The organism is Amycolatopsis sp. w19, assembly GCF_051373225.1.
Classification (GTDB): domain Bacteria; phylum Actinomycetota; class Actinomycetes; order Mycobacteriales; family Pseudonocardiaceae; genus Amycolatopsis; species Amycolatopsis japonica.
The window spans coordinates 223,989-272,971 of sequence record NZ_JBPQFM010000009.1; the positions used below are offsets into that span (position 1 = coordinate 223,989).

At 68.2% G+C, this 48,983-nt stretch carries 44 protein-coding genes (1 of these 44 only partly in view); 24 read left to right on the plus strand and 20 right to left on the minus strand.

Annotated elements, in window-relative coordinates:
• From ACSMFO_RS20260 to ACSMFO_RS20325, 14 genes are all read left to right on the plus strand, one after another.
• Positions 1–9, plus strand: partial view of a S8 family serine peptidase gene (locus tag ACSMFO_RS20260; protein WP_436460056.1) — the final stretch only. 1,917 nt of this gene lie to the left of the window's left edge; only the last 9 of its 1,926 coding nucleotides appear in the window; its start codon lies off the left edge, out of view; its stop codon occupies positions 7–9.
• A 251-nt stretch (positions 10–260) separates the two neighbouring features.
• The gene (locus ACSMFO_RS20265; protein ID WP_436460057.1) at positions 261–1,496 is read left to right on the plus strand and encodes a class I SAM-dependent methyltransferase; all 1,236 of its coding nucleotides are present in this window, start codon (positions 261–263) and stop codon (positions 1,494–1,496) included.
• The gene (locus tag ACSMFO_RS20270; RefSeq protein ID WP_436460058.1) at positions 1,493–2,284 is read left to right on the plus strand and encodes a sugar phosphate nucleotidyltransferase; all 792 of its coding nucleotides are present in this window, start codon (positions 1,493–1,495) and stop codon (positions 2,282–2,284) included. The genes ACSMFO_RS20265 and ACSMFO_RS20270 overlap by 4 nt, the downstream gene beginning before the upstream one ends.
• The gene (locus ACSMFO_RS20275; protein ID WP_436460098.1) at positions 2,281–2,934 is read left to right on the plus strand and encodes a PIG-L deacetylase family protein; all 654 of its coding nucleotides are present in this window, start codon (positions 2,281–2,283) and stop codon (positions 2,932–2,934) included. The genes ACSMFO_RS20270 and ACSMFO_RS20275 overlap by 4 nt, the downstream gene beginning before the upstream one ends.
• Positions 2,935–2,939: 5 nt before the next feature.
• The gene (locus ACSMFO_RS20280; RefSeq protein WP_016331014.1) at positions 2,940–3,962 is read left to right on the plus strand and encodes an NAD-dependent epimerase/dehydratase family protein; all 1,023 of its coding nucleotides are present in this window, start codon (positions 2,940–2,942) and stop codon (positions 3,960–3,962) included.
• On the plus strand, positions 3,962–5,236 hold the full coding sequence (locus tag ACSMFO_RS20285; RefSeq protein WP_436460059.1) for a DUF4910 domain-containing protein: 1,275 nt from the start codon (positions 3,962–3,964) through the stop codon (positions 5,234–5,236). Before ACSMFO_RS20280 ends, ACSMFO_RS20285 begins: the two co-directional genes overlap by 1 nt.
• Positions 5,237–5,244: 8 nt before the next feature.
• The gene (locus ACSMFO_RS20290) at positions 5,245–6,519 is read left to right on the plus strand and encodes a hypothetical protein (RefSeq protein ID WP_436460060.1); all 1,275 of its coding nucleotides are present in this window, start codon (positions 5,245–5,247) and stop codon (positions 6,517–6,519) included.
• Positions 6,516–7,466, plus strand: coding sequence for a glycosyltransferase family 2 protein (locus ACSMFO_RS20295; RefSeq protein WP_436460061.1), 951 nt, complete (start codon positions 6,516–6,518; stop codon positions 7,464–7,466). Before ACSMFO_RS20290 ends, ACSMFO_RS20295 begins: the two co-directional genes overlap by 4 nt.
• Positions 7,463–8,650, plus strand: coding sequence for a polysaccharide pyruvyl transferase family protein (locus ACSMFO_RS20300; protein ID WP_436460062.1), 1,188 nt, complete (start codon positions 7,463–7,465; stop codon positions 8,648–8,650). Before ACSMFO_RS20295 ends, ACSMFO_RS20300 begins: the two co-directional genes overlap by 4 nt.
• Positions 8,647–9,195: a dTDP-4-dehydrorhamnose 3,5-epimerase family protein gene (locus ACSMFO_RS20305; RefSeq protein WP_436460063.1), complete on the plus strand. Its 549-nt coding sequence runs from the start codon at positions 8,647–8,649 to the stop codon at positions 9,193–9,195. Before ACSMFO_RS20300 ends, ACSMFO_RS20305 begins: the two co-directional genes overlap by 4 nt.
• A gap of 4 nt (positions 9,196–9,199) precedes the next feature.
• Positions 9,200–10,516, plus strand: coding sequence for a glutamate-1-semialdehyde 2,1-aminomutase (locus ACSMFO_RS20310; protein ID WP_436460064.1), 1,317 nt, complete (start codon positions 9,200–9,202; stop codon positions 10,514–10,516).
• A complete protein-coding gene (locus ACSMFO_RS20315) occupies positions 10,513–12,012 on the plus strand; it encodes a right-handed parallel beta-helix repeat-containing protein (protein WP_436460065.1) in 1,500 nt (499 codons plus the stop codon). Before ACSMFO_RS20310 ends, ACSMFO_RS20315 begins: the two co-directional genes overlap by 4 nt.
• 56 nt (positions 12,013–12,068) lie before the next feature.
• A complete protein-coding gene (locus ACSMFO_RS20320; protein ID WP_436460066.1) occupies positions 12,069–13,505 on the plus strand; it encodes a right-handed parallel beta-helix repeat-containing protein in 1,437 nt (478 codons plus the stop codon).
• Positions 13,506–13,996: 491 nt separating this feature from the next.
• Entirely contained in the window at positions 13,997–14,602 is a 606-nt protein-coding gene (locus tag ACSMFO_RS20325; protein WP_436460067.1) for a hypothetical protein, read from the plus strand.
• Here ACSMFO_RS20325 and ACSMFO_RS20330 read toward each other — a convergent pair.
• From ACSMFO_RS20330 to ACSMFO_RS20380, 11 genes are all read right to left on the minus strand, one after another.
• Positions 14,586–15,221 (minus strand): phosphatase PAP2 family protein, encoded by a 636-nt coding sequence (locus ACSMFO_RS20330; RefSeq protein WP_436460068.1) that lies wholly within the window; start codon positions 15,219–15,221, stop codon positions 14,586–14,588. The genes ACSMFO_RS20325 and ACSMFO_RS20330 overlap by 17 nt on opposite strands.
• Positions 15,218–16,399 (minus strand): glycosyltransferase family 4 protein, encoded by a 1,182-nt coding sequence (locus ACSMFO_RS20335; protein ID WP_436460069.1) that lies wholly within the window; start codon positions 16,397–16,399, stop codon positions 15,218–15,220. Before ACSMFO_RS20335 ends, ACSMFO_RS20330 begins: the two co-directional genes overlap by 4 nt.
• The gene (locus ACSMFO_RS20340) at positions 16,396–17,604 is read right to left on the minus strand and encodes an O-antigen ligase family protein (protein ID WP_436460070.1); all 1,209 of its coding nucleotides are present in this window, start codon (positions 17,602–17,604) and stop codon (positions 16,396–16,398) included. The genes ACSMFO_RS20335 and ACSMFO_RS20340 overlap by 4 nt, the downstream gene beginning before the upstream one ends.
• Before the next feature lies 1 nt (position 17,605).
• Positions 17,606–19,129, minus strand: coding sequence for a right-handed parallel beta-helix repeat-containing protein (locus ACSMFO_RS20345; protein WP_436460071.1), 1,524 nt, complete (start codon positions 19,127–19,129; stop codon positions 17,606–17,608).
• Positions 19,126–21,063 carry an alginate lyase family protein gene (locus tag ACSMFO_RS20350; RefSeq protein WP_436460072.1) on the minus strand — a complete coding sequence of 646 codons (1,938 nt, stop codon included), beginning with the start codon at positions 21,061–21,063 and terminating at the stop codon, positions 19,126–19,128. The genes ACSMFO_RS20345 and ACSMFO_RS20350 overlap by 4 nt, the downstream gene beginning before the upstream one ends.
• A complete protein-coding gene (locus tag ACSMFO_RS20355; RefSeq protein WP_436460073.1) occupies positions 21,063–23,243 on the minus strand; it encodes a bi-domain-containing oxidoreductase in 2,181 nt (726 codons plus the stop codon). The genes ACSMFO_RS20350 and ACSMFO_RS20355 overlap by 1 nt, the downstream gene beginning before the upstream one ends.
• A 15-nt stretch (positions 23,244–23,258) precedes the next feature.
• The gene (gene asnB, locus ACSMFO_RS20360) at positions 23,259–25,154 is read right to left on the minus strand and encodes an asparagine synthase (glutamine-hydrolyzing) (protein WP_436460074.1); all 1,896 of its coding nucleotides are present in this window, start codon (positions 25,152–25,154) and stop codon (positions 23,259–23,261) included.
• A 13-nt stretch (positions 25,155–25,167) separates the two neighbouring features.
• On the minus strand, positions 25,168–26,766 hold the full coding sequence (locus ACSMFO_RS20365) for a Wzz/FepE/Etk N-terminal domain-containing protein (RefSeq protein ID WP_436460075.1): 1,599 nt from the start codon (positions 26,764–26,766) through the stop codon (positions 25,168–25,170).
• The gene (locus ACSMFO_RS20370; RefSeq protein ID WP_436460076.1) at positions 26,763–28,043 is read right to left on the minus strand and encodes an exopolysaccharide biosynthesis protein; all 1,281 of its coding nucleotides are present in this window, start codon (positions 28,041–28,043) and stop codon (positions 26,763–26,765) included. The genes ACSMFO_RS20365 and ACSMFO_RS20370 overlap by 4 nt, the downstream gene beginning before the upstream one ends.
• Positions 28,044–28,182: 139 nt before the next feature.
• Positions 28,183–29,370 carry a glycosyltransferase family 4 protein gene (locus ACSMFO_RS20375; RefSeq protein ID WP_436460077.1) on the minus strand — a complete coding sequence of 396 codons (1,188 nt, stop codon included), beginning with the start codon at positions 29,368–29,370 and terminating at the stop codon, positions 28,183–28,185.
• Positions 29,351–30,667, minus strand: coding sequence for a nucleotide sugar dehydrogenase (locus ACSMFO_RS20380; RefSeq protein ID WP_436460078.1), 1,317 nt, complete (start codon positions 30,665–30,667; stop codon positions 29,351–29,353). Before ACSMFO_RS20380 ends, ACSMFO_RS20375 begins: the two co-directional genes overlap by 20 nt.
• 361 nt (positions 30,668–31,028) lie before the next feature.
• On the opposite strand from ACSMFO_RS20380, the gene ACSMFO_RS20385 reads away from it, so the two are divergent.
• Positions 31,029–32,030, plus strand: coding sequence for a hypothetical protein (locus tag ACSMFO_RS20385; RefSeq protein WP_436460079.1), 1,002 nt, complete (start codon positions 31,029–31,031; stop codon positions 32,028–32,030).
• Positions 32,031–32,102: 72 nt separating this feature from the next.
• Here ACSMFO_RS20385 and ACSMFO_RS20390 read toward each other — a convergent pair whose 3' ends face one another.
• The 3 genes from ACSMFO_RS20390 to ddaH form a co-directional block, all read right to left on the minus strand.
• On the minus strand, positions 32,103–32,768 hold the full coding sequence (locus ACSMFO_RS20390) for a glycoside hydrolase family 75 protein (protein WP_436460080.1): 666 nt from the start codon (positions 32,766–32,768) through the stop codon (positions 32,103–32,105).
• Positions 32,769–32,874: 106 nt separating this feature from the next.
• Entirely contained in the window at positions 32,875–33,531 is a 657-nt protein-coding gene (locus tag ACSMFO_RS20395) for a polysaccharide deacetylase family protein (RefSeq protein ID WP_436460081.1), read from the minus strand.
• Positions 33,532–33,622: 91 nt separating this feature from the next.
• Positions 33,623–34,468 (minus strand): dimethylargininase, encoded by an 846-nt coding sequence (gene ddaH, locus ACSMFO_RS20400; RefSeq protein WP_436460082.1) that lies wholly within the window; start codon positions 34,466–34,468, stop codon positions 33,623–33,625.
• Positions 34,469–34,542: 74 nt separating this feature from the next.
• On the opposite strand from ddaH, the gene ACSMFO_RS20405 reads away from it, so the two are divergent.
• The 4 genes from ACSMFO_RS20405 (at position 34,543) to ACSMFO_RS20420 (ending at position 39,014) form a co-directional block, all read left to right on the plus strand.
• A complete protein-coding gene (locus ACSMFO_RS20405; RefSeq protein ID WP_005151923.1) occupies positions 34,543–34,989 on the plus strand; it encodes an Lrp/AsnC family transcriptional regulator in 447 nt (148 codons plus the stop codon).
• A gap of 13 nt (positions 34,990–35,002) precedes the next feature.
• Positions 35,003–35,755, plus strand: coding sequence for an enoyl-CoA hydratase (locus ACSMFO_RS20410; protein ID WP_436460083.1), 753 nt, complete (start codon positions 35,003–35,005; stop codon positions 35,753–35,755).
• Positions 35,756–36,045: 290 nt separating this feature from the next.
• Entirely contained in the window at positions 36,046–37,953 is a 1,908-nt protein-coding gene (locus ACSMFO_RS20415) for a 2-oxoacid:acceptor oxidoreductase subunit alpha (protein WP_436460084.1), read from the plus strand.
• Complete coding sequence (locus ACSMFO_RS20420) at positions 37,950–39,014, plus strand: 2-oxoacid:ferredoxin oxidoreductase subunit beta (RefSeq protein WP_436460085.1); 1,065 nt, start codon at positions 37,950–37,952, stop codon at positions 39,012–39,014. The genes ACSMFO_RS20415 and ACSMFO_RS20420 overlap by 4 nt, the downstream gene beginning before the upstream one ends.
• Before the next feature lie 72 nt (positions 39,015–39,086).
• Here ACSMFO_RS20420 and ACSMFO_RS20425 read toward each other — a convergent pair whose 3' ends face one another.
• The 3 genes from ACSMFO_RS20425 to ACSMFO_RS20435 all read right to left on the minus strand — a co-directional run bounded on the left by ACSMFO_RS20425 (position 39,087) and on the right by ACSMFO_RS20435 (position 41,897).
• The gene (locus tag ACSMFO_RS20425) at positions 39,087–40,400 is read right to left on the minus strand and encodes a sunset domain-containing protein (RefSeq protein WP_436460086.1); all 1,314 of its coding nucleotides are present in this window, start codon (positions 40,398–40,400) and stop codon (positions 39,087–39,089) included.
• A 15-nt stretch (positions 40,401–40,415) separates the two neighbouring features.
• Positions 40,416–41,441, minus strand: coding sequence for a polyprenyl synthetase family protein (locus ACSMFO_RS20430; protein WP_038520027.1), 1,026 nt, complete (start codon positions 41,439–41,441; stop codon positions 40,416–40,418).
• 150 nt (positions 41,442–41,591) lie between these two features.
• A complete protein-coding gene (locus ACSMFO_RS20435) occupies positions 41,592–41,897 on the minus strand; it encodes a DUF6204 family protein (RefSeq protein WP_350576188.1) in 306 nt (101 codons plus the stop codon).
• Between the two features lie 180 nt (positions 41,898–42,077).
• Here ACSMFO_RS20435 and ACSMFO_RS20440 point away from each other — a divergent pair, with 180 nt between their 5' ends.
• Both ACSMFO_RS20440 and ACSMFO_RS20445 read left to right on the plus strand, forming a co-directional pair.
• A complete protein-coding gene (locus ACSMFO_RS20440) occupies positions 42,078–42,737 on the plus strand; it encodes a hypothetical protein (protein WP_360130685.1) in 660 nt (219 codons plus the stop codon).
• A gap of 111 nt (positions 42,738–42,848) precedes the next feature.
• Positions 42,849–43,484: an SRPBCC family protein gene (locus ACSMFO_RS20445; protein ID WP_436460087.1), complete on the plus strand. Its 636-nt coding sequence runs from the start codon at positions 42,849–42,851 to the stop codon at positions 43,482–43,484.
• Here the strand turns inward: ACSMFO_RS20445 and ACSMFO_RS20450 are convergent.
• The 3 genes from ACSMFO_RS20450 to ACSMFO_RS20460 are packed head-to-tail and all read right to left on the minus strand — an operon-like array spanning position 43,460 to position 46,559.
• Positions 43,460–44,200: an HNH endonuclease gene (locus ACSMFO_RS20450; protein WP_436460088.1), complete on the minus strand. Its 741-nt coding sequence runs from the start codon at positions 44,198–44,200 to the stop codon at positions 43,460–43,462. The genes ACSMFO_RS20445 and ACSMFO_RS20450 overlap by 25 nt on opposite strands.
• Positions 44,197–45,384, minus strand: coding sequence for an AAA family ATPase (locus ACSMFO_RS20455; protein ID WP_038520041.1), 1,188 nt, complete (start codon positions 45,382–45,384; stop codon positions 44,197–44,199). The genes ACSMFO_RS20450 and ACSMFO_RS20455 overlap by 4 nt, the downstream gene beginning before the upstream one ends.
• A 26-nt stretch (positions 45,385–45,410) precedes the next feature.
• Complete coding sequence (locus tag ACSMFO_RS20460) at positions 45,411–46,559, minus strand: hypothetical protein (RefSeq protein WP_436460089.1); 1,149 nt, start codon at positions 46,557–46,559, stop codon at positions 45,411–45,413.
• Between the two features lie 299 nt (positions 46,560–46,858).
• Between ACSMFO_RS20460 and ACSMFO_RS20465 the strand changes: the two genes are divergently transcribed.
• The 3 genes from ACSMFO_RS20465 to ACSMFO_RS20475 form a co-directional block, all read left to right on the plus strand.
• Complete coding sequence (locus ACSMFO_RS20465) at positions 46,859–47,281, plus strand: hypothetical protein (protein WP_436460090.1); 423 nt, start codon at positions 46,859–46,861, stop codon at positions 47,279–47,281.
• Positions 47,281–47,907 carry a DUF3558 domain-containing protein gene (locus ACSMFO_RS20470; protein WP_436460091.1) on the plus strand — a complete coding sequence of 209 codons (627 nt, stop codon included), beginning with the start codon at positions 47,281–47,283 and terminating at the stop codon, positions 47,905–47,907. The genes ACSMFO_RS20465 and ACSMFO_RS20470 overlap by 1 nt, the downstream gene beginning before the upstream one ends.
• The coding region (locus ACSMFO_RS20475; RefSeq protein WP_436460092.1) for a PPE domain-containing protein at positions 47,907–48,983 on the plus strand (1,077 nt) is incomplete at its 3' end. The genes ACSMFO_RS20470 and ACSMFO_RS20475, both read left to right, overlap by 1 nt.

A 48,983-nucleotide genomic window follows, 5' to 3' on the forward strand; every position in this document is an offset into this window, starting at 1 on the left:
GTTTCTTGACGGTGTGACGGGCCGGATCGCGTTTAGCCGGCTAAACGCGATCCGGGCCGGGGTCTGGCGGGTCGCGTTTAGTCGGCGGAACGCGATCGGGCGGGGTTGCCCGCGCCCGGATGGCGGAGGCGTCTGCGCCGATGGCCGAGACGCCAGGTTTCGGTTGTGAGACGGAAGCGTGAGACCCCTGGAAGGCATGTAACGAGGCGACCCGAGGTGCCGACGTCTGGGATACGTGACGCGAGCCAAGGAGCCTCTCGATGACCACCTGCCGACTCTGCGGCTCGGCCCATCTCGCCAGTGTCGTCGACCTCGGGGCGACGCCGCCGTGCGAACGTTTCCTGACCGCGGAACAGCTGGCGGAGCCGGAGCCGACGTACCCTCTGCACCTGCGGATCTGCACCGAATGCTGGCTTGCCCAGATCCCGCCGCTGATCACCCCGGAAGAGACTTTCACCGAATACGCGTACTTCTCGTCGTATTCCGCCTCGTGGGTCGAACACGCCAAAACGTTCGTCGACGGCGCCGTCGAGCGGCTGGGGCTCGACGAGTCCTCGTTCGTCGTCGAGGTCGCCAGCAACGACGGCTATCTCCTCAAACACGTTGTGGCACAGCAGATCCGTTGTCTGGGCGTGGAACCTTCGGTGAACGTGGGCCAAGCCGCGCGTGACGCCGGGGTGCCGACGAAGACCGCCTTCCTCAGCCCCGAAAGCGGACGCGACGTCCGCGAGGAGCACGGTCCCGCCGACCTCGTCGTGGCGAACAACGTTTACGCGCACATTCCGGACATCATCGGTTTCACGCACGGGCTCCGCGCCCTGGTCGCCGATGACGGCTGGGTCAGCATCGAGGTCCAGCACCTGCTGACGCTGATCCAGGAGAACCAGTACGACACGATCTACCACGAGCACTTCCAGTACTACACGGTGGAATCCGCGCGCCGGGCCCTCGCGCGCGGCGGATTGTCCGTTGTGGACGTCGAGCTCCTGCCCACCCACGGCGGTTCGATCCGGCTGTGGGCGCGCCCGGACGCCGTCGCCGGCGAGCCGAGCGAGCGGATGATGCAGGTCCTCGACGCCGAAAAGGCGGCCGGACTGCACGAAATGTCCGGCTACACCGAATTCTCCGAGCGGGTCACCAAGGTCCGGCTGGAGCTGAACAAGTTCCTCACCGACGCGGCGCTCGAAGGCAAGACCGTCGTCGGTTACGGCGCGCCCGGCAAGGGCAACACGCTGCTGAACCACTGCGGCATCCGCCCGGACGTCTTGCGGTACACCGTCGACCGCAATCCGTACAAGCACGGCCGGTTCACCCCCGGCACCCGGATCCCGATCCTGCCGCCGGAACGCATCGAAGCGGACCGGCCCGATTACGTGCTCGTCCTTCCGTGGAACCTCCGGAAGGAACTGACCGCCCAATTGTCCTTTGTGGACGAATGGGGCGGGAAACTGGTCTTCCCCATCCCGCACCTGGAAATCGTCGAGGTGAAGTCGTGAAGGTAGTCCTCTTCTGCGGCGGCTACGGCATGCGGATGCGCAACGGTGACGCGTCCGACGTGCCCAAGCCGATGGCCATGGTCGGCCCCAGACCCCTGATCTGGCACGTGATGCGGTACTACGCGCATTTCGGGCACACCGAGTTCATCCTCTGTCTCGGGTACGGCGCGCACCACATCAAGGAGTTCTTCCTCAACTACCAGGAGACCACCTCCAACGATTTCGTCCTGCGGAACGGCAAGGCCGAACTGCTGTCGACCGACATCGCGGACTGGTCGATCACCTTCGTGCAGACCGGTCTCGAATCGGCCATCGGCGAACGGCTGCGCCGGGTGCGCCCGTATCTCGAGGGCGACGAGATGTTCCTCGCCAACTACGCCGACGTCCTCACCGACGCCCCGTTGCCGGAGATGATCGAGCGGTTCACGGAATCCGACGCCGGCGCGTCGATGATGGTCGTGCCGCCGCAGTCGTCGTTCCACTGCGTCGAAATGGGTGAGGACGGCCGCATCGGCGCGCTGACCCCGGTCAGCGAGATGCCGCTGTGGGAGAACGGCGGGTACTTCGTGCTGCGCCAGGAGGTCTTCGACCACATCCCCGAGGGCGGCGATTTGGTGGCCGACGGCTGCGGCGAGCTCGCCAAACAGGGCAAGCTGCTCGCGTATCCGTATCGCGGGTTCTGGAAGCCGACCGACACCGTCAAGGAGCGCGTCCAGCTCGACGACGCGTACGCGCACGGAGACCGTCCGTGGGCACGCTGGGAACGCGAAGCGGCGAGCACGGCGTGATCGAGCTCGGCACCGGCGGCGTCCAGCGGATCGTCGCGCTCGGCGCGCACTGTGACGACATCGCCATCGGGGCGGGCGGCACGCTGCTGACGATCTGCGCCGCCAATCCGGGTGTCCGGGTGGACGCCCTCGTCCTTTCCGGCGGCGGCACCGAACGGGAGACCGAGGAACGCGCGGCGCTCGCGGCCTTCTGCCCGGGCGCCGACGTCGAGGTCACCGTGCTCAAACTGCCCGACGGCCGTCTTCCCGCGCATTGGGAGGAGGCCAAGAACGGGCTGGAGGAGCTGCGTCGCCGCACCGATCCGGACCTCGTCCTCTCCCCGCGCACGGCGGACGCGCACCAGGACCACCGCGGCCTGGCGAAGCTGGTGCCGACGGTGTTCCGCACCCATCTCCAGCTGGAGTACGAGATCGTGAAATGGGACGGCGACCTCGGCAAGCCCACCGCGTACGTGCCGCTGTCGCCCGAGTGCGCCGAGGAAAAAGTCCGTCTGCTGCAAGCCCATTACGCCTCTCAGCGGCACCGGCCCTGGTACGACCGGGAAGCCTTCCTCGGCCTCGCCCGCATTCGCGGCATCGAATGCGGGCAGCGCTATGCCGAGGCCTTCGACCTCAAGAAACTGACGCTCGACCTCACTCCGAAAGGCTGAAAGCCATGCGTGTGCTGCTGACCGGGCACAAGGGTTACCTGGGCACGGTGATGGCCCCGGTGCTGGCCGCCGAAGGCCACGAGGTGATCGGCCTCGACTCCGGTCTCTACGACACCTGCGTCCTGGGCCCGAAGCCCGAAGATCCCGAAGGCTTCGAGGTCGACCTTCGTGACGTCACGGCCGAGCACGTGGCCGGTGTGGACGCGGTGATCCACCTGGGCGCGCTGTCCAACGACCCGCTCGGTTCGCTGGCGCCGGAGCTGACCTACGACATCAACCACCACGCTTCGGTCAAGCTCGCGAAGCTGGCGAAGGACGCCGGGGTCAAGCGGTACCTGTACGCCTCGACGTGCTCGGTGTACGGCGCTTCGGGCGGCGACGGCCTGGTCGACGAGGACGCGCCGCTGCGCCCGGTGACGCCGTACGCCGAGTCGAAGGTACGGGTGGAGGACGACGTCCAGGAACTCGCCGACGACGACTTCAGCCCGGTGTACATGCGCAACGCCACCGCGTTCGGGTTCTCGCCGCGGCTGCGCGGCGACATCGTGCTCAACAACCTGACCGCGCACGCGCACCTCTCCGGCGAGGTGCTGGTGCTCTCCGACGGCACGCCGTGGCGGCCGCTGGTGCACGCCAAGGACATCGCGCGGGCCTTCGCCGCGGCGCTGGTGGCACCCAAGGAAGCCGTGCACGGCAAGGCGTTCAACATCGGCACCGAACGCAACAACGTGACCGTCGCCGAGATCGCCGAAGAGGTCGTCGAGGCCGTTCCCGGCTCGACGCTGCGGATCACCGGCGAGGCGGGGGCGGATCCGCGTTCGTACCGGGTCGACTTCTCCCGGTTCCGCGCGGCGATCCCCGGTTTCGACTGCGACTGGTCCGTCAAGGACGGCGCGCTCGAACTGATCGAGGCCTACAAGACCCACGGCCTCACCGAACACGGTTTCCAGCGCCTGTTCACCCGGCTCGCGCGGCTGCAGGACCGCACCGCCGCCGGCGAACTCGACGACACCTTGCGGCGTCGCTGATGTCGAACAGGGACCTGGAGACGGGCGCCGACCTGCGAAGGCTGGTCGAGCGCCTGTATCCGCTGTGCCGCAGCATCACCGGCGACGGCGTCCGCCGCACGCTGGAGATCGTCGGCGAGCACGTCCCGCTGGAGGTCCACGAGGTCCCCACCGGCACCCAGGTACTGGACTGGACGGTGCCGCAGGAATGGAACATCCGCGACGCGTACATCAAGGACGCCTCCGGCCGCCGCGTGGTCGACTTCCAGGAGTCGAACCTGCACGTCGTCGGCTACAGCGTCCCCGTGTCGCGGAAGATGCCGCTCAGCGAGCTGCGCGAACACCTGCACACCCTGCCCGACCAGCCGTCCTGGGTGCCGTACCGGACCAGCTACTACGCGCCGACGTGGGGTTTCTGCCTGGCGCAGGAGACGCTCGACGCGATGCCGGACGGCGAGTACGAGGTCCGCATCGACTCCACGCTGGCCGACGGGAGCCTCACCTACGCCGAACACGTCGTGCCGGGCGAGGTCACCGACGAGGTGATCATCTCCTGCCACACCTGCCATCCGTCGCTGGCGAACGACAACGTCGCCGGGATCGCGATCGCCGCCGCGTTCGCGCGGACGCTGGAGAAGCCGCACTACACGTACCGGTTCCTGTTCATGCCCGGCACGATCGGCGCCATCACCTGGCTCGCGCGCAACAACGACCGCGTCGGCCGGATCAAGGCGGGGCTCGTGCTGGCGTGCGCCGGTGACCCGGGATCGTTGACCTACAAGCGAAGCCGCCGGGGCGACGCCGAGATCGACCGAGTGCTCGCGTACGTCCTCGCCGATCGCGCGCACAAGATCGTGGACTTCTCGCCGTACGGCTACGACGAGCGCCAGTTCTGCTCCCCCGGCTTCAACCTCGGCGTCGGCTCGCTGACGAGGACGCCGTACGCGGGCTATCCCGAGTACCACACCTCGGCCGACAACCTCGATTTCGTCTCGACGGAGGCCATGGAGGAAACCCTTCAGACCTTGAAGGACACCTTCGCCGTCCTCGACCGCAACCGCAGCTACGTCAACCTCAGTCCCTTCGGCGAGCCGCAACTCGGCAAGCGCGGTCTGTACGACTCGCTCGGCGGGCGAAGCGACGCAAAACAAGCCCAGATGGCGATGCTCTGGGTGCTCAACCTCTCGGACGGCGAGCACAGCCTGCTCGACGTCGCCGAGCGGTCCGGGCTGCCGTTCGATTCCGTCGTCGCCGCCGCTCGGGCGCTGCACGACGCCGGATTGCTCAAGGATTAAGAGGCCCCATGCGATCACTTCTGCGTTCCCAAGCCGTCCGGGCCATGGCCGGACGGCTCAGCTGGGGCCTCGGCGACCAGGCCGTCTCAAGCATCACCAACTTCGTGGTCGGGCTGTTCGTGGCGCGCTCGCTCGGCACGTTCGCCTTCGGCATGTTCAGCCTCGCTTGGGTCAGCTACGGCGTGGTGCTCAACCTTTCGCGCGGGCTGACGACGGATCCGCTCATGGTGCGGTTCTCCGGGGTGTCCACGGAATCCTGGCGAACCGCGACCGCCAAGGCGACCGGGACGGCGCTCTCCGCGGGTGTCGCCGCCGGAGCCGTCAGTGTGGTCGCCGGTCTCGTGGTGGGTGGCCCCATCGGCGGCGCGTTCGTCGCGCTCGGCTTCGTCATCCCGACGTTGCTGCTGCAGGACGCCTGGCGGTTCACCTTCTTCGCCGCGGGGCACGGGAAGAAGGCGTTCGTCAACGACGTCGTCTGGGGTGTCGCGCTGATCCCGGCGCTGTTCATCGCGCACCGGTGGTTCGACACGGTCGTCGCGTTCATCCTGGCGTGGGGACTGTCCGGGGCGGTCGCCGCCGGCTACGGCTGCCTGCAGGCCGGGGTCCGGCCCGCGCCGCGCGGCACGCTCGACTGGCTCAAGCACCACCGTGACCTCGGCACCCGCTACCTGATCGAGAACGTCAGCAACAGCGGCTCCACCCAGCTGCGGATGTACGGGCTCGGCGCGATCGCCGGGCTCGCGAGCGTCGGCGCGGTCCGCGGCGCCGAACTGCTGCTCGGACCGTTCTTCGCCCTTCTGATGGGACTTTCCCTGGTCACGGTGGCGGAAGGCGCGCGGGTGCTCCAACGGGCCCCGCATCGCCTCCGCCACTTCTGCGCCGTACTCGGCGCCGGCCAGGCGGCCGCGGCCCTGCTCTGGGGTCTCGCCTTGCTTCTGGTACCCCACGACGCCGGCCGGTTCGTCCTCGGCGACGTGTGGGATCCCGCCTCCGAACTGATCCTCCCGGTGACCATCGGTATCGCCGCGGCGGGATTCAACACCGGGGCGGCCGCCGGATTGCGTGCGCTCGGCGCTGCGAAAAGGAGCCTTCGCGCCCAGCTGATCAACTCGGCCGGCTACGTCGGTTTCGGGCTCATAGGCGCCTTCTTGGCCGGGGCGTCCGGGTCCGCTTGGGGGGTCGCCTTGGCGATCACCAGCGGGTCCGCGGTGTGGTGGCTGCAACTCCACTCCGCTCTCAAAGAGCATCTGACTTCGGAGAAGGAAGAAATGAGGACGTCATGAGCACCGCTCCTCGGCTGAGCATCGGGCTCCCGGTCTACAACGGCGAGGACTACCTCGCCGAATCGCTGGACGCACTCCTCGGCCAAAGCTACGAGAACTTCGAGCTGATCATCTCGGACAACGCGTCCTCGGACCGCACCGAAGAGATCAGCCGCGAGTACGCGAAGCTGGACTCCCGTGTCCGGTATGTGCGCCAGCCGGTGAACATCGGCTGCGCGCCCAACCACAACTACTGCGTCGACGTCGCCCGCGGCGAACTGTTCAAATGGGCGTCCGACGACGACCTCTACGCGCGTGACCTGCTGGAGCGCTGTATCGAGGCGCTCGACGAGCATCCCGAGTTCGTCCTTTCGCACTCGTGGACGGCGATGATCGACGAGAAGGCCGTCGTCACGCAGGCACTGGAATACCCGCTCAACACGGTCTCGCCGCACGCCGCGGAACGCTTCCGCAGCACCCTGTTCGCGCCCGGCGGGGACGACGACGGCGCGGTCATCCGCACCGAGGTGCTGCGCCGTGTCGCGCCGCTGGACAGCTACCACCACGCCGACCGCACGATCATCTCGGAACTGGCCCTGCACGGCCCGTTCCACCAGGTGCCCGACTGGCTGTACTTCCGGCGCGACCACCCCGGCCGCTCCGAGCACGAGCACCCGACCGTGCGCAGGCGTGCCACCAACCTCGACCCGAAACGGGCCGACAAGCTGCGGCACCCGATGGTCCGGCTGCTCGGCGAGTACGTGCTCGGCTACGTCAAGGCGATCCGCAACGCGCCGATCTCCGGCGCGGAGAAGCGGGAATGCTTCCGCTACCTGCGGCAATGGATGCTGAACCGGGCGGGGAACCCGGCCATGGGGCGGATGCCCGTCCAGGCCGAGGCCGAAGTGGGCCCCCGTGAAGTGTCCGTGGCCTCGGTCGTCGCCGGCCAGGAGGGACGAGTCCCTTGACCCCGCCCGTGAGAATCGGGCTGTTCGGGCTCCTCGGATCAGGGAACCTCGGTAACGACGGTTCCTTCGAGGCGGTTCTCGGGTATTTGCGCGCGGAGCATCCGGGCGCCGCGCTCAGCGTGATGTGCGGCGGTCCGGACATCGTCGCGTCACGCCACGGACTCGAAACGACCGCGTTGAACTGGTACGAGGGCGAGTACCGAACAGCATCGGGACCCTTGTCGATCGTCATGAAGGCCTTCGGGAAACTCGTCGACATCGTCCGCACGGCGGCGTGGGTGCGGCGGCAGGACGTGGTGATCGTGCCGGGGATGGGTGTCCTCGAATCCACTCTTCCCTTGCGGCCGTGGGGATTCCCGTACGCTCTGCTGCTGCTTTCGGTGTCCGGCCGCCTGGTCGGCACCAAAGTGGCGCTGGTGAGTGTCGGCGCCAGCGTGAGCACGCACCGGGCCACCCGGGCGGTGATCGGCTGGGCCGCGCGGCTCGCGGCGTTCCGGTCCTACCGGGACGAGCCGTCACGAGACGCGATGCGCACGATGGGCGTCGACGTCGCGAACGACCGCGTCTACCCCGACCTCGCCTTCGCGTTGCCCGCGCCTTCGGAACCGGTGCTGCCCCGGTCCGTCGGGGTCGGGGTGATGGCGTACCACGGCGGGAACGACGACCGGCACCGCGCCACCGAGATCTATGAGTCCTATGTGGACAAGATGACCCGGTTCGTCGCCGGACTGGTCGCCGACGGCCGCCCGGTGCGGTTGTTCATCGGCGACCGGGCCGACACCCAGGTCGTCGAGGAGATCATGCGGGAACTGGAATCCCCGCTGATCGCCGCCGCCGAAACGTCCACTTTGGACGGAGTGATGCGGGCGATGTCGGCGGTCGAGACCGTCGTCGCCACCCGATACCACAACGTCCTGTGCGCACTGAAGCTGGCGAAACCGACGTTGTCCATCGGGTACGCCCGCAAGAACGAGGTCCTCATGACCACGCTGGGACTCGGCGAGTTCTGCCAGTCCGCCAAGGAGATCGACTTCGACGCGCTGGTGCGCCAGTTCGCCGAACTCGAGTCCAGGGCGGGCGAACTGACCGAGATCGTCGCGAAACGAAGCGCGGAGCAGACGCGTCTGCTGGACGAACAGTTCGCCGCGCTGTCGGCCGCCTTCCTGCCGATGGGAGTCCGATGAAGGTGATCGGAGTGCCCGCCATCGCGGGCGCGTACCTGTTCGAGCCGACGCCGCACGCCGACGAACGCGGCTTCTTCAGCCGCACCTTCGACGCCGACGTCGTCCGGTCGGCCGGGATCGACCCGAACGGGTTTCTCCAGGACAGTGTTTCCCGTTCCCGCAAGGGAGTGCTGCGAGGGATGCACCTCCGCTCGGGGCTCGGCGAGGCGAAGCTGGTGCGATGCTCGTGGGGCGCCGTGTTCGACGTCGTCGTCGACCTGAGGCCGGATTCGCCGACGTACCTCGGCAAGGAGACGTTCGAACTCTCCGGGGAGACGCAGGTGTCGCTGTACATCCCGGCCGGCTGCGCGCACGGGTTCCAGGCGCTCACCGACTACGCCGACGTCTCCTACCGGATCGACCGTGCGCACGATCCCGCCGAGGACGTCGCGATCGCTTACGACGATCCGGAACTGGCGATCCCGTGGCCGCTCCCGGTGGCGCTCATGTCGGAGCGGGACCGGCGCGCGCTCCCGCTTTCCGCCGTCTTACAGAACACGAGGTGAGAGCATGACCCGTCAGCTGCCCAAGTCCATGCGGGCCAACGAGCGCCTCCACGCGATGATCCCCGGCGGGGCGCACACCTACGCCAAGGGTGACGACCAGTATCCGGAGAATCTGGCGCCGGTCATCTCGCACGGCCTCGGCGCGCACGTCTGGGACGTCGACGGGAACGAATACATCGAGTACGGCTCGGGGCTGCGCGCGGTCAGCCTCGGGCACGCGCATCCGAGGGTGAGCGAAGCCGCCCACCGCGAGATCGACCGGGGCGCCAACTTCGCCCGTCCGTCCATCGTGGAGGAACGGGCGGCGACGAAGTTCCTCGAAACCGTGCCGACCGCCGAGATGGTCAAATTCGCCAAGAACGGCTCGGACGCCACCACGGCCGCGGTCAAACTCGCCAGGGCGGCCACCGGCAGGCCGCTCGTGGCGATCTGCCGCGACCACGCGTTCTTCTCCATCGACGACTGGTTCATCGGCACCACCGCGATGTCTGCGGGCATCCCGGACGGCATCACCGATCTCACCGTGTCGTTCCCCTACGGCGACCTCCCGGCGACGGAACGGCTGCTGCGGGAGAACGCGGGCCGGATCGCCTGCCTGATCCTGGAGGCGTCGACCCAGCAGGAGCCGCCCGCCGGCTACCTCGTCGGCCTGCGGGAGCTCGCGGACCGGTACGGCTGCGTCCTGATCTTCGACGAGATGATCACCGGTTTCCGCTGGTCCGAGACGGGCGCGCAGGGCCTCTACGGGGTCACTCCGGATCTCTCGACGTTCGGCAAGGCGCTCGGCAACGGGTTCGCCGTCTCGGCGCTGGCGGGCAAACGCGACCTGATGGAACTCGGCGGGCTGCGCACCGGCGAGGACCGCGTCTTCCTGCTGTCCACCACGCACGGCGCCGAGACGCATTCGCTGGCCGCCGCGATCGCGGTCATGGAGACCTACACCGAAGAAGGCATCGCCGCGCGGCTGCACGCGCTCGGCGACCGGCTCGCCGCCGGGGTCCGCGAAGTCGCGGACTCGGCCGGGGTCGGGGAACACGTCGTCGTGCGCGGCCGGGCGAGCAACCTCGTCTTCGCCACGCTCGACGCCGACAAGAAACCGTCGCAGGACTACCGAACGTTGTTCCTGCGGCAACTGGTCACGGGCGGGGTCCTCGGGCCGTCTTTCGTGGTCAGCAGCGCGTTGTCCGAAGAAGACATCGACCGGACGGTCGAAGTGGTCTCGCAGGCCTGCCTCGTGTACCGCAAAGCGCTCGACGCGGATGATCCGGCGCCGTGGCTGGGTGGCCGTCCGGTGAAGCCGGTATTTCGGAGAAGGGTATGAGTTCAGGGATCGCACAGCGCTCGACCGGCACGCGCGTGCTCTACGCCGCGTTGTCCGTACTGCTGCTCCAGGTCGCCGTTGAGAACACAGCGGTGGCGTCCGAAGAGCCGACTCGAGGGGTGTGCGGCACGACCGTCGGCGTCCCTTCCGCCCCGGAAGGCGCCCAGGTCGTCGATCCAGGCACCGATCTGACCGACAAGACCCGGTTCAGCCCGCCGGGCACCACGTTCTGGCTGTCACCGGGCGAGCACCACTTGAGCCCGGACCAGTTCGGCCAGGTGATGCCCAAGGACGGCAACGTCTATCTGGGCGCTCCGGGCGCCGTGCTCAACGGACGCGGGATCAACCGCGCGGCCTTCACCACCTCGGCCAAGGACGTGGTGATCCGCGGGCTGACCATCCGCGGTTTCGTCGCCGAACGCGACCAGGGCGTGGTCAACCACGACTCCGGCGAGCGCTGGACCATCGAAGGCAACGTCATCGAGGACAACGACGGCGCCGGAATGATGACCGGATCCGGCCAGCGGGTGATCGGGAACTGCCTGCGGAACAACGGGCAGTACGGCATCAACGCCTACCGCTTCGGTGGCGGGCTGGCCGATCTGGTGATCGAGGGCAACGAGATCACCGGGAACAACACCGGCGACTGGGAGACGAAGATCCCGGGCTGCGGCTGCAGCGGCGGCGCGAAATTCTGGGCCGTGAACGGCGCCGACATCACCGGGAACTGGGTCCACCACAACCACGGTGTCGGGCTCTGGGCCGACACGAACAACAACGACTTCCTCATCCAGGACAACCTGATCGAGGACAACGCGTCCGAGGGCCTGTTCTACGAGATCTCCTACAACCTGGAGCTGATCGGGAACACCTTCAACCGGAACGCGCTGGTGCAAGGCCGGAACCGGGCCGCCAAGGGCGACAACTTCCCGGTGGCGGCGGTGTACCTCAGCGAATCGGGCGGCGAGCCAAGACTGCCCGCCCGGACCAGCCGCATCGACATCCGGGGCAACATGTTCTCCGACAACTGGTCGGGGATCACGCTGTGGGAGAACGCCGACCGGTTCTGCAACAGCCCGGCCAACACGTCCACGCTCTCGTGCACGGCGCTGGTCTCACCGACGTCCTCCTGCTCCGACCCGGGTATCGCGACCGAGCCGCTGTACGGCGACTGCCGCTGGAAGACCCAGCGCGTTTCGGTGCACGAGAACACCTTCGAATTCGACTCGTCGATGGAAGGCTGCCTCGGGATGTGCGGGCGGATGGCGGTGCTCTCGAACTACGGGACCTTCCCGGCCTGGTCGCCGTACCGGGGTGCCGTGATCTCGGAGGCGATCACCTTCCGGCAGGAGAACCGGTGGTACGACAACCAGTACTACGGGCCGTGGACGTTCGTCGCCCACGACACCTCACGGCGGCTGACCGCGGCGCAGTGGCAGGCGGCGCCCTATCTGCAGGACACCTGCAGCGGCTTCGGAGAGACGGTGACCTGCTGAAACTTCACCTGTAAGTGTCCGTCTGGGACGGTCCATTCTGGCTTACCGTTGCCTTTGTGCCCGCGTTCCTGATTGTTCTGATGCTGATCGCGACAGGAGTCGTCCCGGCTTCGGCGGCTCCTGTCGCGGCCTGCGCCGCGGGACCGGTGAGCCCGGGGAAACCGGACGGCGCCGTGGTCGTCTCCCCGGGAACGGACCTTTCCGCGAAGACCCGCGAACTCCCGGCCGGCACGACGTTCTGGCTGACCGGCGGCAAGCACACGCTGGGCCCGGACGAGTTCGGGCAGATCATCCCCAAGGACGGCAACGTCTACCTCGGCGCCCCCGGTGCCGTGCTGGACGGCGGCGGCGTCAACCGCTACGCGTTCACCCAGCAGGCTCGCGACGTCGTCATCCGCGGCCTCACGATCCGCGGTTTCGCAGCCCCGCGCGATCAGGGCGTGGTCAACCACGACTCGGGCGAACACTGGACCATCGAAAGCAACACGATCGAGGACAACCGCGGCGCCGCGATGATGGCGGGGCCGCGTCAGGAGATCCTCCGGAACTGCCTGCGGGACAACGGGCAGTACGGCATCAACGCGTACCGGGCCGGCGACGGGATCACCGGGCTGCTCGTCGAGGGCAACGAGATCATCGGCAACAACACCGACGACTGGGAGACGAAGGAACCCGGCTGCGGCTGCACCGGCGGCGCGAAATTCTGGGCGGTGAACGGCGCCGACATCCGCGGCAACTGGGTGCACCACAACCACGGCGCCGGACTGTGGGCGGACACGAACAACAACGACTTCCTCATCGAGGACAACCTGATCGAGGACAACGAGGCGGAGGCGTTGTTCTACGAGATCTCCTACAACGTCGTGGTCCGCGAGAACACCTTCCGCCGGAACACGCTCGTGCAGGGCCGGGCTTTCGCTGCACGCGGCGACGACTTCCCGGTCGGGACGGTGTACATCTCGGAGTCCGGCGGCGAGCCGCGGCTGCGGGCCCGGACTTCGCTGGTGGAGATCGTCGACAACGTCTTCGAGGACAACTGGTCCGGAATCACCCTGTGGGAGAACGCGGACCGCTTCTGCAACAGCCCGGCGAACACGTCCTCCGGCTCTTGCACGCTTCTGGTTCCTTCGGTCTCTTCGTGTTCCGCGCCGGGGATTTCGTCGCGTCCGCTGTACGACGACTGCCGGTGGAAGACGCAACGGGTTTCGATCCACGGAAACAAGTTCTCCCATGGGTCTTCCTGCTCAGGGTATTGCGGACGGATGGCGCTTCTGGCGAACTTCGGGACTTATCCGGAGTGGTCGCCTTATCGGGGTTCTTCCGTTTCGGAAGCGGTGACGTTCCGGCAGGAGAACCGGTGGTACGACAACGCTTATTCGGGCGAGTGGCGGTTCGTGGTTCATGACACTTCGCGGACTGTGGGGGTTTCGGGGTGGCAGGGGGCTCCTTACTCGCAGGATGCTTGCAGTTCTTTTGGGGACGGTGGGTGCTGAGCGGTCCGCTCGCGGTCTCCGCGTTTCATGATCAACGGAAGATCGGGGACGTTGAGTGTCCCCGATCTTCCGTTGATCATGAAGACTCGCAGCGAAAGGTCCGGTCACGCGGAGAATGAGTGGATCTTCGCTATGGAAGAGCGCATCGTGAGCCCGTGCGAAGAGGTACCTGGTCGGACGACTCACTCCTGACCCACGCCGACGTGGCTCGCGTCGCCGAGCTGAAGGCCGCTGGTGTACCCGGCCGGACCATTTCACGCCGGAGCGCCGCCGGCGGCCCTTGGCAACGCCTGCTCCCGGGGATCGTGCTGCTTCACTCGGGGCCACCAACCAGGGAACAACGGATCCGGGCCGCGCTTCTGCACGGCAGGGACCGGTCGGTCCTTTCCGGAATCTGGGCTCTACACCTTCAGGGGCTGGAGAATCTGCCACCCGCCAAGGATGTTCACATCCTCATTCCCGAGGAGCGCCGAATCGCCTCCGCAGGATTCGTGCACGTCGAGCGCACCACACGGCTGCCGCGGCCCCACTTCCGCGGCGATCTCCCCGTCGCCCCCGTCCCCCGAGCCGTCATCGACGCCGCTCGAAGACTCACCGACGAAGACGAGATCCAGGCGATGATGGCCGAGTCCGTCCAACGCCGGTTCTGCACCACCGACATGCTCACCCACGAACTGGACCAAGCGGGTCGAACCGGCACCGCACTACCGAGAAGGGCCATGACCCCGCTTCTCGCCGGAGCGAGATCCGTGGCCGAGGCCGACGCTTGGCGGCTCTGGCGAAGATCCGGCCTCCCGCCGGGCCACTGGAACGTCCCGGTCTTCGACGCCAACGGCAACTACATCGCCACTCCGGACTTCTGGTGCGACAAGTGCGCCTTCGCCTGGGAGATCGATTCCTACCGCCACCACGCCGACCTCTACGGTCATCGCGCCACCGTCGCACGCAACGCCCGTTATGTCGCCGCGGGGATCGTCGTGCTCCAGACGTTGCCGTCCCGGCTACGAACCGAGCCGGCGCAGGTCGAGCACGAGTTGTTGGCCGCGTTCCGGACGGCACAGGCGCGGCCCCGGCCGAACGTCAAGCTGGCCGCGTGAACCGGTCCACCGCCCACCCCACCACCGGCACCACCGCGACAGCGAACCCGAACCCCCCGAACGTATCCGTCGGATAGTGCGCCCCCAGCGCCACCTCGGCCCACCCCATCGCGAGCCCCGCGAACGCGATCAGCCCCACCAGCACCGAAGCACCACCGACAGGTCCGAGCCCGCGCACGTCGACCACCAGCAACCCCACGACGGTCGCGACGGTCACCGCGAAGGCCGTGTGCCCACTCGGATACGAGAGGAACTCGCCGTGGATCAGCCTGCCGAACAGGGGTTTCAGCCCGGTGGTCAGTGCCACCGTCACGCCGCTCGCGGCCACCATCAGGATCGCGATCCGCTGCCGCCGGTGCCGCAGGCACAGCCAGCCGAACAGGGCGATCACCACGACCGCGCCCACCGGTTCCCCCGCGAAGTCGATGGCGGTCGCCAGGTACCAGAGCGGGCCCTCGACGCGGTCGACGACGGGGAGCACGAGGGCGTCCAGTCCGGCGGTGTGCGAACTACCGGCGTAGCGCAGGCCGAGGACGACGGCGACGACGAAGCCGAAGGCGCCCAGGGTCCAGAGCGGGATTCTCGCTCGCGGCGGGATCGCGGGCGGGCCGGTGATCACGCGTCGATCGCTGCCTGGTAGCCGCCGACCAGCCGTTCGAGACCGACCTTCGGCGTGAACTCCTGCTCGTACACCAGCCGCGCCGCCCAGCCCATCTCCTGGTTCCGTTCGGCGTCGCCGACGATCTCCCGCAGGCGGGCCGCGAGCGACTCGGGGTTCCCGGGTTCGTGCAGCAGACCGGTGACGCCGTCCTCGACGAGTTCGCGGAAGGCGCCGTGGGCCGCGGCGACGGTGGGGACGCCGGCGGCCATCGCTTCGACGACGACCAGCCCGAACGCCTCCAGCCACTCGGACGGGGCGATGACGGCGTTCGAGCGGGCGATCAGGTCTTGACATTCTGCTTTGGACTGAAGGCCGACGTAGCGGACGTCGTCGCGGCCGTGGGCCCAGCGCGCGACCTCGTCCTGCATCGGGCCGGTGCCGGCGATCACCAGCGGCGGCAGCGAGCCACCCGCCGCGACGAGCCGATCCCAGGCCTTCATCAGCAGGCCGATGCCCTTTTCCTCGGTGATCCGGCCGAGGAACAGCAGATGCTCCCCCGCGCCCTTGCGCGTCTTGCCCGGGTCGGTGACGTAGTTGTACTTCACCGCGAGCCGGTCGGCGGGCATCCCGGCGGCGATCAGGATCTCGCGTTGCGCCTTCGAGATGCAGAAGAACTTCGAGACGCCGGACCACCAGCGGTTGCGGTTCAGCACCATGCTCGCCGCCATCGGCACGGTCGCGAGCCCCGAACCGCGGTAGCACCCGTGCCGCACCGCCGGGATCGGCTTACGTCCCACGCAGTCGGTGCAGATGTAGCCCTCGCGGTACAGCGTGCCGGGCGGGCAGATCAGCGTGTAGTTGTGCACGGTCGCGACCGTCGGCACCCCGGCGTCCGCGCACGCGGCCAGCACGGACGGCGAAAGCAGCGGGAACGTGTTGTGGACGTGGACGACGTCCGGCCGGTCGTCGGCGAGGCGCCGGGCCAGTTCCGCGCGCACGGCCCGGTTCCACGGCACCTGCAGCGGGACGACGGCCTTGCGCGGCAGCGACATCTCCGCGATGTCGTCGCTGCGCCGCTCGAACAGGTCCACCTCGTGCCCGGCCTCGGCCAGCAGCGCGGTCTCCTGGTCGACGACGTTGTTCTCGCCGCTCGGCTGCTCGGATCGGTACCGGTTGTGGATCACGAGGACCTTCACACGGGCTCCTTGGAAAGCTCAGGGTCGCCTCGCACCAGCAGCGACGCGGCCAAGGCCAGGTGCAGCAGGTACGGCGACGCGTCGCCGAGGCCCGCCTCGGTGTAGGAGGCGGAAAGACAGTAGGTGATCAGGAAGATCGCGCAGGCCCTGGCGGGCGACGGCGGCCGCAGCACCGCGACCACGACCAGCACGAGCAGGAACGCGGCCACGATCGCGATGCCGACATAGCCCTGCTCGTGGTAGACGGCGAGCCAGCTGCTGTCGATCGGGAGCCCGTCGTAGGACTTGTCGGTCAGCCCGACCCCGAACAGGTACTCCAGCGTCGTCCGCGGCGCGTCGAGCAGCGCGTCCCACACCTTCGCGCGGCCGGTTAGGCTGGAGAAGTTCTCCTCGGACTGCCCTCGCAGGAACCAGGTCTGCAGCAGCCCGCCCAGCGCCACCACGCAGAACACCCCGGCGAGGACCAGCCCGGTGAACACCTTGCGCGCGCGGGCGCTGGACATCCACTGCGACATCAGCGCCACAACGGTCCCGGCCACCAGGCCGAGCATCGCGGTGCGGGTGTGGGTCAGCAGCAGGACCGCGAACGACGGCACGATGACCACCAGCGCGTTCCGCCGCTCCAGTTTCCCGCCGAGCCACAGCAGCACCGTGAGGCCGATGACGATGGCCGCGTACTGGCCGACCTGCGGCGGCGTCAGCGGCCACAGCGTGCCGGTGAGCCGTCCGCCGTATTCGAACGGCAGCGCGTTGCCCGGGCCCAGCGCGAGCCCGATCACCACAGTCACCAGCACCACACCGTAAGCGCGGATATGCGTGCGGACCAGGTCGAGGCCGCCGTTCCACCAGCGGGTCAGCAACCACAGTGTGCTGATGAACAGCGCGAACCGGAAGCAGCGGAACAGCGCGCCGAAGCCGCCTTCCAGGTTCAGGCTCGCGACCACGCTCAGCACCAGCAGCACCGTGAGCAGGAAGAGATAGGCGCTCGGCCTGACCTTCAGCCTGGCGTTCAGCGCGAGCGCGATCACGAACGCGGCGCCCAGCGCGCCCATGGTGATCAGCTGGCTGACCGACCTCGGCAGCGGGATGACCGTCTTCGCCCCTGTCGAGCCCAAGGTGTTGATGATCAGCAACGTCCAGGCGATGCCGACCGCCTTCGGGGTGCTGCGGATCGCCGCCACCGGACGGACCGCGGGTTCGAGCATGTCAGCCACCTCCCGCACGGGTCAGTTTGCTGCCCTGGTCCTGTTTGTAGGGCGCACCCTGCCACTCACCGAAGCCGAGCACCCGGCTCGGCTCGAACGCGACGAAGTTCCATGGCCCGGAGTAGACGTTGTCGTAGAGCCGGTTGCCCTGGCGGAACGTGATCGCCTGCTGGACGACCTCGCCCTTGTACGGCGACCACTCCGGGTACGTGCCGAAGTTCGCCAGCATCGCCATCCGCGCGCAGCTCTCCTCGCACCCCGCGACGGCCGGGTCGAGCACGAACCGGTTGTGGTGGATCTCGACGCGCTGGGTCTTCCACCGGCAGTCGGCGTTCAGGCCGCCCGACGCGATCGCCGGCTGCGCGCATTTCACCTGTTCCGGCACCAGCCGGGTGCAGGAACCGGACGACGTGTTGGCCGGGCTGTTGCAGAACCGGTCGGAGTTCTCCCAGAGGGTGACGCCGTTCCAGTTGTTTTCGAACGTGTTCCCGGAGATCTCCAGTTTGTCCGTCCGCGCCTTCACCCTCGGCTCGCCGCCGGATTCGGACACGTAGATCGACGCCACCGGGAAGCTGTCGCCGCGGTCGATGTAGCGCTTGCCGTCCACCCAGTTGTTGCGGCGGATGGTGTTCCCGGTGATGACGGCGTTGTAGCTGGTCTCGTACATCAGCGCCGAGCCGTCGTTGTTCTCGATGACGTTGGCCTCGATGCGGAAGTCGTTGTTGTTCGTGTCGGCCCACAAACCGACGCCACGGTTGTCGTGCACCCAGTTTCCGGTGACGTCGGCGCCATCGACCGACCAGAACTTGATCCCGCCGGAGCAGCCGCAGCCGTCGATCTTGGCTTCCCAGTCCCCGGTGTTGTTGCCGGTGATCTCGTTGCCCTCGACGACGAGGCCGGTGATCTTGTTGTCCTGCGCGTAGGCGTTCATCCCGTACTGCCCGTTGCGCCGCAGGCAGTTCCCGCGGACCTGCTGCCGCGCGCCGGCCATCAGCGCCGCGCCGTCGTTGTCCTGGACGGTGCTCTGCTCGATCACCCAACCGTCGGCCGAGTCGTGGTTGACCACGCCTTCGTCGTGCGGCGCGGCGAAACCCTGCACGGTCAAGGTACGGATCTTGACGTCGGCGGCGTTGCCGGAGAAGGCGTACTGGTTGATCTTGCGGCCGTCGAGGACCGCCTTCGGACCGCCGATGTAGACGTTGCCCGGCTTCGGGTTGACCTGGTCGTAGCGGTCATCGCCGAGCCGGTGCGTGCCCGGTGCCAGCCAGAACGTCGTCCCGGCCGGGTTCGAGCGGGTCTTCGTGGCGAGATCACCCGGCACCGCGGGGTCGATCTTCACCGCCCCCGCCGGCGCTTCGGCCGGGCCCTCCGGCAGCTTGTCGCACATCTGCGCGACGGAACCGGACGGCGCCTTGGCCGGATCCGGTCCCGGCGCCTCGGCCGGGGTCGTGCAGGCGGTGAGCGTCGACGAGCCGAGCAGCACCAGAAGCGCTGCCCGGCGGAGGCGGTGCGGTCGTGCGATCACAATGGTGGATCCTCGTTACCTGAATCGAAGGTGAGCACGCTGGTGAACGTGGCGGCGGTTCCGCTGCCGAGCAGGGTCCACGCGGGCTCGCGGCGGCCGAAACCCGCCGAGTACCAGCCCATCGGCGGCGTGGTTTCGCCGCGATGCGCCGACCAGGTGAGCTCCGGTGGGAGCTCGAACGTGGCCGTCCTGTCCTGGCCGTCGGCCGTCCACGACAGGACGGCCCTGCTCCCGGTCAGGGCGACCTCGACGGCGGGTCCGAGATGGAACGCGAGACGGCAGTGCTGTGCCTCGCCGCCTCGGACCTCGTCGAGAATCCTCAGTTCGGTTCCGTCAAGCTCCACCGAACGCTGGTGCACCGACGGCGCGTAGCCGTCGTGTTCCGCGCTCCAGCGCGACGGCGTCCCCGCCGCGATCACCGTGGTGACCGCGTGTTTCGTCCACAGGAACGGCCCGCCAGAGACGGACTGGTCGGTGCGGGAGAGTTCGAGCGTGTTGTGCCCGGCCGTGGACCGGAAGTACGACCGCCACTTCGGTTCGCCGTGGTAGCAATAGGTTCCCGGGTCGGCGAGGATGTCGACGCCGTCGTGCCGGACCTCCACCGAGAGCGCGTCCGCGTGCGCGTGGGCGGCGATGGACAGGAAGCCGTGCGGCCCGCCGTCGCACCGGCACCAGACCTCTCCGTCGCGCAGGATGGTCATCCCGGCGTCGGCGAAGTCGTCCCGCCGCCGCGCCGGACGCCGCCCGGCGACCTGGATGTCCTTGGCCAGTGCGGAGAAGAGCTGGGTCCGGACGTCCCCGCCCGGAGTCTCCGGCCACCAGTCCAACCGTCCGAAAAGGACGGATCCGGTGTCGATCAGCGATGCCCAGCGGCTGGTCTCGTCGCCGTCGACGATGAGCCCGAAGCCGTCATCGGCGTCGCCTTGCCGCGGCGGCCGCAGCTTGTTGTCCACAATGGACGCGAGCGCGTCGGTCATCCGGAGCAGCACGAGCCAGGTAGACTCGGGCACCGCGACACCGGCCGCCTTCGCTTCCAGCGCCCCGGCGAGGCCCAGCTCCAGGACGAGCCCGTGGTACTCCGTGGCGAGCTCCCGGTTGAGGCCGGAGTCGAAGGTGTTGTGCCGCAGCATCTTGTCCAGCGAAGCGAGTGCCGCATCCCGCCACTGGCCGGACTCGGGGAACCAGGCGAACGCGCAGGCGGCGGCGAGCTGTCCGGCGTCCTCCGCGATCACGTGGTTGTTCGCCGACGAACCCCGGCTCGGGAACGCCGCCAGCCAGCGCTGGTGATGCCAGATCTGGTTGAGCGCCACGGGATTGTCCTCGAACAGCGCCGGGGCCTGCGCCCAGCCGCCGAGCAGCCGCCGAACCCACACCCACGACAGCAGCCGGATGCCGAGTTCGATGCCGCTGACCCAGTGCACCCCGCGCATCGGCGGGTTGGCCGCCCACCACGACCCGAGGTGCGCGGCCACGCGTTCGGCGTACCGGTCCTCGCCGGTCAGGGCGTACGCGGCGGCCAGCACGGTGAGGTGCTGGTGCCGCGACGGCTCCCAGATCTGCTTGATGTCGCCGACGGCGTCCTCGCTCCGGTACGGGATGTCGAAGGAGTACACGTCGGACGGTGCGCGGCGGCCGGTCTTCGGGTCGTACGACCAGTCCGGGGCGACGAGGTCGTCCCGCTCGACGCCGAAGTACTCGGCGCGCCCGTCCATCAGCCGGTCGGCGGTGACGAGCAGATCCTTCACCGCTTCGCCCGAGACGGCGGCGAGGACGTCCTCACCGGGCACCGTCGCGAACCGGCGGTCCGGCAGCCAGACCGCCTTCTCCCCCGCGACCCCGCGCCACTGGCGTTTGCGCACGACGTCGGTGACCCGGCCCGCGATCTCGGCGGGCCCCATCCTCGACAGTCTTCGCAGGTACCAGGACGGATCCATCAGCCGAGACCTTCCTTGGCGTTGATCCGCACCGGCGCACCCGTTTCGAGGCTGCGGTTGACCGCGAGCGTGGCCAGCGTCGTCGAAACGAGCGACTCGACCGACACCGGCATCGAGACGCCGGTCGTCAGCGCGTTGACGAACGCTTCGAGCTCGGCGGCCTGGCCCTTGTCGCGGCCCTTGGGGATACGGGAGCTCGCCCACTTCTTGCGGCCGAACACCGACGCGCGCGCGAAGTCGTCGAACTTCAGCACCTTGCCGTCGGCGGTGACGTCGATCGTCTCCTTGGGAAACGCCGAGGAGCCACTGGTGGTGTACGCGATCGACGCGGTCGAGCCATCCGGGTAGCGCAGCAGGATCTGCAGGTCCTGGTGGCCGGGGGTCGCGGTGGCGTACACGGAGACCGGGTCGGAGCCGAGCAGCCAGCTGACCGTGTCGATGAAGTGGCCGCCCTCGCCCGCGAACCGCGAACCCTCGCTGTCGGCCTGGTTGTACCAGCTGCCGGCGTCGAGCTGGCCGGCGTTGACCAGGTACCGCACGGAAGCGGGGCCGATCCGCGGTCCGAAGTGGAGCACCGACTCGTTCAGCAGCGGGGCGAACCGGCGGTTGAACCCGACCTGCAGGCGGTCGTTGCCGGATTCCTCGATCGCGCCGAGCACGATCTCCAGTTCCTTCTCCGACAACGCGAGCGGCTTCTCGACGAACACCGCCTTGCCCGCGAGCAGCGCGCGCCTGGTCAGCTCGGCGTGCGAGCTGTGCCTGGTCACGATGAACACGGCGTCGATGGAGGAGTCTTCGAGCATCGTGTCGAGGTCGGTGGTGGCGCGGGCGAAGCCGAACTTGCGTTTGGCGTTCGCGCCGGAGAGCGCGGAGGTGGTGACGACCTCGGTGAGATCGACGCCTTCCATCTCCGCGAGATGCGGCAAGAGCATCGAGGACGCGTAGTTGCCCGCGCCGACGAACGCGACCCGCACGCCGCCACCCTTGGGTACGGCCCGGACCGACGCGGTCTTCGGCATGGTCACCGCGGAGACCTGCTCGGTGGCCGCGACGGCGCGCTTCTCGTACTCGAACAGCACCGCGACGGCCTTGAGTTCGCCCTCGTTCAGCTTCCGGTACGTCTCGACGGCGTCGGAGAATTCCGAGACGTGAGAGATCAGCGGCTCGACGTCGAGACGGCCGCTGCCCATGAGGTCGACGACGCAGGCGAGGTTGCGGCGCTCGGTCCAGCGGACCTGGCCGATCGGGTAGTCGCGGCCCTCGAGTTCGTACTCCGGGTCGTAGCGGCCGGGGCCGTACGAACGGGAGAACCGGACGTCGAGTTCCTTTTCGTAGTAGGCGTTCCACGGCAGGTTCAGCGAGCATTTGCCGATGTCGATCACGCGGCCGCGGTCGCGGGCCAGCTTCGCGGCCAGCTCCACCGGCTCGTTCGTGCTGCCGCCCGCGGCGAGGTACACCTGGTCGACGCCGTGCCCGGAACTGATCTCCGCCACCGCTGTGTCGACGACGCCGGACGCCGGATCGCCGCACTTCAGGGCGCCGAGCTGTTCGGCCAGCGCGCACCGGGACGGGTCCGGGTCGACGCCGACCACGCGGACCCCGGAGGCGACCAGGAGCTGCACGACCAGCTGGCCGATCAGGCCGAGCCCGATGACCAGCGCGATGTCGCCGATCTGCGGTTCACCCTGGCGGACACCCTGCATCGCGATCGAGCCGACCGTGCCGAACGCGGCGTGCCGCGGGTCGACGCCGTCGGGCACCTTGGTGTACAGGTTCTTGGGCACCCAGTTCAGTTCCGCGTGCAGCGCGTGCTCGTTCCCCGCGCACGCCACGTAGTCCCCGACGGCGACGTCGTCGATGCCCGCGCCGACCTCCTCGACCACACCGCACAGCGAATACCCCAGCGGCGTGTACGAGTCGAGTTTGTTCATCGCCTTGCGATAGGTGGCGCCCAGCCCGTTCGTGGCGACGCTCTGCATCACCTTCGCGACCTGATCCGGCCGGGCCTTCGCCTTGCCCACCAGCGAAAGACTCGCCTCGGACACCTTCATCATCTCGGTGCCGGTGGAGATCAGCGAATAGGCGGTGCGGACCAGCACACCCCCCGCTTTGCACGCGGGCACTTCGACGTCGAGGAGCGCCAGCTCCCCGCTCTTGTAGTTCTGCACTACCTGCTTCACGTCGCTCCTCAGCGATCAGGTGGTCCGGGCCGAAACGGCGCCGCGATACCAGTACTCGAGGGTCAAGATGTGCCAGAGATGCTTGGACCGGTCCTGCTGCCCGGACGCGTCTTCGTCCACGAGCTTTTGCAGGGCCTCACGACGGAGGAACCCGGCCTTCACCAATTCACCTTCGTTCGTCACCTCGCGCACCAGCGGCGCGAGGTCGCGGCTCATCCAAGCCCGCAGCGGTGCGCTGAACAGCCCCTTCGGCCGATGCACGATCTCGGCGGGGAGGATGGACAACGCCGCTTCCTTGAGCGCCATCTTCCCTTGGCGCTTCACGATCTTCTTGTCCCCGGGGATCCGGAACGCGGCCTTCACGACCTCGATGTCGACGAACGGCGTCCGCACCTCGGTGGAGGCGGCCATGCTGGACCGGTCGGTGTAGGCGAGGTTGAGCCCGGGCAGGAAGAGCCTCGAATCGGCGAGGCACATACGGTTCACGAAATCCGACAACGTGTTGTCGTGATAGGTGTCCGCGTGTTCGGTGATCACGTCGTCGACGGCGCCCGCGAGGTCCGGGTTCAGCAGACCGGCGAGTTCGGCCTGGTCGTACATCGTGTAGCTGCGCCGGAAAGCGGTCTCCTCGGGCAGCTCCGCGAACGAGAGGAACCGCTTGGCGAACCGGACCGACCGGAACCCGCGCTTCGAGGTCGCCACCGGCAGTCTGTCCACAAGGGACTCGACGGGCCGCCGCACGAGACCGGGGACCCGTTGGTACTGGACGGCGATCTTGTTCGCGAGATGCTTGCGGTATCCGGCGAACAGCTCGTCGGCGCCCATCCCCGAGAGCATCACCTTCACCCCGGCCTCGCGGGCGGCGGTGCAGATCAGGTAGCTGTTGATCGCCGCCGGATCGCCGATCGGCTCGTCGAGGTGATAGGTCATCCTCGGCAGCAGGTCGAGCACCTGCGGCGCGATCTCGATCTCGTGCAGGTCGACGCCGAACTTCGCGGCGACCTTCTTCGCGTACATCAGGTCGTCCGGCATGGCTTCGAACTTCGCGTCCTCGGCCCGGAAACCGATGGTGTACGCGGAGATCCCCGGCCGCTCGCGCGCGGCGAGCGCGGTCAGGTAGCTGGAGTCGAGCCCGCCGGAAAGGAACGTCGCGACCGGCACGTCGGCGATCAGGTGCTTGCGCGTGGAGTCTTCGATGACGGCGTTGAGGTCGAACTGGCCCTCATAGGCGGCGCCCTCTTCGGCGACCTGACGCAGCGACCAGAAGGTGCCGCGCTCGACGTCGCCGTTCGGCCGGAACCGCGCCCAGCTGCCCGGCGGCAGCTTCTCGGCCTCGCGGAACGCGCAGCGGCCGTCCGGGACCCAGTAGTAGAGCAGGGAAGCGACGAGCGCGGTGTCGTCGACGGTCAGCGAACCGCCCAGTTCGGCGGCCAGCGCCTTCAGCTCGGACGCGAACGCGACGCCCTTGCCGCGGCGCACCAGGAAGAGCGGCTTGATGCCGAGCTGGTCGCGGACCAGCACCAGCTCGCCGGAACGCTCGTCGAAGACACCGAACGCGAACATGCCGCGGAGCCGGTGCAGGCCCTCGGTGCCCCATTTGCGCCAGGCTTCCAGCAGGACCTCGGTGTCGGACGTGCCACGGAAGCGCACGCCGGCGGCTTCGAGTTCCTTCCGCAGTTCCGGCGCGTTGTACAGCTCGCCGTTGTAGGTGAGCGCGAGCCCGTCCTTGACCATCGGCTGCGCGCCGGTCTCGGTCAGGTCGACGATCGACAGGCGCCGATGTCCTAAGTGGACTTCCCCGTGGTCGTACCTGCCGGAACCATCCGGGCCCCGGTGGGCGAGTGTCTTGGTGAGCCGATCGGTGAGCGGTCCCCCGTCCGGCCAGAAGTAGGCCCCTGCGATGCCGCACATCTACTTTCGCTCCCTAAAGCGCTTCGGCGTTATCCGGTGACACAGGCGAGAATCGTTTGGTCGGCGCATCGGCGTTGTCGTCGGCGCGTTTGTACGGCGTCGGATGCCGCCGTACGTTCTTCTTCTCCCGCGGGAACATCTCGACCGGCTTCACGACCGGCCGCGGCGCCCGTCGCTCCGGCGGGGCCGTGCGCTCCGGCACGGCACCGGCGCGACCGCGCAACGCGGTGTGCAGGCCGTCCCACAGCGTCCCGTCGGTGTGGTCGCGCGGATCCGGGTCCACCACGACGACGCCGATGATCGGGATCCGCCGGTCCGCCAGCTGACGGGCGACGGTGTGCAGCCATTCGGTGTTCGCGTGCCCGGCGCGTACGACGAGGATCGTCTCCTTGCCGAGGAATTCGAGATCGGTCCACGCCGTGCCGGGCTCGATCGAGCCGACGCCGATGCGCCGTTCCCTCGCGGCCACCGGGGTGTCACCGCGATCCAGCACCTGGACCTTGCCTTCGGCCGCCAGCTCGCGGAGGTTCGTCTTCGGCAGGTCGTCGACGAGCGAGACCGGGCCCTTCTCGGCCAGTTCACGCGCCATGTCGACGGCGAGCGCGGCGGTGATCTGGCTGGCGCCGAGGTCGAGCAGCGACACCGAGCCGCCCTCCTGCCGGACCGCGCGGACCAGCGTCGCCGCGACCCGCTGCCGCCGGGTCACCGCGCGCGAGCGGCGCAGGAAACGCGGCGGCTTGGGCAGCTGCGCGATCACGGAGGCGCCGAGATGCTGCGAGATCTCGCGGCGCAGCACCGGCCGGTCCTTCACCACGCTCGTGACGGCCGCGAGCCCCAGCCCGGCGAGCAAGCCCAGCGCGAAGCCGATCCCGGCGTCGGTGGCGAGGGTTTTGAGCAGCGAACGCGGCAGGATCCGCGGCGCGTCCACGATCTGCGTCCCGGCGGCGACCTTCGGCGTGCCGATGCCCGCCTCCTGCGCGCGGCCGTCGTAGTCGGAGATCTTGGACGTCAGCTCCGCGCGGCGCGAGTACAGCCGCTCCAGCTGGGCGGGGTTGGCGTTGCGGCCCTTGGCCTCTTCGGTGACGATCGACGCTTCGATCGGGGTGAGCTCGTTCTGCGCCTGGTTGCGCTGGTCGAGCAGGGCCTTCTGCTGCGCCGCCGCGGCCGCTTGGTTGCGGCCGATGTACTCGGCGATGAAGGCGTCCGAGATCGCCCGCGCGCGGGCCAGCGCCTCGTCCTTGGTCTTGCCCTTGACCGTCAGCTGGAGCACGTTGTTCGTCAGGCCGAGCCCCTCGTAATCCTTGAGGAACTCCTCCGGCGCCTGCGTGCTGTTCAGCTTCTTGAGCGCCTCGCTCGCGGTCTTCGTCGTTTCGAGCACGGCGACGTCGGTCCGCATCAGCGTTCCGCTGTCGGTCGGCGAGTCGTCGGGGTGGATCACGAGGATCTGCGCGACCGCGGTGGGCGGCGACGGCAGGAGCATCGCGACCAGCCCGCCGGCGATCAGCCCCAGCAGGGCGGTGGCCACCCACATCCGGCGTCGTCTCCGTACCGAGACGACCAGCCGCTGCAGGTCGATGAGCGGCTCGGACTTCGTTTTCTCGGCGCTGGTCACGCGGTACCTGCCAGTGCTTCGTGGTCGGACGGGGTGGGCGCGCCGGGCCGGGTGCGCGTCGGCCGGACCGGCCGGATCAGCACGGTGCCCACCATGGCGAGACCGGCGTCGGCGACGGCTTCGGCGATCCCGACCAGCTCCCACGCGGACCGGGAGCCGAGGCTCGTCACGACGAGGACCCCGTCCGCGTCGGTGTCCGCGACGACGGGCCGCGCCGGGGCCACCGTCACGACGGTGAACCACCCGGCGGCGAGAGCGGCGAGCCGTTCGGCGGCCGCCTGCCCGGCACGATCGCCGTCTGCGGCGACGACGATCAGCCGCCGTCGCGGAAGCCGGGAGACCAGGCGTCGGTACAGGACGTCGGAGTCGATCTCGTCGGCGAAGACGTCGACCCGAGGGACGTTCCACGGCCTGTCGTCACGGAGGAGCTTGGCCCGCAAGGTGGTGCCGTCCGACGGCAGCTCCACGGCGTCGAAGGTGGCCAGCACCGGACCGCCGATCGCCGCGGCGATCTCCTCCTCGTCCCGCAGCCGCCGGTCGGTGCGGGCGGTGAAGAGGTGACCGAACAGGCCGATGAGGAAGAACAGCGCCGCGCCGCCGAGGGCGAGCTGCGGCAGGGTGGGCGCGGCCGCCGAAGACGGCAGCTCGGCCGAGCCGAGGACGACCATGTTGCCGAGGCCGCTGGCGGTGTCGGCCGCGTTCAAACTCGACATCGCCGACTCGATCGACGAGCGCAGCCCCTGCAGTTCGGTGCGGAGCTGGACACTCTCGACGGTCGTCTTGCCTTCGTTGACCTTCGCGGAGAGTTCGCTGATGCGCTGGTTCGTCTGCGTGACCTGCTGCCGCAGGGTCTCGCGGCGTTCCTGCGCCAGCTGGACCGCCGCGTCCCCGGAACCGGCGATGATCTGCGTCGAGTACTTCACGAACTCGCTCGCGATCTGATCGGCCATCCGCTGCGTCTGTTCGGCGGTGTCACCGGTGGCCTCGATGGTGATGACATTGCCCTGTGCGACCGACGTGGCCACCTTTTCCCGCAGCTCCGCGCCGGACATCCCGTCGCCGAGCCCGGCGGCGGCCCGGTCGAGCACGACCGAACTGGTCGCCACCTCGGCCTGGGTGAGCAGCTCGTCCGCCTCACGCGGGCCCTGCAGCAGCACGCTGGACGTCGTCCGATAGCCGGGCGAAAGGATCACCGACGATCCCGCGCCGGCCAGGGCACCGAGCACGGCGAGGACCACCAAGGTCCGCCATCGCCCGCGCAAGACCTGTCCGATCATGGACAGGCGCACCGTGTCGTCAGTCAAAGCCGGGGTCTCCCATCGGTGCGTGCGGGTGCAGCATCAATCCCGTCGGAGCGACCGCGATGTTGGTTACAGGTTTGCCCGAGTCTTGTTCAAAACGCGATCGGGAAGCCGATCACCGGACCGCGGCCGCATAGGCCGCGAGCAGGGCTTTCTGAGAGTTCTCCCACGAGAGAGGACCGGCGACGCGTGCCCGGCCCAGCTCACCCATCTCGGCCCGCTGTTCCGGCGAGTCCAGCAGATGCGCGATCAGCTTCGCGAACTCCGGCTCGTCGTTCGCAGGCGCGTACAGCGCGGCCTCCCCCGCCGAAACGCGGGCCTCCCGCAGCTCGAAGGAGACGATCGGGCGGCTCATCGCCATGTACTCCATGATCTTGTTCATGGTCGACACGTCGTTGAGCGGGTTCAGCGGATCCGGCGACAGGCAGACGTCGGCCGAGGACAGGTAGCGCAGCAGGTCCTCGTCGGAGATCCGGCCGGTGAACTCGACCTGATCGTCGAGCTTCAGTTCCTTCGACAACGCCACCATGGCGTCGAAGGCGTCACCGGAACCGATGAACACGGCGTGCCAGTCGGTGCGGCCGACCTCGTCACGCAGCGAAGCGAGCGCGCGCAACGCGTAGTCGACGCCGTCCTGCGGGCCCATCACACCGAGGTACGCCAGCAGATGCGGCTTGCCCTTCTTCAGTTCGGGCTCGGCAGGCACCATGTGGAACCGCTCGACCACGGGCGCGCTGCGCACGACGAAGACGTCGTCCGGCGACTTGCCACCGCGTTTCACGGCGACGTCCTTGTAGCTCTCGTTGGTCGCGATGACGACGTCGGCCGTCTTGTAGGTGCGGCGCTCCAGCGCGCAGACCGCGCGGTACAGGAAGTCCTCGCCGCGGTCGAAGCGCGAGAGGTACAGCTCGGGACAGAGATCGTGCTGGTCGAAGATGAACTTCGCGCCCTGGCGTTTGAGGTACAGCCCGACCAGGAACAGCAGGTCCGGCGGATTGCAGGCGTGCACGACGTCGACCCGGCCGACCTTGCGGGCGAGCCGGAGCGTGTGCCACAGCGCGGATCCGTACTCCTGGACGTATCCGGCCGGACCACCGGTGGCGGCCTTCAGCGGATACCGCAGGATGTGGACGCCGTCGATGGTGACCTCGGCTTCGGTGTCCCGTTTCGTCCCTTGTGGACAGATGACGTGGACTTCCCAGCCGGCGTCGCGGAGGGTCTGGCACTCCTGCCAGACGCGGCGATCGAAGGGGACGGAAAGGTTCTCGACGAGGATGAGAGCTTTACCAGGCAAGACCGACATATCCCTCTTCAGCCCGGCGCTCGGCGGCGTCGGGTACGCGGACGAGATCGATGATGGTGTGGCCGCCACCGGCCGGGAGCGCCGCGAGGACGTCCGGGTCGGAGGAGCCGACGAGGCAGACTTCGGCGTGGTCGACGACCTCGTCGATGGAGCCGGCCAGCAGCTGGCCGAGATGCGGCAGCCTGCCCTCGATGTACTCGCGGTTCGCGCCCATCAGCCGCGAAAGGCTGACGTTGGCGTCGTAGATGCGGAGGTCGTAACCCTTGCCGAGCAGCCGCTCCGCGAGCTCGACGAGCGGGCTCTCGCGGAGGTCGTCGGTGCCGGGTTTGAACGACAGGCCGAACAGGCCGATCTTGCGTTTTCCGGTGCGCGCGACCAGGTCGAAGGCACGCTGGAGGTGTTCGTCGTTGGAGGGCAGCACGTGCGAGAGGATCGGGACGGCGACGTCCGCGCGGTGCGCGGCATAGACCAGGCCGCGCAGATCCTTGGGGAGGCACGAGCCGCCGAAGGCGAACCCGGGGCGGAGGTAGGCGGGGCTGATGTTGAGCTTGCGGTCGGCGAGGAAGACGTCGATCACCTGGTGCGAGTCGAGCCCCAGCGCGCGGCAGATGGCGCCGAGCTCGTTCGCGAAGCCGATCTTGAGCCCGTGGAAGGAGTTGTCGGCGTACTTCGTCATCTCGGCGACCGGGATCGCGACGCGGAAGACCTCGCCGGGAAGCCCTTCGTACAGCGCCGCGACGACGTCGCCACTGGCCGGGTCGAGCTCGCCGATGACGGTCTTGGGCGGGTCGAAGAAGTCCTTGACGCTGCTCCCCTCGCGCAGGAACTCGGGGTTCACCGCGACGCCGAAGTCCACGCCGGCGGTGCGGCCGGACGACTTCTCGAGGATGGGGACGAGCAGGTCCAGGCAGGTGCCGGGGAGCATGGTGCTGCGGAAGACGACGGTGTGGCGTTCGGTCTTGTCTCGGAGCGCTTCGCCGATTTCCTCGGCGACGCGTTCCAGGAACGCCGTCGACAGGCTGCCGTTCGGCGCGGACGGGGTACCGACACAGATCAGGGAGACTTCGCTGTCCGCGATCGCCTGTCTGACGTCGGTGGTCGCTCTCAGCTTGCCCTCGGCGACCACTTGCGCGGTCAATTCCCCGATCCGCTCCTCGACCACCGGCGCCTTGCCGCTGGAGACGAGTTCGATCTTCACCGGGTTCACGTCGACCCCGACGACCTCGTGCCCGCGTCCGGCCAGGCACGCCGCCGACACGCAACCGACGTAACCGAGCCCGAAGACACTGATCTTCATGACGAATTCCTCCAGCCGCATTCCGCTGCCCGTTGGTCGGCCGTGGGACCGGGTTCGTTACCGGTGTCCGTCGTTCGCCTGCTTTTGGCGGAATGCCTGTGCGGCAAGGGAATTACTCATCGTTCGAAGGGCGCGAAACGCTACAGGGCGCGCGTAAGGGACGCGTAACGATCTCGGGAGCGTGCGGGCGGCGGTGCGGGCTGGGTCCGGGTGGTCGTGAGTGGTAAGTGACGTTCTAACGTCACTTACCACTCACGACCACCCCGCCTCGGTTATCCACAGCCACCGCCCTCCCCCGCTGCTTGTCCACAGATCCGCTTCGAGCCACCCGCCACGACCCTCCACCGGCGATCGTCAGAGGGTGCCCATCAACAAACGCTGGTCGGAAGAGTCCGTTCCAGCCGGACAACGCCCGAGCTGGCCGATCCTCCTGGCGGAGCAACAGGGAATCGTCTCGAGGCGGCAATTGCACGCCTACGGTCAAACCATGTCGGACATCAGGGCGAATCTCGCGGCCGGACGCTGGCAGCGGGTTCTCCCAAGGGTTTACTCGACATTCACCGGCGATTTGTCACGCTCGGCGAAGATCCAAGCCGCGCTGCTCTACGGAGGCGGGTACGCGATCTTGAGCCATCGAACGGCCGCCGAAGAATGGAAAATTCTCCCTGTCATCGAAGGGCCTGTCGAAATCACGGTTCCGTACACCTTCTCCGCGATCTCGCAGGCTCCCTTTGTCATCGTGCACAGGTCTCGCGCGCTGCCGCACATCGCCGCGGGAACGAATCCCCCACGAAGCAACGTGACGGACACGATCCTCGACCTGGCCGCCGCCCAGCGGACCCCGCACCAGGCGACGAACACCATCGTCGACTTGCTCGGCCGGACCAGGACGTCCGTGGCCGCCATGGAGGCGTGCGTGCTGGTCCGGCCGCCATTCCGCTATCGGCCCGCCATCCGATACGGCCTCGCACTCGTCGGCGGGGGATTGATGTCGGCTCTCGAAGTGGCATACCTGGAAAAGGTCGAGGACGAGCACGGATTACCGCGTGGAAACCGGCAGACGCCGATCGAGGTGGACGGCAAAACGCTCTGGGAGGACGTCACCTACGACGATCACGGCGCCGCGATGACGGTCCGGCTCGACGGTCGGGCGACCCATGCGATGGCAGGCATCGCATTCCGGGATCGCCGACGGGACAATGCGGCCGAACTGGCAGGACGGGCAAGACTCGTCTACGGCTGGCACGACATCCAGGCCTCGCCGTGCGAGGTGGCCGCCGAGGTCCGCACCATTCTGGTTCGCGAAGGTTGGAACCCGGCAGGGGCACGGACGACGACTTGTTCGCAGTGCGGCGAACGGTAGAACGGTAGAACGGTCACGGTGGTCGTGAGTGGTAAGTGACGTTAGAACGTCACTTACCACTCACGACATCTTTTACCCGACCCACTTCGCCGCGAGCGCCTCCCCGACAGAAGTCGCTTTCCCGTGGTTCTCGATGGGCGAGACCTTCGAGTTCTTGAAGCAGATGTACGTGACGCCCGAGTCGACGCCGCCGTTCTTCGGGTCCGGGTTGATGCCCAGCGCCTTCGCGGTCGCGTAGGACGCTTCGCCGATGATGTTCTTCGGGCCGGTGTCACCGATGACGGTGTAGAGCACCTTGTTGTTGTAGATCACCGCGCACGAACCGGCGCCCTTGAGGCCGGCCTTCTCGAAGTTCCACGTGCTGCTGATGCTCGGCACGACGATGTAGGGCGTCTCGTCGGCGACCAGCGCCTTGCCGTCGGAGCGCGGGTACGCGGTGCCGTCCTGGAACCACGGGTCGGTGTTCTTGTTGCACCGCGCGGTCGGCTGCCCGTCGCAGTCGACGTCCATGTCGGCCTTCCAGAACACGGCACTCCCCGCGTCGCAGACCGCGACGGTCCGGCCGGTCTCCTCGTCGGTCTTGTACTTGCCGTTCGAGACCTGCTTGCAGCTGGTGGTCTTCGCCAGCAGCTGCTGCGCCGTCGGACCCGCCTGAATCGAAGGGGCGGCCGCGGCCGTCGCCGCGGGAGCCAGTCCGGCGGCCACCACCATCGCCGAGAACAGGAGCAGTTTCCGCATACCGAGCACCCCTTAGTTAATAAAGCTTCTTTATCGAAGGTGCTCAGAATGCCTTTGCCGACGGTTCAGCTCAAGGGTTATTTTCCCACCGTACAAAGAAAACCGGTCAAAAGCGGGCAAGCCTGGCGACCCGCGCCATCGCCCGTCCCGCTCGGCGGTACAGGCCATCCCGGTTACCGAGCACCCCGTCGATCCATTCCTGGTCGATGTCGTACCGGACCTCCGTGCGCGGCCGCAGCCAGCTGTCGCGTGACACCGCCCCGCCTTCGTGCGTGTAGACCCGCGTCGCGCCGGAACGCCGGAGCCTGCTGAGCACCCGCCGGTCGTAGGCGCCGAACGGCGGCGCGTACGCGCGCACGGGTTCGCCGCTCAGATCCTCGATCAGTTTCGGCGCGATTTCGAGTTCGCGCCGGGCGTGCCTGCCGTCGAGCCGCCGCCAGTCGCGGTGCTCCCAGCCGTGTGAACCGATCGACATGCCCGCCTCGACCAGTTCACGAAGGCCGTCGGCGTCGAGGAAACCCCGCTGCCCGATCCGGCCGGCGAGCGGGAAGAACTCGGCCGTGAGATCGCGCTCCACCAGTCTGGGGAGCGCGATCTCGACGTCCGAGACGTTGCCGTCGTCGAAGGTGAGCCCGACGTCTTCGCGTCCGGCCACCGAGTCGAGCACCCGCTCGAACTGCTCGACGGTCACCCATGTTTCGTTTTCGCCTGGATCCAGCGCGCGCACGGGTTTGCCCACGCCGCCAATCGCCAGGATCACCATCCGCGCCTCATTCGGGACCGAGTGTGTTTCCCGATTAATCGCGTTGGCGAATGGAGTAGTTACATGATCCCGCAAGGTGTCCACTAATGGATTACTTGCGGATCTCCAGGGTGCAGCACTTCGGGCCGCCGCCGGCCTTCCGCAGCTCGGAAATGTCCAGGAAGACGACCTCGTAGCCGCGTTCGGTCAGCCGCGCCGCCAAACCGGTCGCCTCGACCGGCAGGACGACGTTGCGGCCGTCGGACACCCCGTTGAGGCCGAAACACTCCGCGTCGGCACGGTCCGCGATTACCGCGTCGGGGAACATCCGCTCCAGCACCTTCCGCGACCCGGCCGAGAAGGCGTCCGGGTAGTAGGCGATCTGGGCGGACGTGGTGTCGGTCGCCTCGGCGAGCACGAACAGCGCGGTGTCGAGATGGTAGTAGCTCGGGTCGATCAGCCGCAGCGAGACGACCGGGACACCGAGGACCTCCTGCGCTTCGGCGTGCGCGGCCGGGTCGGTGCGGAAGCCGGTGCCGGCGAGGAGAACCTTGCCGGTCCAGGCGAAATCGCCTTCGGCCTCGTTGATCTTCTCAGGCATGGTGATGTCGCGGTAGCCGTGCTCGACGAACCAGCGGCGGAAGTGCTCGGCCTCGGCGGTGCGCTGCGGGGCACGGAACCGCGAGCCGAGGACCCGCCCGTCGACGACCGTGCCGGAGTTCGCGGCGAACACCATGTCGGGCAGGCCGGGCTGGGCGTCGATCTCCTCGACGGTGTGGCCGAGGCGTCGGTAGGTGTCGCGGAGTTCGGTCCACTGCGCCATCGCGGCGTCGACGCTGACCGGGACCGACGGGTCCATCCACGGGTTGATGACGTAGTCCACCGCGAAGTACCGCGGCGGGCACATGAGGTAGCGGCGCGTCGTGGGTACACGGGGCTGCTGCTCCAGTTCCGGCATACCCGAAGGGTAAGGCTCACCTAATTCCGCAATCAATCGCTGTTCGCTGCGCATATACCTGCTAAACATTGCGTGTGAACACCATCGACCAGCGAATCGTTTCATGCCTGATGGCCAATGCGAGGTCCAGCTACGCCGACATCGGCAAAGTCGTCGGCCTGTCCGCGCCCGCGGTGAAACGACGGGTCGACAGACTGCTCGAAACCGGGGTCCTGCGCGGCTTCACCGCGGTCGTGGACCCCGAGGCGCTGGGCTGGGGCACCGAGGCGTTCGTCGAGATGACCTGCAACGGCAACATCACCCCGGCCCGGATCCGGGCCCGGCTGGAACCGTTGCCGGAGGTCGTCGCGGCCTACACGGTGTCCGGCGCGGCCGACGCGATCGTCCATCTGCGTGCTTCGGACATCCACCACCTGGAGACCGCGCTGGAACGGCTGCGTGGACTGGAGATCGTCGACCGCACGGTGTCCACCGTCGTCTTGTCCCGGCTCCTGGAGCGCCCGCCGACGCCCGAAGCGTGACACCCTCGACCGCGTGACCGATCAGATCCACTCCAGCCATGACGGCGGGGTCGCCGTGCTCACCATCGACGCGCCCGCGACCCGCAACGCACTGACCCTCGACCTGTCCGCCCAGCTGGCCGAGGCCGTCTCGCGCGCCGAAGCCGACGAGAGCGTCCACGCCTTGGTCGTCACCGGCGCGCCGCCGGCGTTCTGCGCGGGCGCCGACCTGGACACGCTCGCCGGCGCCCGGGAGGACGGACTCCGCGCGATCTATGACGGTTTCCTCTCGGTGGCGCGGTGTTCCCTGCCGACGATCGCCGCCGTCGGCGGGGCGGCCGTGGGCGCCGGACTGAACCTCGCGCTCGCCGCGGACGTCCGCATCGTGGGACCGAAGGCGAAGTTCGTGGCCAGATTTCTCGATCTCGGCATCCATCCCGGCGGCGGGATGACGTGGATGATCCAGCGGCTCGTCGGCCCGCAGAAGGCCGCGGCGATGACACTCTTCGGTGAGGTCGTCGGCGCCGAAGCCGCTGTCGAATGCGGGCTCGCGCTCCGGCTCGTCGAAGGGGACCTGGCCGAGGCGGCCCGTGAACTGGCGAAACCCGCCGTCGACGCTCCGCGAGACGTCCTTCTGGCGACGAAGCGCACGCTTCGGCACACCGCCGCACTGACCGACCATTCGGCCGCCGTCGACGCCGAGATCGAGCCTCAGGTGGCGTCACTCACCGCACCCGCGTTCACCGAAAGGCTCGCCAGGCTACGGGCGTCGATGACCGGCCGCTGACCGTTCCTCGACCGGACTTCACTACGCTGGAAGGAGATACGGCTCACAATCGAGCCGCATCGCCGACCGTTACCATCGGTAACAGATAAACCGGACAACCCCCGCTCAGCGACGAGCTCAGGACACTCGAGAAGTAGGTCCGGCCCGTTTTTACGGCAACCTGGGAAGTGTCCCGAGGACTAACCTCGGGACATGGCACCTGTGACCTGGCCGACATCGCCGGGCGAGGCACGCCGATCTCCGGCACGGCCGGGGACGACGCACGTCGGGAGAGAGGGAATCCCTGTCCTATGAGCACGAGTGCGAACGGCAACGGCTCCTTGTCGGCCGTCAGGCCCACCGAGGTCGCCAAGCTGGACCGGGTGGTCATCCGGTTCGCCGGCGACTCCGGTGACGGCATGCAGCTGACGGGCGACAGGTTCACCTCGGAAGCGGCCGCCTTCGGCAACGACCTGTCGACCATGCCGAACTTCCCCGCGGAGATCCGCGCACCACAGGGCACCATCCCGGGCGTCTCGAGCTTCCAGGTGCACTTCGCCGACTACGACATCCTGACCCCGGGCGACCGGCCCGACGTGCTCGTCGCGATGAACCCCGCCGCCCTGAAGGCCAACCTCGCCGACGTCCCGTCCGGTGGGACGATCATCCTCAACACCGACGAGTTCTCGAAGCGGAACCTGGTCAAGGTCGGCTTCGAGAACGACCCCCTCGACGACGACACCCTTTCGGCCTATCAAGTCCACCGGGTCGCCATGTCGACGTTGACCAGGGGCGCGCTCGAAGAGACCGGACTGTCCAAAAAGGACGCCGAACGCGCGAAGAACATGTTCGCGCTCGGCCTGCTCTCCTGGATGTACCACCGGCCGACCGAAGGCACGGAACGCTTCCTGCGCGAGAAGTTCGCGAAGAAGACCGACATCGCCGAGGCCAACATCCTGGCCTTCCGCGCCGGCTGGAACTACGGCGAGACGACGGAGTCGTTCGCGACGACGTACGAGGTCGCGCCCGCGAAGCTGAACCAGGGCACGTACCGCCAGATCACCGGGAACACCGCGCTGGCGTACGGGCTGGTCGCCGCCGGGCAGCAGTCGGGCCTGCAGATCCTGCTGGGCACGTACCCGATCACCCCGGCGTCGGACATCCTCCACGAGCTGTCCAAGCACAAGAACTACGGCATCCTCACCTTCCAGGCCGAGGACGAGATCGCCGGTATCGGCGCGGCGCTCGGCGCCTCCTACGGCGGCGCGCTGGGCGTCACCTCGACGTCCGGACCCGGTGTCGCGCTGAAGTCCGAGGCCATCGGCCTCGCGGTGATGACCGAACTGCCGCTGGTCGTCGTCGACGTCCAGCGCGGCGGCCCGTCGACCGGCCTGCCGACCAAGACCGAACAGGCCGACCTGCTGCAGGCGATGTTCGGCCGCAACGGCGAATCCCCGGTGCCGATCGTCGCGCCGCTGTCCCCCGCGGACTGCTTCGACGCGGCGCTGGAGGCCACCCGGATCGCGCTCAAGTACCGCACGCCGGTGTTCCTGCTGTCGGACGGCGCGATCGCGAACGGCTCCGAGCCGTGGCTGATCCCGGACGTCGAGGACCTGCCGGATCTGCGCGTGGAATTCGCCACCGAGCCGAATGCCGAGGACGGTTCCGGGGAATTCTGGCCGTATGTACGCGACCCCGAGACCCTCGCCCGCGAGTGGGCGCTGCCGGGCGCCGCCGGGCTGCAGCATCGCATCGGCGGGCTGGAGAAGGCCGACAAGACCGGCCACATCTCCTACGACCCGGACAACCACGACAAGATGGTCCGGCTGCGCCAGGCCAAGATCGACGGCGTCGACGTCCCCGACCTCGTCGTCGACGATCCCAGCGGCGGCAAGGCACGGGTGCTGGCACTCGGCTGGGGCTCGTCGTACGGACCGATCGGCGCCGCGTGCCGCCGCGTCCGCAAGGACGGCATGCCGATCGCGCAGGCGCATCTGCGCCATCTCAACCCGTTCCCCGGCAACCTCGGCGACGTACTCCGTTCGTACGACACCGTCGTCGTCCCGGAAATGAACCTCGGCCAGCTTTCGATGCTCTTGAGGGCCAAGTATCTCGTCGACGTGAAGTCGTACACGAAGGTCGCCGGGCTGCCCTTCAAGGCCGAAGAGCTGCAAGGCGTCTTCACGGAGATCATCACCAGTACGGAGGGGGCGAAGTGACCGCGATCGACCTGGGGATCCCCACCCTCGGCGGCTTGGACCTTGTGCCGACCGAGACCGAACCGCAGAAGGCGAAGGACTACAAGTCGGACCAGGAGGTCCGCTGGTGTCCCGGCTGCGGTGACTACGTCGTGCTCAACGCCGTGCAGTCGTTCCTGCCGACGCTCGGCCTCAAGCGCGAGAACATCGTGTTCATCTCGGGCATCGGCTGCTCGTCCCGGTTCCCGTACTACCTGAACACCTACGGCATGCACTCGATCCACGGCCGGGCGCCGTCGATCGCGACCGGCCTCGCGACCGCGCGACCGGACCTGTCGGTGTGGGTCGTCACCGGTGACGGCGACGCGCTGTCCATCGGCGGCAACCACCTGATCCACGCGTTGCGGCGCAACGTGAACATCAAGATCCTGCTGTTCAACAACCGGATCTACGGCCTCACCAAGGGCCAGTACTCGCCGACGTCCGGGCCGGGCATGGTCACGAAGTCCACCCCGATGGGCTCGGTCGACACCCCGTTCAACCCGCTTTCGCTGGCGATCGGCGCCGAGGCGTCGTTCGTGGGCCGCGCGCTCGACTCGGACCGCAAGGGCCTCACCGAGGTGCTGGAAGCCGCCGCGAAGCACCGCGGGTCCGCGCTGGTGGAGATCTACCAGAACTGTCCGATCTTCAACGACGGCGCCTTCGACGTCCTCAAGGACAAGGACGAGGCCGCCACCCGGCTCATCCCGCTGAAGGCCGGCGAGCCGATCAAGTTCGGGCCGCAGGGCGAATACGGCGTCACGCGGAGCGGCTGGGCCGGGCTGGAGGTCGGGAAGGTCGCGAACATCGGCGAGGAGAACCTCGTCGTGCACGACCCCACGGTCGAGGACACGGCGTACGCATTCGCGCTTTCGCGGATCGGCGACCAGAACCTGAACCACGTGCCGACCGGCATCCTGCGGCAGGTCGAGCGGCCCACCTACGACGACCAGGCGCGTGCCCAGGTCGCGGAGGCGCAGGCCGCCCGCAAGCCGGATCTGCAGGGCCTGCTGCGCGGCAAAGACACCTGGACCGTCGTGTAAGTCACCGCTCCTCGAACGCAATGAAAGGTCCTTTCCTCGCAAATTTTGCGAGGAAAGGACCTTTCATTGCACTCAGGTAAGGGGACGGAAGCCCACTCGCTCCGCGTCGGCGGCGGTCCGGAACCAGACCTCCGCGACCATCTTCGGGAACTGCTGCGAGTCCTCCGTGCAGTACCGCAGAGCCGTCACGCTGGCCTTGACCGCGAAGTCGTCGGCCGGACGGCCACCACCCGGCCGCGGCATCGCCGAACCGGGACCGAACGGGCCTGGCGGAACGGACTCGGCCACCGGAGCGGAGACCTGCCGCGCGGGCGGAGGCTCCGGCGCCGGCATCGCGTCGCCAGGCTGGACGGCGGGCTCGAACAGCGAACCGCTCTGCCCACCGGACAGCTCCGGCTCACGGCGTTCGATCGCCCGCATCGACGGCTGGATCGGCTGCGGCGGCTCGAAACCGCCCCGGACCGCGCCCCGCGGCGTGCGCTTGGGCAGCACCTGCGTGGCTTCGGCGGGCGTCTCGGGCTCCGAGTCGAGGAGACCGGCCTTCGCTTCTTCGTCCGACCCGAAGGCATACGCGGGCGGATCGTGCAGCTCTTCTTCCCGCTCGAACCAGTTGGTCTCGACGGGCGCCTGCTCCGTCTCCACGCGCGACGCGGGGCTGAACAGCGACACCGGCTCCGGCTGCGTCTCGGCGCCTTCGGGATCCAGCTGCATCTCCAGGCGGGACCGGTACGGCCCTTCGCCCGGCAACGGCGGCTGGGGCTCGGGTTCCGGCTCAGGCTCAAGGTCCAGCTGCGACGCGGGCTGGAGGTACTCGGTCGCCGCGGCGGCGTACGGGTTCTCCGGCTCGGGCTCAGGCTCGGGTTCCGGCTCCGGCAAGGCCGCCGGGATGTACTGCGTCCGCTCGGCCGCGGGCTCCGGCTCCGGATCGGGTTCGAGCTCCGGCTCCGTCTGCTCCGCCGTGCGGTACTCGGCCTCGTACTCTTCTTCGGGCTCGAAGGTCTGCGTCGCGGCCGGGGAGTGCTCCGGCTCCTCGACAACGTCCTGAACAGGCTCCTCAGCGGGTTCGGTCCACTGCTGCGCGGGCTCCTGCTCGGTGAGCGTCTCGGGGTACGCGGGCTTCGGCTCCTCGACCGCCGCGAACTCCTCGTCCAGATCGTCGTGCGACGGCTTCGTGAGGTACGCGGTCCCGCCGGCGACGGCCGCGGCACCCGCGCCGAGGCTCACCCCGGCGGGCAGCCGGGACGTCTCGGCGTGCGCGGTGGCCAGCGAGCTTTCGAGCTCACGGATGCGCTTGCGCGCCGGGATCACCAGCACCAGCCAGGTGAGCAGCGCGCCGACGACGAACGCCAGCAGACTCCACAGCCAAACCTGTCCGAAAATGGACATCTAACCTGCCCTTTGTCAATGCGTTCGCGCGACCAGGTAGTCGGCGACCGATTCGCAGGCATCCCGGGCGGGCGACGCGGGCAGCGCCGCGAGCTCGGCACGCGCCCGACGAGCGTAGTCGGAAAGAGTTTCGCGTGCGCGTTCGAGTCCGGACGAGGCCCGCAGCAGGCCGAGGGCCTCGGCGACGAGCTTGTCGTCGGAGATCGGGCCGGACAGCAGCTCGACCAGGCGCGGGTCGGTGGCCGGGTCGGCCAGCGCGTACAGCATCGGCAGCGTGCGGACGCCTTCGCGCAGGTCCGTGCCCTGCGCCTTGCCGAGCTCGTCGGAAGCGGACGCGATGTCGATGACGTCGTCGGAGATCTGGAACGCCGTCCCGATGATGTCGCCGAAGCGGCGAAGCGCGTCGATGTAGTCGTCGGGCGCGCCGGACATCATCCCGCCGAACCGGCCGGAGGTGGCGATCAGCGAACCGGTCTTCTGCGCGATGACCGTGAGGTAGTGCTCGACGGCGTCGTCGCCGTCGGCCGGGCCGACCGTCTCGCGCATCTGACCGGTGACCAGCTCGCCGAAGGTCTCGGCGATGATCCGGGCCGCGTCGGTGCCGAGGTCGGCGACCAGCCGCGAGGCGTGCGCGAACAGGAAGTCGCCGGTCAGGATGGCGATGGTGTTGTCCCAGCGGGCGTTGACGCTCTCCGCGCCGCGGCGCATCGTCGCCTCGTCCATCACGTCGTCGTGGTACAGCGTCGCGAGGTGCACCAGCTCGACGGCCGCGGCGGCGGTGACCACCTGGTCGCCCTGCTTCGGCCCGAACTGCGAGGCCAGCAGCGTGAACAGCGGGCGGAAACGTTTGCCCCCCGCCTCGACCAGGTGCGAAGCGGCGTCCTCGACGGCCTTGACGTCACTGCGGACGACCTCGCGGAGCAGGGTCTCGACGTCGGCGAGACCGGTCGCGAGGGTGCGCAGGAGCTGCTCGTCGGCGATCTGGAGCCCCACGGACGCGCGCAGGTCCTCGATGGCACCACCTGGGGCAGGTGAAGACACAGACACGTCGGCTCCGCTCTCTTTGACACCGTTCGGGGTTGGTCCCAGCGTAGTGGCTACCCACTGAGGCCTGTTGACGTGCTGTCCTGCGGAAACGGTGACGAAGATGACACCCCCGCCGAGTATCCCGCCCGCTCGGGCGCGAACGGGTCAGCGGCGGCGGATCTTGATGTCGTCCATGCACGTCGCCTTGCCCGCGACGTCGCGGTACGGATAGCCCTTGGCGTCCAGCAGTTCCATGACCTTCAGCTCGGCCTCGTCGAGCACGTCGCGTTCTTCTTCGCCTTGCAGCGTGATCCGGAACGTGAACGCGCCGAGGTGCGCGCTGTAGGTGAGCAGACCGTCCTCGGTGAACCCGATCGCCTGATGGTCGCCCAACTCCGCGAGGAGCCGGGCACGGGTGTCGGCGTCGGGGTGGTCGAACTTGCCGTTGACGAGGACGCGGTAGGTCGGCATACGCACGAATATACAGACCTGTATCCGGATACGAATCCGAATATCCAACGGGTGTCCATGATCCACGGTCGAGTGAAACGCCCGTCACGCGCGCAACGGGCGAATCCGACACGCAGATAGTGATGACAAAGGAAGAACGGCCATCCGGCTCGCTCTCCGTCACGTGAGGAGGACGTGGAAATGCGCATCACCATGGCAAGCCGGGCAGGCCTCGTCGGCGCACTGCTGCTGGCAGGTCTCGGCGCCGGGGTGTCTCCGGCCGCCGCGTCGAACCCGGCCGGAGTGGCTTCGCTCGGCTCCGCCGCCTTCACCAAGGGCACCTCGGCACCGATCTCGATCGCCTCGCTCGCCGACTGCGCGGTCGAGGGACCGACCAGCAACTCTTCCGGGGTCGTGACCAGGACCGGGATCACGTTCGGTGGCGGCACGACGACGTGCACGACCACCGTCGTCGACCCCGAAAACGACGTGACCACGACGAAGTCGGAAGCCAAGGGACAGAACTTCGAGCTGTCGGCGCTGGTGTCGTCGAGCGGGCCGCGGATCAAGATCAGGTCCTACTCGGTCAGCTGCACGGCGACCCAGACCAGCACGAACGCCAGCTGGACCTACGGCGGCGCGACCGGGCTCGGCACCCTGCCGTCGCCGGTGCCGGTCGGCTACGTCAAGCCGATCACCAAGTCCAACGGCACGCTGCTCGCCGAAGCGATCTTCAACGAGCAGAACCTGCCGGGCGACGGCAGCATCGGGCTGACCATGCTGCGGATCAAGTTCGCCCCGGCCTCGAACATCACCGGCGAAGTGGTCATCGGGCGCACGGCCTGCTCCCCCACTCCGTAGCCATCCCGCCGGGAAAGGGGCGTCCGGAACCTGCCGGGCGCCCCTTTTCCATTCTGGCTTATATAAGCCTCTGCTGATATCTTGACGGCAGCCGAGCAGAGGAGGGCACCGATGGTCGACGTGACCAGCCAGATCGACTCCGTCCAGCGCAAACTGGGCAAGCGCGTGATCGAAGCGGGCGAGGCGGTGACGGCGACCGTCAGCCAGGTCTACGACACCGGCCTCGACGACCTTTGGGACGCCTGCACCAATCCCGAACGCATCCCACGCTGGTTCCTGCCGGTCAGCGGCGAGCTGCGCGTCGGCGGGAAGTACCAGCTCGAAGGCAACGCGGGCGGGACGGTCGAACGCTGCGACCCACCCAAGAGCTTCGCCGCGACCTGGGAGTACGGCGGCGACGTCAGCTGGATCGAACTCCGGCTGAGCCCTGAAGCCGACGGGCGCACTCGGTTCGAACTCGACCACACCGCCGTCCCCAACGAGCACTGGAACCAGTTCGGGCCCGGCGCGGTGGGCATCGGCTGGGACATGATGCTGAACGGGCTCGCGCTCCACCTCGAATCCGGCGAAGCCGCCGATCCCGAAGCGGCCATGGCCTGGATGACCAGCGATGAAGGCGTGCGGTTCATGACGCTGAGCAACGAGGCCTGGTACGAGGCCGACGTCGCCAACGGGACGGACCCCGCCACCGCCCGCACGCGCGCCGACGCCACCTTGGCCGCTTACACCGCGCCGCCGGAGAGCTGAAGATCTTCGGCGAGTTCCGGGGCGCGAAGCAGGTCGATGAGCTCGTCGTCCGCGCGGAACACAGCGCGGGCGCCCGGCATCCGCGCCTGGCGAAGCATCGCGTGGAGGACGTCGGCGTGCGGCTGGTCGAGCAGGGTCCAGACCATCGCGCGCCGTTTCGCCTCGTCCCCCAGTTCGCGCGCGGTCCACCAGGCGAGGACGAGCGCACTCACCTGGTTGACCGCGGTTTCCCGCCCCCGCGCCAATTGCGCGCGGTTCAGCCCGCACACCTTGATGGTCTGTTCGCCTTTTTCGGTCAGTGCGCGGTAGGTCCCGATCGACAGCACCAGGAACAGATGCTCCAGCGGATCTTCGGCGGTCGGATCGACGAGCAGGGTGTTGCCGTCCTCGTCCACCGGGAACAAGTCGCGTTTGTGGTGGCTGTTGCAGTATTCGCAGGCGAGCACATGATTGAGCCAGTCGAAGGCGCGTCCCGGATTCCTCGCGATCGGCTCGAAATGGTCCACAGTGGACCCGAGGCCGTCGCCGCAGTACATGCAGTAGCCGCGGCCGGCGGCCATGACGTCCAGCCCGGCCCGCAAAGAACGCCGCACGGCACGGGAAACCCGCCACAGTCGCCGGGCTTCTTTCGTGTCACCGGAAGGGATCCGCGCCGTCAGCTCTTCGAGATCGGCCACCACCTGCCCCGGCAGCGCGATCCGGCGGATCCCGATCACCGATCGTCGGCCTCGAACCGCCTGGCCACCTCGTCGACCCGGCTCGGCGGTGAACTGCTCAGCATGCCGCGCAGGCGTTCCCATTCCCGGACGCCGTTCGCGTCCGCCCGCCCGGACGCCACCTGGAATTCGAGCTCTGCGAGATGCTCCCGCAGTTCGACCGCCTGCGGCGAATAGGGCGTGTCCAAGCCGAAAAGGTCGGACAGCACCGCGTCGTCCCCGGAGCCGAACACGACCCGCTCGTACAGCTCCTCGGAGACCACACGCGGCGGAACCTCTTCGTCGGGCCCGGAAAGCCGGATGAGCCCGCCCGGGTCGGCGGCCTGGCAGACGTAGGGGCTGTGCGTGGTGACGATGAACTGGATACGCGGGAAATGCGCCTTGAACCACGGCCCCATGCGTTTCTGCCACGACACGTGGAGATGCGCGTCCACCTCGTCGATGATCACGACGCCGGGACTCTCGTGATCGAGGCCGGCGCCGTGGAGCTGCTTGAGCAGATCGACCACGAGCGCGGTCACCGTGCGGTAGCCGTCGCTCATCTCGCGCAGCGGGAACCGGTCGCCCCGGTACTCGACCCAGAGCCCGTCCGAATCGACGTCCCGGATCCGGTAACCGCCCGGCAGGAGACCATCCCCGAGGATCTCCAACGCCTTGTCCTTCAGCTCACGCGCGCCCGCTTTTCCTTCCAGGGCACGGAGATGCTGATTGATCAGCCACGTGACCCCCTCGGCGAGCGAAGCGTCTTCGTGGAACAGACTGGCCATCCGCGCCAGCGACCCCGCGCCGCGCATCCACGACTCGGCCTCGCCACTGCCACCCGCGAGCCGCCGGAACGGCCCATACGCCGCGCAGAACGGCTGGCCAGGGGGAAGTCCGGAGATCGGCAGCAGACCGGAGTCGAGCCAGCGGACCTCGACCGGCGCCGGGCCCTCCTCGCGCATCACCGAAAGCTCGATCGACCCGGATGTCTGGTCCGTCGAGATCCAGCTTCCGGCGTCCGACAACAGGCCCCACGCGACGTCCGGCGCCGCCGCGACCGCGATGGCGCGCAACAACGACGTCTTGCCCGACCCGTTGCGCCCGGCGAGGACCACCCAGCCGGGGCCGGGCAGCCGGAGGTCGACGGCGCGGGCGCCGCTGAAGCCGCGGATGTTCTCCAGCCGGACCCGCTCGATGTACATGGAGGAAGCTTACGACGGCGTGGACGTCACCTGGGCCCCCGAAAGTGGGTCGCCATCACGAAATCCATCACAGCGAGCGCCTTGCCGACGTCCAGATCCGAAACGACCTTCGAGCGGTCCCAGTCCTTGATGCCTCGCTCATGCTCGGGCACGATCCGCAGCCGGACATGCCCGCGGACGTCGATGTTCCCGAGCGGTGAGGCGTAAAGGGCGAATTCGCGGTCGTCCTGCGTACGGAACGTGACCCCAGGGCTCTCGCCGAACGTGATCAGCTGGTGGTCTTTGTAGGTCTTGTTCGGGTCAGCGTGCCATTCCCCCGGAGCGCCGCCGTTCGCGGTGGCCCCGGCCTCGATCTGCAACCGGTGTTTCGGCTCGACGAAGTAGCACGATCCCGGCGTGGCGATCGGCGCGAAGTCCGGGCCGAACGCCATCCGGACCGCGTCACGGAACACCGCGCATTCGACGTTCGGATCTGCGGCGCCGGCGGCGATGACCGCCTCGGCCCCGGTCGGCACTTCGACCTCGACCGCCGGATCGCAGGTCTCACCCTCTTCAGTGGAGACCCAGTCGGCGCAGGCCCCGACCCGGGCACTGTCTTGACCGTCCGGCGGGTAGATGAGGTCGCGGGGCAGTTTCGCGGCGCCCGCGGTGGCGAAGTCGCGGAGGAGGCCGCAGTCCTTACCTCGACTGGCCCTACCGATCTCGAACGTGATCGCGCGCTCGAAGCTCACCGGCACCGTGATCTCGCAACCATCGAGACCACCCATGCGCCGTGTTTCGGTCTGATAGCCCTTCACCCCGCCCAAGTCGATGACGGTGCCGTCGACCCGATGGAGTACGAGGTGACTCGGGTCCATATCGCGGACCGAGATGAGGTCGTAGCCCCCGCGGAACAGCGAGCACTGCTTCCTACCGTGCTTGACCTCCGCTTTCCTCTCGACCGGCCGGGTAACGTCTCCCCTTCTGCGGTCGTAGACGGCGAGGTCGATCAACTCGCAGAGATCCAGCGTCGCGAGCGCCGCATCGACGGCCTTCTCGTCGCGATCCGCAGGACGCGGTTGTTTCGGCTGCCATTTCGGAAACTGCGGTGGCGGAGGGGGCGTATCCACGGATTCCGCACAACCCGTCAGCAGGCCCAGGAGTACTGCGCCGAGAATCACTCTTCGAAACTTCATTACGCAGAGTATGCAAATTTTGAGTGTCGCCTACCAGGTAGGACCCCGTTTCCTGGGGCGCATTCACACGATCGGTTTTCACGGGTAGTCACCGAGTTGCCCTCGGCTATTCAGCAGGGAACGTGGCTTTATGCAGTCGGGTTCACCGGCCTGGGAACCCTGGTAATCTTCCCGGCGTCGGATTACGCAGGGTGCATCGGGGAGACGCGCCTTGTAGCCACGGGAGGGGCACATGACGACGGTGACTTCGGGGCGGCTTCGGCCATTCAGCGGGGAACGGTTCGGCGCCGCGGGGGTGCATGACCGTGCCTGAGGGGACACCTGTCTACCAACCTGGCTTCGACCCGGGCTCTGTGTGCAAGGCCCCGCACACCGGGGGCTCCTACGGGACGCCTGTCGCTGAAGGCGCGGGGTTCAAGTACGACGAGGCGACGCTGCATGAGCTGGTGACGGAGTGGCGCGACCTGGCCCTGCAATACCAAGCTGACCTCGCTGAAGCCGGAAAAATCGCCAGGGCCCGGCCTCCAGGGTTGGAGTACGCCAGTGGCAACAATGCCGACGTCACCAAGCTGTCCGGGGCAGCACTCGAGGGTGCCCTGCGGCAGCGCATCGCCTACTGCGAGAACATGGCGAATAAGTACGTGACCGCACTCGGCAAGTACGCGACTGCGGAAGAGCACGCCACCTCAGTCATCAATCAACAGCCGAAGGGCATCGCCTGATGCGTCGCTCCATCCTTGTTCTCTGCGCCATCACGGTCACCCTCGTCGCGTGTTCGCCTTCGACCAAGAACGGCACTCCTACCCCCTCCAATGGCGGTACTAGCCCGAGCCCGTCGAGCGCAGCCGGACAGATCCCGGGTCCTGGCGTTCCTAAGGTCGACAATCCGATCGATCTGGCCCGATTCAAACCGACACCCTGCAACGCCCTCACTGAGACACAAGCCGAGGAACTCCTCGGGGCCAAAGCCGAAGCCAGGGAACGGCTCGACGGATCAACTGGGCCTTCGTGCTTGTGGGCACCCCCCTCCGCCACCCGCCCCACGGTCAATGTGCTCTTCAGTAAGTCGCCTGACCGGGGGATGACCAGCGTTTACGAGGCCAAGGGCACGACCTATAAGTTGTTCGAGCCCCTCGAACCGATTAATGGCTATCCGGTGACCGCCTACGGCACGGAAGACGAGCGCGTCAGTCGAGGAAAGTGCTCCGTAGCTTTAGGGACCAGCGATAACGAGACGATCGACATCGTCCTGGAGCAGTCCGAGGCCAACATCGGCAAGAAGGACCCCTGCGACGCTGCCCGCGAAGCCGCGATCAGGGTCCTGACCACCATCCGAGGGAGCAACTGATGGTCGCCGAAGGACCGCTCACCGCGACCCAGATCTACGAACAGATCACCAAGGGCGAGGGCACTGGCTCGCTCTCCGATGCCCAGCGTGCAGCCCATGAGCTGACTCGGCGACACCACGACCGAGCGCAGCGGCTCGCCGCCCTCACCCAGAAGACCCTGGCGGGTTGGCAGGGTGGGGCCAGCATGGCCGCGATCGACGCGACGATGCCGGTCGTCGAGGCGGCGGCGGACGACGTGACGCACTTGACGCGGGCCCAGACCGCCATCAGCTCCCAGATGGACGCGTTCGGCACGGCCAAGAACTCGGTCAAACCGGTGCCGCCCGAGCAGCCCGCGCCGACTGCCGAGGATGTCAAGGCCGTCATGGGTGGCGGCCTGGTCGGCTACTGGAGCAGGGTTCAGGGGTACCAGGCCGACAGCCAGCACAACATCGACACCTTCGCGTCTTACCACTCCGCCAGTACCGCCAACGGCGACGAGCTGCCTGCCCAGTACGCGCAGCTCACCGACCCGGGCGGCAGCGTCACCTTGGACGAGGGCGGCGCCGGGAAGCCCGCTGCGAGGGGATTCGGCGACGGCTCCGACGGACGCGAGCACGGCGCAGGCGAGCCCTACCGAGGACCGAGCGGACCCAGTGGCCCCAGCGGTCCCGGCACTCCGAGTGGCCCCAGCGGGCCGAGCGCCCCAGCGCCCGACAGCGGCCCTCAGCCCGGACAAGGGCCTCAGCCCGGCCAGTACCCGGGCCCGCATCAGCCCGGCGCGCAGCAGCCGGACGACGGGACCCGCGCGAATTCGTACACGCCGCCCCAGACCACGCCGGTCGTACCGCCGGCGGCGAACCTCGACTTCGGGCCGACCGGCAAGCCGAGCCCCACGTACAACACGCCCGGCGCTTTCCCGCCCGGGTACGGACCCGGGACGAGCGGGCCCGGCGTCTACGGTCCCGGCGGCAGGCCGCCAGGTGCGACAGGCGGCCCCGGCGCGACAGGCAGGCCCGGCGGGACAGGGCAGCAGCCTGGCATGGGTGGCCGTAGCGGCGCCGGGATGCCCGGCGAGGGCGTGGCCGGCCGCGGC

Coding starts and splice junctions, on each gene's coding strand:
- ACSMFO_RS20305 (WP_436460063.1), top strand. CDS start 8,647: ATGAAGGTGATCGGAGTGCCCGCCATCGCGGGCGCGTACCTGTTCGAG.
- ACSMFO_RS20465 (WP_436460090.1), top strand. CDS start 46,859: ATGACCGTGCCTGAGGGGACACCTGTCTACCAACCTGGCTTCGACCCG.
- ACSMFO_RS20460 (WP_436460089.1), bottom strand. CDS start 46,559: ATGAAGTTTCGAAGAGTGATTCTCGGCGCAGTACTCCTGGGCCTGCTG.
- ACSMFO_RS20415 (WP_436460084.1), top strand. CDS start 36,046: ATGAGCACGAGTGCGAACGGCAACGGCTCCTTGTCGGCCGTCAGGCCC.
- ddaH (WP_436460082.1), bottom strand. CDS start 34,468: ATGCCGGAACTGGAGCAGCAGCCCCGTGTACCCACGACGCGCCGCTAC.
- asnB (WP_436460074.1), bottom strand. CDS start 25,154: ATGTGCGGCATCGCAGGGGCCTACTTCTGGCCGGACGGGGGACCGCTC.
- ACSMFO_RS20350 (WP_436460072.1), bottom strand. CDS start 21,063: ATGGATCCGTCCTGGTACCTGCGAAGACTGTCGAGGATGGGGCCCGCC.
- ACSMFO_RS20370 (WP_436460076.1), bottom strand. CDS start 28,043: ATGATCGGACAGGTCTTGCGCGGGCGATGGCGGACCTTGGTGGTCCTC.
- ACSMFO_RS20390 (WP_436460080.1), bottom strand. CDS start 32,768: ATGCGGAAACTGCTCCTGTTCTCGGCGATGGTGGTGGCCGCCGGACTG.
- ACSMFO_RS20340 (WP_436460070.1), bottom strand. CDS start 17,604: ATGCTCGAACCCGCGGTCCGTCCGGTGGCGGCGATCCGCAGCACCCCG.
- ACSMFO_RS20470 (WP_436460091.1), top strand. CDS start 47,281: ATGCGTCGCTCCATCCTTGTTCTCTGCGCCATCACGGTCACCCTCGTC.
- ACSMFO_RS20285 (WP_436460059.1), top strand. CDS start 3,962: ATGTCGAACAGGGACCTGGAGACGGGCGCCGACCTGCGAAGGCTGGTC.
- ACSMFO_RS20445 (WP_436460087.1), top strand. CDS start 42,849: ATGGTCGACGTGACCAGCCAGATCGACTCCGTCCAGCGCAAACTGGGC.
- ACSMFO_RS20295 (WP_436460061.1), top strand. CDS start 6,516: ATGAGCACCGCTCCTCGGCTGAGCATCGGGCTCCCGGTCTACAACGGC.
- ACSMFO_RS20290 (WP_436460060.1), top strand. CDS start 5,245: ATGCGATCACTTCTGCGTTCCCAAGCCGTCCGGGCCATGGCCGGACGG.
- ACSMFO_RS20440 (WP_360130685.1), top strand. CDS start 42,078: ATGCGCATCACCATGGCAAGCCGGGCAGGCCTCGTCGGCGCACTGCTG.
- ACSMFO_RS20395 (WP_436460081.1), bottom strand. CDS start 33,531: ATGGTGATCCTGGCGATTGGCGGCGTGGGCAAACCCGTGCGCGCGCTG.
- ACSMFO_RS20310 (WP_436460064.1), top strand. CDS start 9,200: ATGACCCGTCAGCTGCCCAAGTCCATGCGGGCCAACGAGCGCCTCCAC.
- ACSMFO_RS20265 (WP_436460057.1), top strand. CDS start 261: ATGACCACCTGCCGACTCTGCGGCTCGGCCCATCTCGCCAGTGTCGTC.
- ACSMFO_RS20375 (WP_436460077.1), bottom strand. CDS start 29,370: ATGTCGGTCTTGCCTGGTAAAGCTCTCATCCTCGTCGAGAACCTTTCC.
- ACSMFO_RS20455 (WP_038520041.1), bottom strand. CDS start 45,384: ATGTACATCGAGCGGGTCCGGCTGGAGAACATCCGCGGCTTCAGCGGC.
- ACSMFO_RS20315 (WP_436460065.1), top strand. CDS start 10,513: ATGAGTTCAGGGATCGCACAGCGCTCGACCGGCACGCGCGTGCTCTAC.
- ACSMFO_RS20425 (WP_436460086.1), bottom strand. CDS start 40,400: ATGTCCATTTTCGGACAGGTTTGGCTGTGGAGTCTGCTGGCGTTCGTC.
- ACSMFO_RS20280 (WP_016331014.1), top strand. CDS start 2,940: ATGCGTGTGCTGCTGACCGGGCACAAGGGTTACCTGGGCACGGTGATG.
- ACSMFO_RS20380 (WP_436460078.1), bottom strand. CDS start 30,667: ATGAAGATCAGTGTCTTCGGGCTCGGTTACGTCGGTTGCGTGTCGGCG.
- ACSMFO_RS20435 (WP_350576188.1), bottom strand. CDS start 41,897: ATGCCGACCTACCGCGTCCTCGTCAACGGCAAGTTCGACCACCCCGAC.